The following is a 57,421-nucleotide window of genomic DNA, read 5'->3' as shown; positions in this document are numbered from 1 at the left end:
GAGACCAATGCCTGGGGTTACGCCTTCACCGCCCCGCAGGACTCGCGCGGGTTGGCGAACCTGTACGGCGGGCGGAAGGGACTCGGCGACAAGCTCGACACGTACTTCGCCACCCCCGAGACCGGCTCCGCGGAGTTCGCGGGCTCGTACGGCGGTGTCATCCACGAGATGACCGAGGCGCGCGACGTGCGCATGGGCATGTACGGCCACTCCAACCAGGTCGCCCACCACGTGGCGTACATGTACGACGCGGCCGGGCAACCGTGGAAGACCCAGGAGAAGGTCCGCGAGGTCCTCTCCCGCCTCTACACCGGCAGTGAGATCGGCCAGGGCTACCACGGCGACGAGGACAACGGCGAGCAGTCGGCCTGGTACCTCTTCTCCTCGCTCGGCTTCTACCCCCTGGTCATGGGCAGCGGTGAATACGCCATCGGGTCACCGCAGTTCACGAAGATGACCCTGCACCTGGACAACGGCCGCGACCTGGTCGTCAAGGCGCCGAAGAACAGCGCGAAGAACGTGTACGTGCAGGGGCTCAAGGTCAACGGCAAGGCGTGGAAGTCGACGGCGCTGCCGCACGAGATCGTGGCGCGCGGCGGGGTCCTGGAGTTCGACATGGGCCCGAAGCCGTCGGCGTGGGGCTCCGGCAAGAACGCGCAGCCGGCGTCGGTCACGAAGGACGACAAGGTGCCGTCGCCGCGGAAGGACTCCCTGAAGACAGGGGGTGCACTCTTCGACAACACGTCGTCGACGCAGGCCACTTCGGACACCCCGGTGACCCTGCCGGTGCAGAGCAAGACCAAGGCGGTGCAGTACACGCTGACGTCGTCGTCCGACAAGGCGAAGGCGCCGCGCGGCTGGACGCTGCAGGGCTCCAAGGACGGTACGAAGTGGCGGACGTTGGACCGGCGTTCGGGCGAGACGTTCGCCTGGGACCACCAGACCCGCGCCTTCACGGTGGCCCGGCCCGGTGCGTACGCGCACTACCGGCTCGTGCCGACCGGCTCGGCGACGCTGGCGGAGGTGGAACTCCTGAGCTGAGCCGGGCGGGGTCGCCTGACCGGGCCGTGCGGTGCCGTGACATTCCCGGCGCCGCACGGCCCCTTCACGTACGGGGTGCGGGGCGCCCGCCCGTCACTCCTCCGTGCTGAACTCGCACCACACCACCTTGCCGGGGTCCCGCTCGCCGACGCCCCACGTGTCGGCCAGTGCCGCCACGATCAGGAGCCCGCGCCCCGACTCGGCGTCGCCGTCCTCGCGCAGGTCGAGGACGGGCCGGCCGCCTCCGCTGTCGTGCACCTCGACGCGGACGGTGCCGCCCGCGTGGCGCAGGTGCAGCCGGAATCCGCGGCCGGGCGGGACGCCGTGCAGCAGGGCATTGGTCGCCAGCTCGTCGACACAGAGGGTGATGTCGTCGCCGCGCTCGCCGTCGATCCCCCAGTCGGCGAGGGCGGCGGCCGTGAAGGCGCGGGCCACGGGGACGGACCGCCGCTCGCGCCGGTAGAAGCGTTCACGCGGGGCGTGGGGGGTGAGGGGGGTGTCGGGGGTGTGGGGGGTGTCGGGGGTGTGGGGGGTGTCGGGGGTGTGGGGTGGAGTTTCGTCGTTCACGTGACGAGAGTCACGCTCCGTGGCCATGATGAGGCAGTACGTGAACCCGTACGTCTGAGCTGTACGGGTTCACGGTGTGAAGGCACGGCTTCTGGTGGGGAGTTGGACCGTATGAACAGCCCTAGGCGACGGTCTCGCAGGAACGCGTCGGCGATGAAGATGGTGGGAGCGCTGCTCGCCGTCCACCGGGAGGCGGCGGGGTTCACCCAGCGGTCGCTGGCGGAGCGGTTCGTCGTGAGTGAGGAGCAGATCGCCTCCATCGAGCAGGGGCGGCGGCCGTTGAAGATGGACCTGGCGGTGCAGTTGGACGACCTGCTGTGCACCCATGGCACGTTGGAGACTGCGGTCGCCAATATGCCGGAGGTGGATCTGGTTCCTCGGTGGGCTGAGGAGTACCTGGATTGTGAGCGGGAGGCTATTGCGATCTCCCTCTACGCCAACCAGGTCTTGCCCGGACAGCTGCAGACCGAGGCCTACGCACGGGCGGTGTTCCGCAGTCGCGTACCGGTCTTCGACGAGGACGAAATCGAGCAGTTCGTGGCGGCACGAGTGCAACGTCAGGAGATCTTGCATCGCAAGGTCCCCCCGACCACCAGCTTCGTCATCTGGGAGGCCGTGCTGCGTGATCACCTCGGCGGTCAACAGGTCTTCCACGAGCAGCTCCGCCGCTTGCGAGAGTATGCCGAGCTACCCGGACTCGCTCTGCAGATCCTGCCTTTCGGGCGCACGACTCATGCGGCGCTCGACGGCCCCTTCGTACTCCTGGAGACGCCTGATCATCAACGCCTCGCGTACACGGAAACCCAGCGCGGAAGTCAGCTGATCGCTGACCCGGACGAGGTGGCGATCCTGACGCAGAAATGTGCGATGCTGCGAACACAGGCCCTCAACGCCGAGCTCACGAGGGCCGAGTTGGACCGTCTGCTAGGAGATCAATGAGCGGCACCGCGCTTACGTGGTTCAAGTCGACCTATAGCGGCAGCGAGGGCGGCGAATGCCTCGAAGTCGCGTACGCCTGGCGCAAGACCAGCTACAGCAGCGGCGAAGGCGGCCAATGCCTGGAGGTCTCCGCCCACCCCGCCGCCATCCACATCCGCGACTCCAAGAACCCGGCGGGCCCCCACTTCACGGTCTCCCCGACCACCTGGACCGCGTTCCTGTCCCTGCCCCGGGACGAGGCCCGCGCCTGACGCACCCGAAGGGGGGCACCCGGCAAGCGCCGGGCGCCCCACCCCGACCGGCTCAGGCCGTGTGCAGCGTGAGCCCGTACCGTTGCAGGATCTCGTTCACCGGCTGGAACCACGTCTCGCCGCCGCCGGAACAGTCGCCCCAGCCGCCGGACGTCACGCCCTGGGCCTGGTCGCCGCTGATGAACGAGCCGCCCGAGTCGCCGGGTTCGGCGCAGACACTGGTCTTGGTCAGCTGGTACACCGTTCTGCCGTCCGAGTAGTTGACGGTCTCGTTCTTGGCGAGGAGCTGGCCGCAGTGCCAGTGCGAGGTGGACCCGGAGCGGCAGATGGACGCCCCGACGGGCGCTTCGGCCGAGCCGCGGACCAGCTGGTCGGAGACCGTGCCCCAGCCGAGGACGACCGGAACGGTCCACCAGCCGTTGCCGACGGACACCCAGGCGTAGTCGTCGCCGGGGAACGACGAGCCCTGGAACGAGCCGACGGCGGAGTTGTCCCAGCCGCGCACCGCCTGGCCCGCGCCGCCGCAGTGTCCGGCCGTGACGAAGCCGCCGTACACGGAGAAGCCGATGGAGCAGCGGACGTTGCCGGTGTAGTACGGGTCGCCGCCCACCGTTCCGGCGGCGAAGGTGCTGGGCCGGGCGGCGACCGTCCCGACCTGCACGGGCCCGGCGGCGCGGGCGCGGCGCAGGAAGGTGCTGACATCGTTGTCGGAACGGTGGCCCGCGACCACGTCCACGACGACGCGGTTCTTGCGGGCGTCGACACGCCAACTGGCCACGTCCGCCGGGGCCTTGATCCTGTCGATCCGCTTCTTCGCCGCGTCCAGCGCGCGGGCGCTGTGCTCGACGAGACGGACGTCGGCGCCGGTCGCGCGGACATTGGCGGCGGCGGTCCGCTTGGTCACGGCGACGGTCAGCCGGCCGGGACCGGCGTCGAACCAGGACCCGGCGTAGGCCGCGCCCGCGACTTTGCGCGCCGCGCGCTCGGTCTTGGTGGCCCGGCGCTCGTCGGCGAGCCGGTCACGCGCGGCGGCGGGGGTCAGTCCGAGGTCACGCTGCATGGCCTGCAACTGGGCGCTGGTGGCGGGGGCTTGGGCCGTGGCGCCGGGTACGGGGGCGGGGCTCGCGGCGGCGGGGGTGAAGCCGGTGCCGACACAGGCGGCGGCGACCAGCAGGGCGGAGAGTCCGAGACTCGTACGGGTCTTGCGTCTCACAGGGGGTCCTCTCGTCGTACCAGCGGGGGTGGTGGAACGGAGTCGTGTGCGTGAGAGCGCTCTCAGGTGCCGCGGGGAAGCGTAGGGATCCTCGCGGGACAAGTCCAGACCTGCCGCGCGACCTCCGGCCGGACGGTTCGACTTCTGTCGCCGCGCCGCACCCCGCCAGTCAACTCCGCTGTGCCGGACGGGCTTTAGGGGCGGACACGCAGGGAACCCGAGGCGTCACACCCCGGACGCACCCGCTGCGTACGGGCCGGACGGAGACGTGAAGTGGACACGGAGAGGATCTGACGTCGTGGGCAACGTGGGCCCCGTAGAACTGGTCATCATGCTCGTGCTCCTCCTCATCGTCGCCATTCCGCTCGCGGTGGTCTTCCGCGGCGTGCGACGCCGCGGCAGGTAGCCCACCCGGCGGGGGGGGCTCGACGTATGGGGAGCGCCGTGGCTATGATCCACGGCGACATCGCGTGCCGGTCACCGGCTGGGTGAGGCATGGAGGTGTCAGGAGATGCCTTCTGGAGGCATTCCTTGTCCGTCGAGTTGAACCACACCATCATTCACGCCCGGGACAACCGGGAGTCCGCCGAGTTTCTCTCGGGCATTCTGGGGCTCGAAATCACCTCTGAGTGGGGGCCGTTCGTCGCGGTCCAGTTGGGCAACGGCGTCACCCTGGACTTCGCCGCCATCCCCGCCGAGAAGATCACCCCGCAGCACTACGCGTTCCTGATCTCGGAGCCCGAGTTCGACGCGGCCTTCGCGCGGATCCGGGAACGTGGGCTCACGTACTACGCCGACCCGCACGGCAAGCAGCCCGGCGAGATCAACCGCAACGACGGCGGCCGTGGGCTGTACTTCATGGATCCGGCCGGGCACGGCATGGAGATCATCACGGTGCCGTACGGGGGCTTCCCCGGCTCCCCCGAGTAGCGCGCGCCCCGACCGCCCGCGCGGTTCAAGAAGGGCAGCTCTTCGCCCCCTCCCCCCGGTACGTCCGGTACAGCGGCAACTCCCCCTTGCCGTCGTCCTGGTGGCGTACCGGGGGGAACTCGATCACCGGGACCGGCTTGCACACGGCCCACTGGTCGTTGACGCCAGGGCCCGTGAAGCCGAACGTGCCGCTCGACCCGGCCAGGCATCCCAGGCACTCGCTGCCGTTGACCGTCGACGTCGTCAGCGTGCTGTAGATGTCCTTCGTGGTCGGCAGCTTCGCCGGGTCCGGGGTCGTCTTGCCGCCCTCGTTGACCTCGCTGTACGTGCGGTCCACCGCGTCCGTGAGGAGGGCGAAACCGTCGTGGTACAGGGACGCGTAACCGTCGTCCAGGGGCTTCGCGCCGAGCGGGTGGGCGCTCGCGAGCTTCTTGAAGCGCGCCAGGAACTCCGCCGACCCCTGGGGCGGCGCGTTCCTGCCCTTCGCCCACTGGGGGTCGTACGCCGCCGCGTCGACGATCGTCGCGTTGGCGGTGCGCAGGCTGCGCTCCGCGTCGGCGGTGGTGAGCGTCGGCTCCAGGCCGATGGCCACCTTCATGATCCGCAGCTTGCGGCCCCGGTCGCAACCCGCCTCGTCCGCGAGGCGGTTGACGAAGGCCGGCAGGTCCTGGTCGCGGCCCGCGTAGAAGACCGTGTCGACCCGGTCGCGGCAGATCTTCGCCACCGCGTCGGCGAACCGCTGCGGGATGCCCTGGTCGTTTCCGGACGAGCCGATGTAGTGGGAGGTGTGGTCGCGGAGGTCGTACTTCTCGCCGAAGTGCCGCTCGAAGACCTCGCGGAGATTCTTCGAGTACACGTCGCCCTCACGGCTGTCCCAGAGCAGCAGGCCCTTGCCCTGCTGCGGATAGCGGTCGAGGTAGCGGGTCAGGGCGCGGGCGAACTCCTCGTTGTTGGGCGAGGTCTTGAAGAGGTAGCGGGAGTTCATGGAGGCGGCGGTGAGGACGGGGCCGACCGTGGGGATGCCCCGCGCGGACAGCTCGGCGACCATGGCGCGGGTCTCCTCCGTACTGCTGGGGAGCCCGGTCACCCCGACCAGCGGCGCCTCGGTGTCCTTCGTCAGGCCTTCGAGGCGGTCGACGACGGTCTTCCACTGCCCGAGGTCGCGGCCGTCGGGCGCGAACAGCAGCTGGTAGTGCGGCCCGCTCGCGCTGTTCGCCTCCTGCTGCGCCGCCAGCGAACCCGCGAGCGCCCGCCGGATCATGTCCGCGGTCATCACGCTCGACTCGTCGGACGTGAACGGCATCATCAGCGCGATGCGTACGTACGGGATGCGGTGCCCGTTGCCCTTGGGGTTCTTCCAGTCCCGCTCGACCCGGGCGTTCTCGTCCGCCACGGCCGCCATCAGGGACGTGATGCCGTCGTCCGCGTCGAAGGCGTGGTCGGCGACGCCGACGCACTCGCCGTTGATCTTTGACAGACCGTCACCGCACGGCCCGGGGCGGGAGGTGAACCAGACCAGGGAGCCCGCCACCAGCGCGGCCGCCACCACCGCGGCCACCAGCCATTCGAGCGGACCCCACTCCTTGGGCGGGTGGTTGAACATCAGGACCCCTCACTGGCGGGGACGGGCAGGACCTGGCGCTTGCGGGCGGCGGCGGGCCAGTCGCGGGCGGCCCTGCCGAGGGCGGCGTACCAGGCGGGATGGCGCCGGGACAGGAAGCCCAGCTCGTCGCCGACCGCCTGGCAGAGGGTCTCGGCGTCCGGATCGATGGCCGGGTCGGCGTACGGCTCGGACAGGTACCACAGGGCGTGCAGGAGCCGGTTGACGCAGCGGCCCGCCTCGTCGAGGTGGGTGTAGCGGGAGGCGTGCTCACCGAGGGCCGTCTCCACCCGCTGGTCGCTCCACCCCTCGCCGTCGCCCCCGTAGAACGCGCCCGCCGGGGTGCTGCCCACCGGCGGGGTCGGCGCGGTCGCGCAGTGGCGCAGGCAGACCAGCCAGTGCTCGATGCTCTGCTCGGCCTCCTCGGCGCCGAACTCGTCGGCCAGCATGTCCACCACCTGCGCCGCGTTGCCGGTGGCCAGGCTGTGCCGCAGCGCGTCCGCCTCCTCGGTGTCGGCGCGCTGGACGTGGTGCAGATGCAGGAAGCGGTGGATCTGGTACCAGCTGTGCGGGTCGTCGGCGGGCGGCGAGGTGCGCCGCGCCTCGTGCACGAGCAGCGTCTGCAGCAGCCGGTTCGCCACCAGCGGCGCGTCCACGGGCACGGCTCGCTGCCACTGGCGCTCCACCAGGTACTGGGCCGCCGCGTTCGCGGGCAGCTGCTCGGGCCCGTCGAGACGCAGGTCCTCGGCGAGCGCCTCGGCGGCCGCGCCGTCCCGCGCCAGGCACAGCACGACGAGCCGGTCGCGCTGGCGCCGGTCGGGCAGCAGGTCCTCCAGGAGTACTTGGGTGACGGGCCGGCCCGCGGCGGTGGGCAGGTCGAGGAGGTCCTTGGGGGTGACCGCGCGGTTCTGGCCCGCGGCGTGCACCACGGCGTCGCACAGCACGGTGCTGGCCGACGGGTGTCCCCCGGTCAGCGCGTGCAGCGCGGTCGCCAGGTGGGGGTGGAGCAGCCGGGCGGAGGCCCGGTCGAGCAGGGAGAGGATGTCGTCGCGGCCCAGCGGGGTGAGCGGCACGACGAGCAGCCCGGCGGACGGGTCGTGCCCGGCGCGCTCCCACAGCGGGGCCGCGTCCTTGCGGTGCGCGCCGCCGACGGCGGGCAGCAGGTCGGCGAGTTCGCGGCGGACCGCGTGCGGGGCCTCGTCCGGCGGCAGGTCGCCGAGGCGGGTGGCGACGACGGTGATCCGGTCCCGGCCGGGCCGCCGCGCGGTGGCGCGGTGCTCCAGGAGCAGTTCGAGGAAGCGCCGTCCGGCGGGGGTGTGCGCGTCGTCGAGGAGGATCAGCGGCCAGGGCTCACGGTTCCAGCGGCGCACCCGGCCGTAGGCGGCGCTCACTTCGGCGAGGAAGGCGGCCATGAGGGTGTTCTCCACGGCGTGCTGGTAGTCGCCGCCCCGGTGGAATCGGCGGCCGAGCTCCAGCAGGGCGTCGGGCTCGGTGGTGGCGCCGGCGGGGGCGGTGTGCCGCTGCCCGTACCAGTTCCGGGCCGGATCGAGGGAGCGCAGGGACTGCAGTTCGCGCAGGATCGCCGCGGTGACCGGCTGCGAGCCGTCGTCGTCCTGCATCTCGATCCCGGCGGCGGCCGCGCCCGCGGCCTCCTCGATGGAGGCCTCGACCCGCTCCGACCACTGCCGCGCCACGTCGCGCTCGGTCCCCCGCAACAGGCCGCAGCCGATGAGGAGCCGGGCGTGCCGGGCGCAGACGGCGTCCCGCCCGTCGGCGTCGTCCAGGTACCAGCCGGAGACCGCGAACAGGCCGGGCAGCAGGACGGGGAAGTGGCCGAGCCCGGGTGCGAACGCGCACACCAGGCGCTCCAGGATCTGCACCAGGTCGGCGGCCGGCGCGGCGGGCACCCCGCCGGGCGGTGCGTCGGGGTCGGGCGCCCCGGCCGCCGCGACACGGATGTGGGCGAGCGGCAGCCTCGTGTCGTAGGCGCGCGCGAGGGCGTCGAGGACGGCGCTGCGGCCGAGGCCGTGCTGGCCGGTGAGCAGGACGACCGGCGGGTCGTCGCCGAACTCCCGTTTCCTGCGCGCCCGTTCCTCGTAGGCCAGGCCGGTGAGGGACGGGATGAGCGAGCCCACCAGGGGGTCGCGTCCGTACAGCAGTGGCGCTTGCGGCCTGCCCATCCGACGACGTCCCGCTTCCCTGGCGATCCTCGGCCGCGTCCGGCCGCTGGCTGTGTGCGTCAACTCCTCTACGGACGGCAGAACTTACCTGCGCATCTCGCCTCCCGCCAGCGGAACAAGGGGGTCAGGGGTGCGGATATATCTCCAGGTCCACCCCGTGCGGAAGATCGGACGCCCCCTGGACCTCTCCGGGATACGCGAGCCTGACCCGCCGCAGCCCGGTGAGCCCCTTCAGCGAGCGGAGGTGGATGTCGGTGCCCTGGGTGAGGTGGATCTCCTCGAGTCCCGGCAGCCGTCCGGCGATCCGCCGCAGCGTCACGGGGGCGCCCGGCTTGGCGTACACGTACAAGTGCTTGACCTGCGGGATTCCGGTGCTGGGGCCGAAGAAGAGCAGCATGCTCAGCTGTTCGGGCGAGAGGGTCAGCGTGTGCAGCGCGGGCAGCTTCGGCTCGCCGCCCTCGCGCGCGGCGAGCAGGGCCGCCCAGTGGTCCGGCATCAGGCGCTCACCGGCGTCGTGCAGGCGCAGCTCCTCCAGGGCCGCGCAGCGGGTGATCTCCGCCATCTCGACGGTCCCGGGCGGCAGGGCGAGGACGCGCAGCCGCTCGGGGGCCGGCAGGTCGGCGAGGCCCCGCCAGGGCACCTGCGCGCCCAGGTGCAGCTCGGTCAGGCGCGGGCAGTCGGCGAGCTGGGCGAACGGTTCGAACTGCGGCAGGTCTTCCGTGACGAGGGTGCGCAGGGCGGGCAGGCGGGTGAGCGGCGCGGGGTCCTTGAGGTTGCGGCAGCCCTGCAGGGTGAGGCTCTCCAGACGGTCGAAGTCCGCGAGCAGGCCGAGGTCGTCCAGCCGGAGGGCGCCGCGCAGCCGCAGTTCGCGCAGCCGGCGCGGGTCGAGGGCGGCGCGCAGGGCCACCGGGTCGAAGTCGCCGTGGATGCCGACCCGTTCGCAGCCGGGCAGCGCGGCGAGGGCGTCGAGCTCGGCGCGTGAGCGCACCGTGACGGGTTCGGTGGGGTCGGCGGCGAGCAGCGGCCCGATGATCTCGTCGGCGTAGACCCGGGTGTCGAACCGGTCCCAGTGGCCGAGGAGTTGGGCCCGTACGACGGACTGGCGGGTGTCGAGGAACTCGCGCAGCCGGGGTATCGCCGCGTCCCCGCCGATCTGGCAGATCGCGTGCACGGTCGCCAGCTCCTCGTCGCCCTCCAGCTCGCCCGCGTGGGGCAGCATCTGGAGCAGCAGCGGGCCGGTGCGGGCGAGCACCCGGGCCTGGCGCAGGCTGCGCGGCGGCAGCATGCGGGCGGCCTCGGTCTCGATGGTCCTGCGCACGGCGGGGTCCAGGCGGGTGGCCTGTTCCAGGGAGGCGAGGGCGAGCAGGCGCAGGCGGGCCTGGACGGTCGGGTCCTTCTCGCGGTTGCCGCGGTCGCTGAGTCGCATGAGCAGGTCGGCGCGTCCGTTGTGGTCGCTCTGTGCCACGGCCATCTGCACCACATCTTCCCACTGGTCGACATGTGCGTTCTTCACCAGGATGCCGAAGTCCCGTTCCTCGAGCACGGCCTTGGCCCCGAGATAATCCTGGAACGTGCGGTGGACGAAGTCCACGGCGCCCACGGCGGGTTCGCGGAGCAGACCGGAGCGTTCCAGGAGGTACTGCAGGGCGTCCTCGGGCTCCCCCAGCTGCTGGAGGCTCGGGACCTGGGGCTGGAGCCTGCGCACCACGTCGACGGCGTCGGCGCGCTCGATCTGGGTGCGTTCGTTGCGGATCAGCCAGTACGCGAGGCGCTTGAGGGGTTCGGTGGCGGCCTCCTCGTCCAGCTCGGCGTGGCCGCCGCGGCCGAACAACTCCCTTTCCATGTCCCGTCGTTCGAGCAGCATCGACAGGGCCGCCTTGTAGAGGGCGGCGCGGCCCCGGGGCAGGAAGCCGCGGCGTTCGCGGTGCAGGGCGCAGATCAGGCTGCACATCAGCGGGTTGGTGGCGAGCCTGCTCAGCTCCGGGCTGGCGCGCAGCGCCTGGGTCAGCTCCTCGCCGAGCCCCTCGCGCGCGCCGGCCGCGGTGTGCCAGCGCTGGATGAAGACGCGCAGGTCGTCGGGGCGCAGTGCGTTCAGGGTGAACTCGTGGAAGCCTTCGCGGGCCAGCCAGCCGGGGTCGAGCGCGGAGGGGCGGGTGGTGGCGAGCCACAGGTTGCCGGGGAAGGCGGAGAGGAGTCCGCGCAGCCAGACGCGGGTGCGGGTGCGGTCGCCCTTGGGGATCTCGTCGAGCCCGTCGATGAGGAGGAGTCCGCGCCCGTTCTGCAGTACGCGCGCGGCCCAGCCGTCGGGTTCGGTGCCCACCAGCGGGCAGCCCATCCAGCGCAGGAAGTCCTGGGGCAGCGGGAGTTCGGTGCCTTCCCGGGCGAGGGTGCGCAGCGGCAGGACGAAGGGGACGCGGCCGAGGAGCTGGGGCAGATGGGCCGGGACCGTCTCCTGCCGGGCGGCGGTGATCGCCAGCCACTGCACGAGGGTCGTCTTGCCGGTGCCGGCGAGCCCGTGCAGCAGCACCCGGCCGCGGCCGGCCAGGGCGGTCTCGACGCTCTCCTCCAGCTCCGGGTCCCGGACCGCCTCCACGGCGTCGGACTCCTCGACGGCCGCGGCGGGGGCGGCGACGGCCCGCGGACTCAGGTAGGCGCTCTCCAGGGACCACTCCTGGCCGCCGGGGTCGCGCAGGTCGACGCCGTAGATGGTGAGGCTGCCGTGCCGCTCGACGACGTAGTGCGCGTAGCTCTCCTCGAAGCGGGCGTCGGCCGTCGTCCGGTCGTCGCCGGAGACGCGCCGCAGGATGACCTCCAACTGCTCGCTCTGTTCCCGCATTTCGCGCAGCCCCTCCAGTTGGGCGCGGGCGGCGAAGCCGGGGCGCTGGGTGAAGAACCGGACGAGGTGCACGCAGGCCGTCCGCAGGAGCCGGTCGTGGAAGAGCGCGGCGTCGCGGGTGAGGAGCCTGCGGGTGTCGGGCCCGGCCTCCTGGGACAGCCGGGCGGCGAGCCGTTCGGGCCCGAGCACGAAGACCTGCACGTCGTCCATGTCGAGCTCGCCGAGCGCGAAGAGGGTACGGGTCAGCGCCTGGCCGACGGCGTCGTGCTCGTCGTCCTCGATGGGCCGCTCGCCGGGGCCCGCGGCCCGCACGGCGCGGCGCACCAGTTCGCTCGCGAGCCGGTGCATGTCGTCCTTGCTGAGCGCGGGATGGTCCCCGGCGAAGGACAGCAACCCCGTGATGCGCACGGGCCGTTCACCGAATTCGGCGCCGGGCGCCTTGGGCGGCGGGAGGACCAGCCGCTTGAGCAGCGGCACGACCACCGAGGACGCGACCTTGAGCCCCACCGCTCCCACGTCCACGCGCAGCCTCCCGCTCTCCCGCACCCGTACCCGGCACCCAAAGCGTAGGGCCCGCACCCCCCGGTACAGGGAGCGCGGGCCCAACTGGCCTTGGCGGGCCGCCTACTGGCGGCTCACGGGTCTACTTCCGGATCAGCGAGCGCAGCACGTACTGCATGATGCCGCCGTTGCGGTAGTAGTCCGCCTCGCCGGGGGTGTCGATGCGGACGACCGCGTCGAACTCCACACCGGTGTCGGTGGTGACCTTGACCGTGCGCGGCGTGATGCCGTCGTTCAGCTCGGTCACGCCGGAGAAGGAGAAGGTCTCCTCGCCGGTGAGGCCGAGCGAGGACGCGGTCTGGCCCTCCGGGTACTGGAGCGGCAGGACGCCCATGCCGATGAGGTTCGAGCGGTGGATGCGCTCGTAGGACTCGGCGATGACGGCCTTCACGCCGAGGAGCGCGGTGCCCTTGGCGGCCCAGTCGCGGGACGAGCCGGAGCCGTACTCCTTGCCGGCCAGGACGACCAGCGGGATGCCCTGGTCGATGTAGTTGCGCGAGGCGTCGTAGATGAACGAGACCGGCGCGTCCTCCTGCGTGAAGTCACGCGTGAAGCCGCCCTCGGTGCCCGGCGCGATCTGGTTGCGCAGGCGGATGTTGGCGAACGTGCCACGGATCATGACCTCGTGGTTGCCGCGGCGCGAACCGTAGCTGTTGAAGTCGCGGCGCTGCACGCCGTGCTCCGTGAGGTACTTGCCGGCCGGGGTGTCGGCCTTGATCGCACCGGCCGGGGAGATGTGGTCGGTGGTGACCGAGTCGCCCAGCTTGGCGAGGACCCGGGCGCCGGTGATGTCCTCGACCGGGGCGGGCTCGTGCGCCATGCCCTCGAAGTACGGGGGCTTGCGGACGTACGTCGACTCGGGGTCCCACTCGAAGGTGTTGCCGGTCGGGATCGAGAGCGCCTGCCACTGGGCGTCGCCCGCGAAGACGTCCTCGTAGGACTTGTTGAACATGTCCTCGCCGATGGAGTTGGCGACGACGTCGTTCACCTCGGCCTCGGAGGGCCAGATGTCCTTGAGGTGGACCGGGTTGCCGTCCTGGTCGACGCCGAGGGCCTCGGTGGTGATGTCGATCTTCATCGAGCCGGCCAGGGCGTACGCGACGACCAGCGGCGGGGACGCCAGGTAGTTCATCTTGACGTCGGGGTTGATGCGGCCCTCGAAGTTGCGGTTGCCGGAGAGGACCGAGGTGACCGCGAGGTCGTGGTCGTTGACGGCCTTCGAGACCTCCTCGGGCAGCGGGCCCGAGTTGCCGATGCAGGTGGTGCAGCCGTAGCCGACGAGGTTGAAGCCGACCTTGTCGAGGTACGGGGTCAGACCCGCCTTGTCGAAGTAGTCGGTGACGACCTTGGAGCCCGGGGCGAGGGTGGTCTTGACCCACGGCTTGCGGGTCAGGCCCTTCTCGACGGCCTTCTTCGCGACGAGCGCGGCGGCGACCATCACGTACGGGTTCGAGGTGTTGGTGCAGGAGGTGATCGCGGCGACGGTGACGGCGCCGTGGTCCAGCTCGTACGTCGAACCGTCGGGGGCGGTCACCTGGACCGGGTTCGACGGGACGCCGTTGGTGGTGGCCGGGGCGTCGGAGGCCGGGAAGGACTCCTTGCCCGCCTCGTCGACGCTGTCCACGTAGTTGCGCACGTCGATCTTGAACTGCTCGGCGGCGTTGGCGAGGACGATGCGGTCCTGCGGGCGCTTGGGGCCGGCGATGGAGGGCACGACCGTGGAGAGGTCGAGCTCCAGCTTCTCGGAGAAGTCCGGCTCGGCGGCCGGGTCCAGCCAGAGGCCCTGCTCCTTGGCGTACGCCTCGACGAGCGCGACCTGCTGCGCGTCGCGGCCCGTCAGCTTCAGGTACTTCAGCGTCTCGTCGTCGATCGGGAAGATCGCGGCGGTGGAGCCGAACTCCGGCGACATGTTGCCGATGGTGGCGCGGTTGGCGAGGCTCGTGGCCGCCACACCCTCGCCGTAGAACTCGACGAACTTGCCGACGACGCCGTGCTTGCGCAGCATCTCGGTGATGGTGAGCACCAGGTCGGTGGCGGTGGTGCCGGCGGGCAGCTCACCGGTCAGCTTGAAGCCGACCACGCGCGGGATGAGCATGGAGACCGGCTGGCCGAGCATCGCGGCCTCGGCCTCGATGCCGCCGACGCCCCAGCCGAGGACGCCCAGGCCGTTGACCATCGTGGTGTGCGAGTCGGTGCCGACCAGGGTGTCGGGGTAGGCCTGGCCGTTACGAACCATGACCGTACGGGCCAGCTTCTCGATGTTGACCTGGTGGACGATGCCGGTGCCCGGGGGGACGACCTTGAAGTCGTCGAAGGCGGTCTGGCCCCAGCGCAGGAACTGGTAGCGCTCCTTGTTGCGGCCGTACTCCAGCTCCACGTTCTGACCGAACGCGTCGGCGGTGCCGAACTTGTCGGCGATGACGGAGTGGTCGATGACCAGCTCGGCCGGGGAGAGCGGGTTGACCTTGTCCGCGTCGCCACCGAGCTCCTTGACGGCCTCACGCATGGTGGCGAGGTCGACGACACAGGGCACACCGGTGAAGTCCTGCATGATCACGCGGGCCGGCGTGAACTGGATCTCCTGCGAGGGCTGGGCCTGGGAGTCCCAGTCACCGATCGCACGGATGTGGTCGGCGGTGATGTTCGCGCCGTCCTCGGTACGGAGCAGGTTCTCCAACAGCACCTTCAGGCTGTAAGGAAGGCGGGCGGAGCCCTCGACCTTGTCCAGCTTGAAGATCTCGTACGACTCGTCGCCCACGCGCAGCGTGCTGCGGGCGTCGAAGCTGTTCGCCGACACGACAGTCTCCTTCATATTTGTGCGCGTTCGCTCACATCCTGCCGCCACGACTCCTCGTCGATCCGCTAAGGTAAGGCTTAGTTAGGTAACCCTTACCGAGTGGCGGCTCCTGGTGCGCCTCGGCAGATATCTCGATGTCGAGATAACTCTAGTACATGACCCGCACGTACGACGAGGCGCGCCCGCATGCCCTCGGTCACGTGCGCTCCGCCGCCACCGCCACCGTCACGTACCGCATCGTGAAGCCGCCGCCCATCGCGTCCACGGCCGCCCCGACCGCGGCCATGACGTGCGACTGCGCCGTGGGCGCCAGGCGGGTGAGCGCGCCCTGGGTCGGGAGCTGGTCCAGCCAGGTGTCCCGGGTGTACGCGCACTCCCAGTCGAAGCGCCACTCCTCCGGCTCCGCGAAGCCGCCCGCCCGCCGGATTCCGTCGGCCGCCTTGCCGAGGATGAGCCGGTAGGCGTCCTCGGTCACGGTCGCCGTCGCCCGGGCGGCGATCGGTGAGTCGGGCGCCGCCTCCCGGTAGGCCGCGGCGAACGCCTCCGCCACGGGGGCAGGCGGTTCGTGCACGTTCCAGAACACGGCGAGCCGGCCGCCGGGGCGCAGTACCCGCGCCGCCTTGGCCGCCCCCGCGACCGGGTCCACCCAGTGCCAGGCCTGGCCCGCGACCACCGCGTCGAAGCGCCGGCCCGCAGGCTCCCACTCCTCGACCGTCGCCACCTCCGTCTCGACGCCCAGCCGCCGCGCCAGCTCGGCCATCCGCCCGTCGGGCTCGACGCCGAGCACCTCGCAGCCCGCGGCCCGCAGCTGGCGGGCGGCGATGCCGGTGCCGCAGCCGACGTCGAGCACGGCGGGCGGCGGGCCGTCGCCGACGATCCGACGGATCAGGGCGTCCGGATAGCGGGGCCGGGTCCTGTCGTACCGTTCGGCGTCCACGCCGAAGGACTCGGCGATGCCGCGCTGTCGATGGGGTTCGCTCTCCGGGATAGTGGGCATGCGCCCACTCTGAGTGGGCACGTGCCCACTCGTCAACGGGTGGGGCACGATCAACGCGTACGGTCGGCGGACAGGCGGACCGTCGAAGGGCTGGAGGAGAAGCAATGGCGCCGACCGGGGTGGCCCTCCGCGATGTGCGCGAGCAGCTGTTCGGCGCCGCCGAACGCGTCCTGCTCAGCGCCGGGCCGAACGCGCTGACCAGCCGCGCGGTGACCACCGAGGCGGGCTGCGCCAAAGGCGTCCTGCACCGGCACTTCGCCGACTTCGACGCCTTCCTCGCGGAGTTGGTGCTCGACCGCATCGGCAGGCTCGACGCGTACGGCGCCGCCCTGTGTGCCGCCGCCGGGACCGGCACCGTCACCGGCCGGCTCACCGCCGCGCTCACGGACCTTCTCGGGCCCGTCGCCCTCGGCATCCTCGGCCTGGTCACCTCGCGGGACGCGCTGCGGGCGCGGCTGCGCCGCACCACGCCGGCCGGTGTGCCGCTCCTGACGGAGGCCGCCGCCGTCCTCACCGTCTACCTGACGGCCGAGCGCGACCTCGGCAGGCTCGTCCCGGACGCCGACGCCGACACCCTCGCGCTCACCCTGATCGGCGGCGGGCACCTGCTCTTCGCCGGGCGCGAGGGCGAGCCGCCGGACCCCGAGGCGGTCCGCAAGGTCGTGGTCTCGGTGGTCGGCGGGGCCGTTCGCGAGGGGTGAGCCCCGGGACACGTCCGTCCGCTCAGGGTGCCGCCGGCTCCGCGGCCGAGGACGCGCGGACCACGAGTCCGGCGGGTACGACGACCGGGCCGGCGCCTGGCGTGCCGGTGCCCTCGACGAGGTCGACGAGGGCGGCCACGGCGGTGCGGGCCGCCCGCTCCGGGTCGAGCGTCACCGTGGTCACCGGGGGGTTCGTCGTCGCGTAGGCCGGGTCCTCGCTCGCGCACGCCACCCGCAGGTCGTCCGGGACGCGCAGGCCGTGCCGGGCCGCCGCGGCCAGGAGCTGGCGGCCGCCGGGGTCGTACGCCGCGTAGACCGCGTCGGCGCGGCTCGGGCCCGACAGGAGCGCGTCGAAGGTGTGCCCCCGGTCGTCTGCGGGGTCGAAGGGCACGATCAGCGGGGCGGCGGCGCGCTCGGCGCACCACTGCGTATAGGCCGCCGTCACCGCGCGGGCGTAGTGCTCGTCGCCGTTGCCCGCCTGGAGGGCCGGGCGGCGGGCGCCGCCGGCGGCGAGGTGGTCGAGGACCGTGCGGGTGGTCGCCTCGTGGTCGTTGTCGACCCAGAGGTCGCCGGGGCGCGGGTCGCCGGGGAGGCCGTCGAAGACGAGCGGGATGCCGCGGGCGCGCAGGGCGCGGACCATGGGGTCGCCGCGCGGGCTGTCCATGATCAGCATGCCGTCGACGGCCAGGCCGTGCCAGGAGTCGTCGGCGGCGCGGTCGGCGGGGAGCGTGGTGAGGGCGTAGCCGCGGGCGTGGGCCGCCGAGGTGGCCGCGGTGACGGCACGGGAGAAGTAGGCGACCTCGGTGTAGTTCCAGGCGGCGGGGAACGTGGTGACAGCGACGCCCAGGATGCGGCTGCGCGGAGGTCGCGGTGTGCCGTAGCCGAGCCGGGTCGCGGTGTCGCGGACCCGGCGGCGGGTGGCGTCGGCGATCCGGCCGGTGCCGTTGAGGGCGTGCGAGACGGTCGCCGTCGAAACCTCCGCGGCGCGGGCTATGTCGGCGAGAGTCGGCCCTGGCACGCGGCTCATCGTACGGAATCCGTGGCCCGCGGCGGGTTCTGGTTAACGGCTTACTCGCCGAGGGTTTCCTCCACTCGCTTCCCCTACGCGTTGGAGTGTGGCCATGTCCCAGTCGTCCGTCCCCCCGCTCTCCCGGCGCGGTCTCCTCGCCGCGGGAGCCGCAGGAGCCGCGGGGGCCGCCGGGCTCGTCGGCGCGGCGGGATCCGCAACCGCCGCGCCGGTGCCCGCCTCCGCGCGCCGGAGGTCCGCCGCCCTCGTCGTGCACAACGCCCGTGTCTTCACCGGCACTTCGGGCCACGGCAGGCCCGACGCGGTGGCCGTGGGCCGGGACGGGCGGATCCTCGCCGTCGGCACCGACGCCGTCGTCAAGCGCTTCGCCGGACGCGACACCGAGGTCGTCGACGCCCGGGGCGGCACCCTCATGAGCGGCGTCCACGACGGGCACGCCCACCCGATGGACGCCGCGAACCGCTCGCTGCGGCCCTCCCTCGCGGGCGCCGAGCAGACCGTGGAGGAGCTGCGGAAGACACTGACCGGGTTCCTGGAGGACTCCGCGGAGCAGGAGCCGGACGGCTGGCTGGTGGTGGAGGACTGGAACCCGGTCGGGCTGCTCCCCCGCGGCACGGCCCCGCACCACGTGCTGCTCGACGCCCTGCCGACCCGGCGCCCCATCGCCCTGCGCGGCGGCGACGGCCACAACCTCTGGGCCAACCGGCGCGCCCTCGACATCGCGAAGATCACCGCGGCCACCCCCGACCCTGTCGGCGGCACGATCGTCAAGGGCGCGGACGGCGAGCCCACCGGGGTGCTCAAGGACGACGCCCAGCCGCTCGTCTCCCGGCACATCCCCGAGCCGGACGCGACCCGCCTCGCGGACGCCGCCGCGAAGATCTTCGCCGAGGCCGCCGCGTCCGGGATCACCACGTTCATGGAGGCCGTGGTGGGCCGCGACGAGCTGAAGGTCTATCAGCGGCTCGCCGAGTCCGGCCGGCTGCCCCAGCGCATCGTGCCCGCCCTGCGCATCGGGACCGAGCTGACGAAGGACCCGGCCGCGGCGCTCGCGTACGCGAAGGAGCTGCGGGCGGACTTCAAGGGCGTACGCGGACTGCGCTTCGGCACGGTCAAGGTCTTCCTCGACGGCGTCATCGAGTACCCGGCCCAGACCGCCGCGCTCCTTCGGCCCTATCTGGACGAGGAGGGCAGGCCGACCGGCCACCGCGGCGAGCTGTACGTGTCGTCCGCCGACTACGGCCGGCTCAGCGCCGCCTTCAACGCCGAGGGGTGGCAGATGCACGCCCACGCCATCGGCGACCGCGCCGTGCGCACCTCCCTCGACGGATACGCGTACGCCCTGCGCGAGACCGGCCGCCGCGATCTGCGCAACACCACCGCCCACCTCCAACTGGTCGACCCCGCCGACCTCCCCCGCTTCGCCGCCCTCGGCGTCGTCGCCTGCATGCAGCTCCAGTGGGCCACCCGCAACGCCTGGACGATGGACGCGCTGCGGCCCTACATCGGCGCGGCGCGCCACCGATGGCTGTATCCGGCGCGCAGTCTGCGCGAGCGGCGCGCGGCGCTCTCCGGTGGCTCGGACTGGCCGGTCGACCCTCTCCAGGTGTGGAACCAGATCCGCACCGCGACCGACCGCGAGGGCATGGAGGGCGAGGGCGACCTCTACCGTGCCCAGGAAGGCATCAGCCGGACGTCCTCCCTGCTCATGCACACCTTGGGCACCGCGCGGCAACTGCGCTCCGAGCACCTCACCGGCACCGTGGAGAGGGGAAAAGCGGCCGATCTCGTGCTCCTCGACCGCGATGTGACGCGGTGTCCGGTGGCCGATATCAGCTCTGTCGACGTGCGCCTGACACTGGTGGGAGGCACAGTGGTGCACGACGCGCAGTCGTCGGCAGGACGCGCGGCCGCCGCCCGGGTGACGCGGGCGGCGGCGGGGCCCCGGCCCACGTCGTACGCGTCGGTGCACGGCGGCCGGCACGCCTCGTGCGGGTGCGGCTGACCGCTCCGGGCGCCACGCTCGCGGGTGGGTGCGGCCGAACTGCCGGGCGCGGGACGGTCCGGGGGAACACCCACCGGACGGCCGATCCCCATATGGCCTACCCCGACGCGCTCTTCATCTCATATCTGAGATAGCCTGCGACGCATGGCAGACGACTACCTCGTACGCATCGGCAAGCTCATCCGTGACGCCCGGCAGCACCGGGGCTGGACACAGACGCAGCTCGCCGAGGCGCTCTCCACCAGTCAGAGCGCCGTGAACCGCATCGAGCGCGGCAACCAGAACATCAGCCTTGAGATGATCGCCCGGATCGGCGAGGCGCTCGACAGCGAGATCGTGTCGCTCGGCTACGCCGGGCCGATGCACCTGCGGGTGGTCGGCGGCCGCCGGCTCTCCGGCTCCATCGACGTCAAGACGAGCAAGAACGCGTGCGTGGCGCTGCTCTGCGCGTCCCTCCTCAACAAGGGCCGCACGGTGCTGCGCCGCGTCGCCCGCATCGAGGAGGTCTACCGCCTCCTGGAGGTGCTCAACTCCATCGGGGTGCGCACCCGTTGGATCAACGACGGCGTCGACCTGGAGATCGTGCCGCCCGCCAAGCTGGAGATGGACGCGATCGACGCGGAGGCCGCGCGCCGCACCCGCTCCATCATCATGTTCCTCGGGCCGCTGCTGCACCGCCTCGACCACTTCAAACTGCCCTACGCGGGCGGCTGCGACCTGGGCACCCGCACGATCGAGCCACACATGATCGCGCTGCGCCGGTTCGGCCTGGAGATCGCGGCGACCGAGGGGCTGTATCACGCCGAGGTGGCGCGCGACGTCAGCCCCGACCGCCCCATCGTCCTCACCGAGCGCGGGGACACCGTCACCGAGAACGCGCTGCTCGCCGCGGCACGCAGCGCGGGCACCACCGTCATCCGCAACGCCTCGTCGAACTACATGGTCCAGGACCTGTGCTTCTTCCTGGAGGCGCTCGGCGTCGAGGTCGAGGGCATCGGCACGACCACGCTGACCGTGCACGGCGTCCCCACCATCGACGTGGACGTGGACTACTCCCCCTCCGAGGACCCGGTCGAGGCGATGAGCCTGCTGGCCGCCGCGGTCGTCACGGAGTCCGAGCTGACGGTCCGCCGGGTGCCGATCGAGTTCCTGGAGATCGAGCTCGCGGTCCTGGAGGAGATGGGCCTGGACCACGACCGCACCGCGGAGTACCCCGCGGACAACGGCCGTACGCGCCTGATCGACCTCACGGTGCGGCCCTCCAAGCTGGAGGCGCCGATCGACAAGATCCACCCGATGCCGTTCCCCGGCCTGAACATCGACAACGTCCCCTTCTTCGCGGCCATCGCGGCGGCGGCGCAGGGCAAGACGCTGATCCACGACTGGGTCTACGACAACCGGGCGATCTACCTCACCGACCTCAACCGCCTCGGCGGCCGCCTCCAGCTCCTCGACCCGCACCGGGTCCTGGTGGAGGGCCCCACCCGCTGGCGCGCCGCCGAGATGATGTGCCCGCCGGCGCTGCGCCCCGCCGTGGTCGTCCTGCTCGCGATGATGGCGGCCGAGGGCACGTCCGTGCTGCGCAACGTGTACGTGATCAACCGCGGCTACGAGGACCTGGCGGAGCGTCTGAACTCGGTGGGGGCGCAGATCGAGACGTTCCGGGACATCTGATCCGCGCTCACCCGTCCTGCAGCTGGCGTTCCCACTTGGCGGCACCGGGGGGCCAGCCGTAGGTGGGGCGGCCCGTGCTGCCGCTGGTGCGGAACGGCTTGCTCTGGTCGTCGACGCGGGTCACGCCGTGCCGTTCGCCGCTGGACCACTCCAGTTCCAGGTACCAACGGACGTCGTGCGCCGCGGCGTTGGCGCTGATGTAGAAGACCTCGGGGTCGTTCTCGCTGATCTTGTACGGGAAGTCGCGCTGGCCGTGCTCGGGGACGGCGCGCGGCGCCGGGTCGTCGAGGTCGACGGCGAAGGACCTGGTGGACACGTCGCCGCCGCAGCCGGTGTGCATCTGGTAGTTGTTCCAGGCGAGCGGGGCGCCGCTGCTCTGCACGCGGACGTTCATGCGCTCCAGGACGACCGGCTTCCCGCCCACGCCCTGCACGGTGACCTCGATGAACTGGTCGCGGGACGAGACGGCGCCGAGGTCGCCGACCCAGCCGGGCGCGTCCTGGTCGGCGGCGGGTGGCTGCGGCATGTCGCCGGGGGCGCGGTTGACCAGGAAGTCCTTGGCGCAGGGGTCTTCGTAGGCGTACGGCTTGGTGCGCGTCGTCACCGGTTCCGGCCCGCCGCGCACTCCGCCGGGCGCGGCGGCCGTCCCGGGGTTCCGCGAGGCGCCGGGCGACGGGGCCTGCTCGTCGGCGGGCGGGGCGGTGGTGGCGCCCTTCTTCTTCCCCGCGTCGCCCTTCCCGTCCCCCTTGCCGTGCCCCGTGCCGGGCGACCGGACGACGGTCGCGTCCGAGGAGACGGCGGACCGTCCGGTGTCGCGCCGCTGTCCTTCACCCGCGCCGCCGTGCAGGACGAGCGCGGCGGAAGCGATACCGACGACCCCGGCCACGGCGGCCGCGAGGGCGAGGGTCCGCCGTCTGCGGGAGAGGAACGGGGCCGGCCCGGCGGTCACGCGGCCCGGGCCCGAGGGCGTTCCGGTCCCGGCCGCCGACCCGGACTCCGAGCCGGGCTGCGGGCCGTGTTCGGGCAGGCGGGTGGAGTTCGGGGTGGGGGTTGGGACGGGGGTCGGTGTCGGGCCCGGGGTGGCTGAACTCGATGGCTCTGCACCGTGGTTGGCGGGTGTGCGGGCTGGCGCGGCGCTGGACGTGCCGGACGCGGCGCGTCCCGGCTTCCGTCCGCGGTCGGCGTCCGCCAGGATCCACCGCCGGTGCACCTCCACCAGCTCCTCCGGCGTCGCCCTGCACAGGCGGGCGAGCCGTTGCACGGGGGCGAACTCGGTGGGCACCGCGTCCCCGTTGCAGTACCGGTGCAACGTGGACGTACTCATGTGCAGCCGCTTGGCCAGCACCCCGTAACTGAGCCCGGACCGCTCCTTGAGCTCCCCGAGCAGCTCCGCGAGCGACGCCATGCCCACCCGCTCCCTTCCCGTCGGACGTTCCTCGAAGGCGGCGGCACTCACGTGTGGGCGCTGAGCACATCGGCGGACCCCAGCACGACGGACACGCGGTCGGCGTCGGCACCGGGGGCGTCGGGTGTGACGCCGTCGCCGATGGAGCGGGTGATGACGGCGCCGGCCTTGCCGTCCGGTCCCGTGTCGTCGTCACCGCCGGTCTGGCAGGCGGTCAGCGCGAGCACCGCGGCGGCCGCGACGGCGAGCAGCGAGGCGGAACGGACGGGACCGCGCGAACGGCGAGTGGTCATGACGGGAATCCCCCCACGGGTGATCGGGATGCGGTTCCGGCGCCTGCTCCCCGCAGACGGCGGGCCGGATCTGCTGTTGGCTGCACCCCGTCAGATGGCGCCCGTGCGGGAATTGTTCACCGGTTTCTGTCCGCACTTGGTAACAAGGGACGTGCCCGGAGAGGCGGAAGGGAACGTGCGCGTCCGGGCAGGCGAACGCGGCGCCGACCCTCCTCGGATCGCCGCCGCGTCGCTGAACATCGTGGGGTCGGAGCACCCCGACTACTGCCCCGATGCCGCCAGTTCCTTGAGGTCCACCGTCTCGCCCTTGCCCGGCGTCGCGGGCTTCACGGGCTTGTTGTAGTCGGTGAACGTGGCCTCGTTCGGCTTGTCGCCGCCCTTCACGGAGCTGCGCAGGATGTACGGCTTGCCCTCGGTGGCGACGTACAGGGTGTGCGTCTCGCCGCCGGAGGCCTTCTTCGTCAGCATGATGGCCTCCTTCCCGTCGACGGACGTCGTGTCACCCTTCTTCATGCCCTTGCGGCTGGACTTGTCCTCGTCCATCGACGCCACCAGGCCCTGCTTGTCGCACATGCCGGAGGTCTGCGCGTCGTCCGCGGGCATCTTGACCCACTTGTCGACCACCTTCGCCCGCACCTTCTCCGAACCGGGCTGGTTCTTCAGCGCGTTCTTCCAGTACTGCTCGTCGCCGCGCACGTACAGCGTCCCGTTGGTGTGACGCAGCTCGGCCTTGCTCCCCGCGGTGTCGACGGTCCCCTGACAGTTCTTCTCCTGGTCGACCGCGAGGTCCAGGCTCACCGACTTGCCGTCGGGCTGCTTCATGTCGCCCTTGAGGCGCATCGAGTCGGCGCCCTTGGTGGCCGCCACCGCCTTGGCCGCGATCTGGTCGGCGCTGTCCTTGGCGAACGGCTTGGAGTCGCCTCCGTCGTCGCTGTCGCCGCAGCCCGTCAGCAGAGCCGCGGCAAGTCCGACCATGCCGATAACGCCCGTAACCTTGCTCGCACGCACGTGGTCACCCCTCCTGCGGAACGTCTTCCCGTCCCGTTCCCCACGACCCCATTGGCCGCGGTCGTGATCCAGTACCCCGTGATCTGCCGCCCTCACCCGGTGGCGGTCATTCCGCCTTGCGCGCTCGCACGCACGGCCGACTCGCACGGCCGGCTCGCACGCACGACCGGCACAGCGGCCGCGTCTCCTCCGTCACCGCACCGCCCCTCACTCCAGTACGGCCACGCCGTCCAGCTCCACCAGCGCCTGCTCGTCCCAGAGCCGGACCGCGCCGATCACCGCCATCGCGGGGTAGTCACGGCCCGCCAACCTCTTCCATACGCGCCCCAGTTCGGCCGCGTGGGCGCGGTAGTCGGCGACGTCCGTGGCGTAGACGGTGACGCGGGCCAGGTCTGCGGGGGTGCCGCCGGCGTGGCGCAGGGCCGTGAGGAGGTTGGTGAGGGCGCGTTCGAACTGCTCGGGCAGGGTCGCCCCGGTGACCTCGCCCTCGCTGTCCAGTGCGGTCTGCCCGGCGAGGAAGACGAGGCGGGAGCCGGTCGCGGTGACGGCGTGCGAGAAGCCGGTGGGCGGGGAGAGTTCGGCGGGGTTGACGCGGTGCAGGCTGCTCATGCGGACGGCTCCTCGCGGGGTGTCGGGGCAGGGGTAGAGGTAGGGGCGGCTGTCGGATCGGATGGCGGGGTGGGGTGGGCCCGGGACGCGTACAACTCCTTGGCGATGACAGTGCGTTGGACCTCGCTCGCGCCCTCGTAGATGCGCGGCGCGCGCACCTCGCGGTAGAGGTGTTCCAGGAGGTGGCCGCGGCGCAGGGCGCGGGCGCCGTGGAGTTGGACGGCCGCGTCGACGACGTACTGCGCGGTCTCGGTGGCGAGGAGTTTGGCCATGGCGGCGCGCCGGGCGATGCCGTCGCCCCGGGGGCCCTCGCGGTCGTACGCCGCGGCCGCCGCGTACACCATCAGGCGGGCCGCCTCGGTGCGCGTGGCCATCTCGGCGACCTGATGGGCGACGGCCTGGAGGTCCTTCAACTTCGCCCCGAAAGCGTCCCGTTCGGCCGTGTGGGCCAGCGTGGCGTCGAGGGCGGACTGCGCCATGCCGACCGCGAACGCGCCGACGCTCGGCCGGAACCGGTTGAGCGTGGTCATCGCGACCCGGAAGCCGCGGTCCACCTCGCCGAGCACGTCGTCCCCGCCGACCCGCACCCCGTCGAAGCCGAGGGCGCCGATCGGGTGCGGGGAGAGCATGTCGAGCGGGGTGCCGGTGAGGCCGGCGCGGTCCGCGGGGACCAGGAACGCGGTGACGCCGCGGGAGCCCGCGCCCGGGGCCGTACGGGCGAAGACCGTGTAGAAGTCGGCCTCGGGGGCGTTGGAGATCCAGCACTTCTCGCCGGTGAGGCGCCAGCCGTCGGATCCGTCGGGCTCCGCCGCGAGGTCGAGCGCCGCCGCGTCCGACCCGGCGCCCGGCTCGGAGAGCGCGAAGGCGGCGACGGCCCGCCCGGCGCGCACGAGCGGCAGCCAGCGCTCCCGCTGCGCCCGCGTGCCGTGCGCGTGCACGGGGTGGGCGCCCAGGCCTTGCAGGGCGAGGGCGGTCTCCGCCTCCGTACAGGCGTACGCGAGGGACTCGCGCATCAGACAGAGGTCGAGGGCGCCGGAGCCGGCCCCACCCGCTCTCCCGCGCTCCTCGAACAGGGCGTCCAGCAGGCCCAGTTCGCCCAGCGCGGCCACCAGCGGCCGGTTCACGCGGCCGGGCTCGCCCTTCTCCGCCAGTGGGCGCAGCCGCTCGGCGGCCAGCCCGCGCACCTCCGCACACCGGGTGGTTTGTGCCGGATCGAGCGAGAATGCCGTCATCCCGGGCCCCTCCTTTATCGCGCACCGTTGACTGTCGTCACCATCACGATACGCTCGTCCCGCGAGCCCACCACAGCGCCCGACCGGCAGGCAAGGGGGCAGAGCCGCCATGGACTCCACCGGCAACCCAGCGATGAGTGCGTCCGGCCACGTCGACACGTTCACCCGGGACCACCTCCCGCCGCGCGAACAGTGGCCCGTGCTGGTGCACGACCGCCCCGAGCTGCGCTACCCCGACCGCCTCAACTGCGGAGCCGAGCTCCTGGACCGCTCCCTGAGACGGTTCGGCGCCGAACGCCCCGCCTTCCACGCCGCCTCCGGCGAGACGTGGACGTACGAAGAGCTGCGGCGGCACGTCGACCGCGTCGCGCACGTGCTGAGCGACGAGCTCGGCGTGCGCCCCGGCGAGCGCGTCCTGCTGCGCGGGGCCACCACGCCGTGGCTCGCGGCCTGCTGGCTCGCCGTGATGAAGGCGGGCGCGGTCGCCGTCACCGTACTGGCCCAGCAGCGGGCGCAGGAGCTGGCCACCCTGTGCGAGATCGCCGAGGTGCGGCACGCGCTGTGCGACATCCGGGTGGTGGACGACCTGATCAAGGCCGGGGTGCCGGGGCTGAGCATCACCACGTACGGCGGCGGGGGCCCCGACGACCTGCTGGTGCGCGCCGCTCGCGGCCCCGACCGGTACGAGGCGGTGGACACGGCCGCCGACGACGTCGCGCTGATCGCGTTCACCTCCGGCACGACCGGCCGCCCCAAGGGCTGCATGCACTTCCACCGCGACGTGCTCGCCATCGCCGACACCTTCGCCCGGCACATCCTCAAGCCGGTGCCCGACGACGTGTTCGCGGGCAGCCCCCCGCTCGGCTTCACCTTCGGCCTCGGCGGCCTCGTCGTCTTCCCACTGCGCTTCGGCGCCTCCTCGGTCCTGCTCGAACAGGCCGGCCCCAAGCTCCTGTTGCCCGCCATCGCGCGCCACCGGATCTCGGTGCTCTTCACCGCGCCGACCGCGTACCGCACGATGCTCGACCAGCTCGACGGCCACGACGTCTCCTCGCTGCGCCGCTGCGTGTCGGCCGGCGAGAACCTGCCCGCGGCCACCTGGCGGGCCTGGCACGAGCGCACCGGCCACCGCGTCATCAACGGCATCGGCGCCACCGAGCTCCTGCACATCTTCGTCTCCGCGGCCGACGACGCGATCCGGCCCGGCACCACCGGGCGGGCCGTGCCGGGGTGGCAGGCGCGCGTGGTCGACGCGTCCGGCGCCCCGGTGCCGGACGGCGAGCCCGGGCTGCTCGCCGTGCGCGGCCCGGTGGGCTGCCGCTACCTCGCCGACGACCGCCAGCGGCAGTACGTACGGCACGGCTGGAACGTCACCGGCGACACCTACGTCCGGGACGCCGACGGCTACTTCCGCTATGTCTCGCGCGCGGACGACATGATCATCTCGGCCGGGTACAACATAGCGGGCGCCGAGGTGGAGGAGGCCCTGCTCCGCCACCCCGACGTCGCCGAGACGGCGGTCGTGGGCCGCCCCGACGCGCTGCGCGGCCAGGTGGCGGTGGCGTTCGTGGTGCCGCGCGCGGGGGCGGGGCGGGACGCGGAGCAGGCCGCGCGGCTGCGCGCGTTCGTCAAGGCGGAGCTCGTGCCGTACAAGTGCCCCCGCGAGATCGTCTTCCTGGACGCGCTGCCGAGGACGGCGACGGGGAAGCTGCAGCGGTTCCGGCTGCGCGCCGGGCAGCCGGACCGGCCGGAGCCGTAGAGTGATCACGTGTCCGAGCAGCACACTCCACGGTCCCTGATCGTCACCTTCTACGGCGCCTACGGGCGGGCCGCGCCCGGCCCGGTCCCGGTGGCCGAGCTGGTGCGCCTCCTCGCGCCGGTCGGGGTGGACGCCCCGTCGGTCCGCTCGTCGGTGTCCCGGCTGAAGCGGCGCGGACTCCTCGTGCCCGCGCGGACCGCGGCGGGCGCGGCGGGGTACGCGCTCTCGCCGGACGCCCGCCAGCTCCTGGAGGACGGCGACCGCCGCATCTACGGCACCGAGGCCGCGCGGGAGCGGGGCGGCTGGGTCCTCGCCGTCTTCTCCGTGCCCGAGTCGGAGCGCAACAAGCGGCACGTGCTGCGCTCACGCCTCGCGGGCCTCGGCTTCGGCACGGCGGCCCCGGGCGTCTGGATCGCCCCCGCCCACCTCTACGAGGAGACCCGGCACACCCTGGAGCGGCTGCACCTCTCCTCGTACGTCGACCTGTTCCGCGGCGAGCACCTGGGGTTCGCCGCGACGGCCGAGGCGGTGGCACGCTGGTGGGACCTGTCGTCCCTGGCCAAGCAGCACGAGGCGTTCCTGGACCGCCACGAACCGGTGCTGCGCTCCTGGGAGTCCCGTGCGGGCGAGCCCGCGCGCCCGGAGGAGGCCTACCGCGACTACCTCCTCGCGCTGGACTCCTGGCGCCAACTCCCCTACGCCGACCCGGGCCTGCCCGCGGAGCTGCTGCCCGCCGACTGGCCCGGCGCCCACTCCGCCGCGGTGTTCGCGGCGCTGGACGAGCGGCTGCGGGCGGCCGGCGCCCGGTTCGCGCACCCGGAGGCCTGACCGCCGCCGGGCGTCGGCCCCGGATGCCGGCCCGGCTCAACCGCCCAGCGTGAGCCGGGGTTTGGGCGCGTCCGTGCGTCCGGTCTGGGGGCGCCGGCTGCCCGCGCGGTACTGCCGCGGCCAGGTGACGCCCGGCCCCGTGTAGCCCTGTTCGGCGGCGGCGTGCAGGGTCCAGTGCGGGTCGTACAGGTGCGGGCGGGCCAGCGCGCACAGGTCCGCGCGTCCGGCGAGCAGCAGGGAGTTGACGTCGTCCCAGGAGGAGACGGCGCCGACCGTGATGACGGGGATGCCGGTCAGGTTGCGGATGCGGTCGGCGTACGGCGTCTGGTACGAGCGGCCGTACGCGGGGCGTTCGTCGGAGACCACCTGGCCCGTCGAGACGTCGATGGCGTCGGCGCCGTGGGCCGCGAAGGCGCGGGCGATCTCGACGGCGTCCTCGGCGGTGGTGCCGCCCTCGGCCCAGTCGGTGGCGGAGATGCGGACCGTCATGGGCTTGCCTGCCGGCCACACCTCCCGTACCGCGTCGAAGACTTCGAGGGGGTAGCGCAGCCGTCCCGGCAGGTCGCCGCCGTAGGCGTCCGTGCGCCGGTTGGTGAGCGGGGAGAGGAAGCCGGAGAGCAAGTAGCCGTGGGCGCAGTGCAGTTCGAGCAGGTCGAAGCCGGCCTGCTCGGCGCGTCGGGTGGCCGCGACGAACTGGTCGCGGATCGCGGTCAGTCCGGCGCGGGAGAGCTCGCGCGGGGTCTGGCCGCCCGGCTTGTACGGGAGCGGGGACGCGGCGTCCAGCGGCCAGTTGCCGTCGGGCAGCGGATCGTCGATGCCCTCCCACATCAGCTTGGTGGAGCCCTTGCGGCCCGAGTGGCCCAGTTGCAGGCCGAGAGCCGTGCCGGGCGCCTGGGCGTGCGCGAAGTCCGTGACGCGGCGCCAGGCCTCGGCCTGCGCGTCGGTGTAGAGCCCGGCGCAGCCCGGGGTGATGCGGCCGCGTTCACTGACGCAGACCATCTCGGTCATCACCAGTCCCGCCCCACCGAGCGCCCGTGCGCCGAGGTGGACCAGGTGGAAGTCGCCGGGGACGCCGTCGACGGCCGAGTACATGTCCATCGGGGAGACGACGACGCGGTTGCGCAGCGTCAGCTCGCGCAGGCGCAGGGGCGTGAACATCGGGGGCGTGCCGTCCGGGCAGCCGAACTCGCGCTCGACGGCGCGGGTGAAGCCCGCGTCGCGCAGCCGGAGGTTGTCGTGGGTGACGCGGCGGCTGCGGGTGAGCAGGTTGAACGCGAACTGCAGCGGCGGCTGACCGAGGTGGTCCGGCAGCCGCTCGAACCACTCCAGGCTGGCGCGGGCGGCGCGCTGGGTGGAGGCGACGACGGGGCGGCGCTCCTCCTCGTACGCGCGCAGCGCGGCCGGGACGTCCGGCTGCTCCTGAAGGCAGGCGGCGAGGGCCAGGGCGTCCTCGACGGCGAGCTTGGTGCCGGAGCCGATGGAGAAGTGCGCGGTGTGCGCCGCGTCACCGAGCAGGACCGTGTTGCCGTGCGACCAGCGGGAGTTGACGACGGTGCGGAAGTTGATCCAGGAGGACTTGTTGGAGCGCAGCGGGCGGCCGCCGAGCGCGTCCGCGAAGATCTTGGCACAGCGTTCGGTGGAACCCTGCTCGTCGAGGTCGGCGAAGCCCGCGGCCTCCCAGACCTCCTCGCGCATCTCGACGATGACGGTGGAGGCGCCGGTGCCGGCCGCCGAGAAGGGGTAGCCGTGCAGCTGCATCACGCCGTGCTCGGTCTCGGCGATCTCGAAGCGGAAGGCGTCGAAGGCGAAGTCGGCGGCGAGCCAGATGTAGCGGCAGCGGTGGGTGGTCAGGCTCGGCCCGAAGACGTCGGCGTGCGCCTCGCGGGTGAGGCTGTGCACGCCGTCCGCGGCGACGACCAGGTCGTACGAGGCGGCGAGCTCGGCGGCGGGCGGCGCCTCGGTGCGAAAGCGCAGCTCGACGCCGAGGCCGCGGCAGCGCCCGTGCAGGATCTCCAGGAGCCTGCGCCGGCCGAGGGCGGCGAAGCCGTGGCCGCCGGAGGTGTGGCGCCGGTCGCCGTGCACGATGTCGATGTCGTCCCAGCGCACGAACTCGGCCTGGAGTGCGGCGTAGACGGCCGGGTCGGCGTGTTCGATGCCGCCGAGGGTCTCGTCGGAGAGGACGACGCCGAAGCCGAAGGTGTCGTCGGGGGCGTTGCGCTCCCAGACGGTGACCTCGCGGGCCGGGTCGAGGCGCTTGAGCAGGGCGGCGGCGTAGAGGCCGCCGGGGCCGCCGCCGATGACGGCGATCCGGTGGGCCGGGGCGGGGCCCCCGGCGGGCGGCGCGGCGGTCATCGTCGTCACCGTCCCTGCCATTTCGGCGGGCGCTTCTCCGTGAACGCGGCGTGGAACTCGGCGTAGTCCGCGCCGTTCATGAGCAGTGCCTGGGTCGAGGCGTCGAGCTCGACGGAGGCGGCGAGCGGCATGTCCAGTTCGGCGGTGAGCAGCGCCTTGGTCTGGGCGTACGCGAGGGCGGGTCCGTCGGCGAGGCGGCGGGCGAGGCTCCGCGCGGCCTCGCCGGCCTTGCCCTCCTCGGTCAGCTCGCTGATGAGGCCGATCCGTTCGGCCTCGGGGGCGCGCACCGGCTCGCCCAGCATGAGCAGCCGGGTGGCGTGGCCGAGCCCGACGACGCGCGGCAGGAGGTAGGCGGCGCCCATGTCGCCGCCGGAGAGGCCCACCCGGGTGAAGAGGAAGGAGAACCGGGCGGAGGGGTCGGCGACGCGGAAGTCGGCGGCGAGCGCGAGCACCGCCCCGGCACCGGCGGCCACCCCGTGCACGGCGGCGATCACCGGGAAGGGGCACTCGCGGACGGCCCGCACGACCTGTCCGGTCATCCGGTTGAAGTCGAGGAGCTGGGCGGTGTCCATGGCGAGCGTGGCGCCGATGATCTCGTCGACGTCGCCGCCGGAGCAGAAGCCGCGCCCCTCGCCGCCCAGCACGAGCGCGCGCACGGACTTGTCGCGGGAGAGCTCGGCGAGCAGGTCGCGCAGGTCGGCGTAGGCGCCGAAGGTGAGCGCGTTGAGCTTGTCCGGGCGGGCCAGGGTGACCGTGGCGACCCCCGCGTCGACGGTGAGGCGCAGATGCCGCCAGTCGGGGGTGCGGGTCGCGGAGCCGGTGAAGGGACTCATGACGTGCGGCCTCCTCGGCCTGGGCGCTGGAGTTCGCTGGCGTGGACTGCCCCACGAAGTTATCACTGTTCCGTGACTGTCGTCAGGAGTACGCGATACACCTGCGGCACGGAAGTCCCGACATGGGTGTCGTGTCTCCCGCGCCGCCACAGAGGCGGACGTCCCGGACATGCCCGACCGTCGCCCCTGTCGACACGGCGCTTAAGATTCGTACGGTTGAAAGCAGGACCGCCGCCTGCTGCTGTGAACGGACCCGCCTTGTACGAACCTTCCTCCCCCGCCTCGTGGCGCATCGCGCTGCCGCACACCACGGCAGCCGTGCCCGTCGCGCGCGCGCTGGTCCGTACGGCCCTCACCGACATCGAGTTCTCCGCCGACTCCGACACCGCCGAGCTGCTCACCGCGGAACTGGTGGCCAACGCCGTCGAGCACACCGGCGGGCAGGAGCCCATAGAGCTGGTGATCGAGCTCCTGCCGACCGGCTGCCAGGTCGAGGTGCACGACTCCAACCCGCTGCCGCCCGGCGACCTCACCGACCCGTGCCCCGCCGAGCCGGACCCCTGGCAGGAGCACGGCCGCGGCCTGCTCCTGATCCGCACCCTCAGCTCCTCGTGCGGCCATCGCCCCACCGCCTCCGGCAAGGCCGTCTGGTTCACGCTTCCCGCGATGCCCCCGCACCGGCACTGACGGGGTCCTCGCCCCGCCCGAGCCGGGAGTGGCCGCGGCCGTAGAGCGCGTAGACCACGGCGCCCACCACGAGGAACACGGCGAACTGCAGCCACGTCGTCCACCCCGTGCCCCAGATCAGATACAGGCAGAAGCCCACGCCGAGGAGCGGGCTGACGGGGAAGAGGGGCACCCGGAAGGTGCGGCGCAGCTCCGGGCAGGAGCGGCGCAGCGCGATGACCGCGACGTTCACCACCGTCATGATCGCCAGCGTGCCGATGGTGGTGAGATTGACGACCACGTCGAGCGAGGAGAAGGCGGCGGGCACGGCGACGACCGCCGCGACGATCCAGGTGCCCGCGGCCGGGGTCGCGGTGCGCGGCGAGATCCTCTCGAAGACGCGCGGCATCAGGCCGTCCCGGGACATCGACATCAGGATGCGGGTCTGGCCGTACATCACGGCGAGCACCACGGAGGCGATGGCGACGACCGCGCCGAAGGCGATGATGCCGCCGCCGACGGTGGAGTCGGTCACCTGGTCGACGATGAGCGAGAGCGCGGCGGGCTTGTCGGCGACCGCGTCCGGGCCGAGCGCGCCGATCGCCGCGAGGGCCACGGCGACGTAGAGCAGCGTGACGACGCCGATGCAGATCAGGATCGCGAGCGGGATGTTGCGCCGCGGGTCGCGCACCTCTTCGCCCGCCGTGGTGACCGCGTCGAAGCCGATGAAGGAGAAGAAGGCCAGCGAGGCTCCGGCGGTGATGCCCGAGACGCCCGCGCCCGCGAACGGCGTGAGGTGGCCGTCCTCGAAGGCGGTGAACGCGATGGCCAGGAAGAACAGCAGGATGGCGATCTTCAGCACGGCCATGGCCGCCGTGGCGCCCGCGCTCTCCCGGATGCCGCGCACCAGGAGCACGGCGGCGAGCAGGATGACGAGGACGGCGGGCAGGTTCACCGCGCCGCCCTCCCCCGGCCCCGCGGAGAGCGCGGCGGGCAGCTCCCAGCCGGTGAGGCTGTGCAGCAGCTGGTTCAGGTACTGGCTCCAGCCGACCGCGACGGCGGAGACCGAGACGCCGTACTCCAGGAGCAGACACCAGCCGACGAGAAAGGCGGTCCGCTCGCCCAGGGAGGCGTACGCGAAGGAGTACGAGCTGCCGGAGACCGGGATCGCGCCGCCCAGCTCGGCGAACGAGAACGCGGTGAAGACGCAGGTCACGGCCGCGAGGACATAGGAGACCGCGACGGCCGGCCCGGCCTTCGCGACCGAGTCGGAGAGCCCGACGAAGATGCCGGTGCCGACGATCGCTCCGACGCCGAAGCAGACCAGCTGGAAGAGCCCCATGCTGCGCCGGAGGCCGTGGCCCTCCAGGTCGGCGCCCGACTCGGCGACGAGCCGGTCGGGGGACTTGATGCGAAGCCCGGAGGTGCGCGAAGGGCTCATGAGGTGGTTCTCGTTTCTGGTGGTGCTGGTGCGGCTGGGGGTGGGCCGCGTACCGGTGGGGCCGGATGTGGTGTTCCGGTCCCACCAGTCTGTGCCGGTGGAGCGGGTACGGCAGGTCAGGCGAGCGTGGCGACCAGGACCGCCTTGATGGTGTGCAGCCGGTTCTCCGCCTCGTCGAAGACGACGGAGTGCGCCGACTCGAAGACCTCGTCGGTGACCTCCAGGGAGTCCAGGCCGTATCTCGCGTGGATGTCCCGGGAGACCTGGGTGTCCAGGTCGTGGAAGGCGGGGAGGCAGTGCAGGAACTTCACGTCGGCGTTGCCGGTGGCGCGCAGCACGTCCATGGTCACCGCGTACGGCGCGAGGGCCGCTATCCGCTCGGCCCAGACCTCCTCCGGCTCCCCCATCGACACCCAGACGTCGGTGCCGACGAAGTCGGCGCCCCGGACGCCCTCGGCGATGTCCTCGGTGAGGGTGAGGCGGGCGCCGCTCGACTCGGCCAGCGCACGGGCGCGGGCGACGACCTCGTCGGCGGGCCAGTAGGCACGGGGCGCGACGATACGGACGTCCATGCCGAGCAGCGCCCCGGTGACCAGGTAGGAGTTGCCCATGTTGAAGCGGGCGTCCCCGAGGTAGGCGAAGGCGGTCTCGGGGAGCGGCTTGGTGGTGTGCTCGGTCATCGTGAGCACGTCGGCCAGCATCTGGGTGGGGTGCCAGTCATTGGTCAGGCCGTTGTAGACGGGCACGCCCGCGTGGGCCGCGAGTGTCTCGACCGTCTCCTGGGCGTCCCCGCGGAACTCGATGGCGTCGAACATCCGCCCGAGCACCCGGGCGGTGTCCTTGGGGGACTCCTTCTTGCCGATGTGCGAGCCGGACGGGTCGATGTACGTCGTGGAGGCGCCCTGGTCGGCGGCGGCCACCTCGAACGCGCAGCGGGTCCGCGTCGAGCTCTTCTCGAAGATCAGCGCGATGTTCCTGCCGCGCAGCCGCCGCGTCTCGGCCCCGGCCTTCTTGGCCGCCTTCAGCTCGGCGGCCAGCTCGACCAGGCCGCGGAACTCGTCGGCGGTGAAGTCCAGCTCCTTGAGGAAGTGGCGGCCGGTGAGGTCTGTGGCCATGAGGCGCTCCAGGGATGCGGAGGGGTGGGCGGGCAGGGGTCACCCCACGGGGTGACCTTGAAACTATATACGACCCTCCACATTTATATACAGACCCCCGGGCGCGGGCCGGTCCGCGTCCGCCTACCCGCCTACCCGCCTACCCGCCTACCCGCCTACCCGCCTACCCGCCTACCCGCCGGCCACCGCGTCCCGCTGCACCGGGCAGCTCATGCACCGCGGACCGCCCCGGCCCCGCCCCAGCTCGCTCCCCAGGATCTCGATCACCTCGATGCCCTGCTTGCGCAGGAAGGTGTTGGTGGTGGAGTTGCGCTCGTACGCGACGACGACGCCGGGCTCGACCGCCAGGACGTTGCACCCGTCGTCCCACTGCTCGCGCTCGGCGGCGTGCACGTCCTGGGTGGCCGTGAGCACCCGGATCGCGTCGAGGCCGAGCGCGGCGGCGATGGCCCGGTGCATGTTCTCCGGCGGATGGTCGGTGACCTTCAACTCCCGGTCACCGACGCCCGGTTCGATGGTGTACGAGCGGAGCATGCCGAGGCCCGCGTACTGCGTGAAGGTGTCGCCGTCGACCATCGTCATGACCGTGTCCAGATGCATGAAGGCACGGCGCTTGGGCATGTCGAGGGCCACGATCGTCTGCGCCGAGCCCGCCGCGAACAGCTTGTGCGCGAGCATCTCCACGGCCTGCGGAGTGGTGCGCTCGCTCATCCCGATGAGCACCGCGCCCTTGCCGATCACCAGGACGTCGCCGCCCTCGATGGTCGAGGGGTAGTCCGCCTGGCCCTGGGACCAGACGTTGAAGTCCTCGTCCCGGAAGAGCGGGTGGTGGCGGTAGATCGCCTCGAAGTGCACGGTCTCGCGCTGCCTGGCCGGCCAGCGCATCGCGTTGATGGAGACCCCGTCGTAGATCCAGGCGGAGGTGTCCCGGGTGAAGAGGTGGTTGGGCAGCGGGCCGAGCAGGAAGTCGTCCAGGTCCATGCAGTGGAAGCGCACGGACGTCGGCTCGGGGTGCGCCGCCAGGAACTCCCGCTTGGTCATGCCGCCCACCAGCGCCTCGGCGAGCTCCACCGACGGCATGGTCTCGAACGCGGCCCGCAGGTGGTCGGTGGCGAGCGGCCCGTACTCCTTCTCGTCGAAGACGCGGTCCAGGACGAGGAGGCGGGCCGCGGGCACGTCCAGAGTTTCGGTCAGCAGGTCCCCGAAGAGGTGGACCGCCACCCCGCGGTCGCGCAGCACGTCCGCGAACCCGTCGTGCTCCTGACGGGCCCTGCGCACCCACAGGACGTCGTCGAAGAGCAGGGCGTTCTTGTTGCTCGGAGTCAGCCGCTTGAGCTCCAGATCGGGGCGGTGCAGTATGACGCGGCGCAGCCGCCCGGCCTCGGAGTCGACATGGAATCCCATGGAGTCCATCTTTCCCCGGCCGGACGGCCGACGCCCGTCATTGCGGGCAATGGCCCGACGGGTCGGAGCCGCGGGTCCACCGGCTCCGACTCCGACTCCAGGGTGGCGAGGACGGCGAGGACCGCCTCGTGCACGCGCCGCAGCGGCTCGCCGTCCGCGAGCCGGTCCAGCGCCTCCAGGCCGAGCGCGGACTCGCGGACGGCGAGCGAGCCCTTGTGGCCGAGGGAGCGCTCGCGCAGCCGCGCCAGGTTCTCCGGTCGCGTGTACTCCGGGCCGTAGACGATCCGCAGGCACTCGCGGCCCCGGCACTTGATGCCCGGCTTGATGCCCGGCTGGACGAACCGCCCCTGCCCGTTTCCGACCAGCGCCCCGACCGGCTTGACGACCATGCCCTCACCGCCGCGTCCGGTCATCTCCGGTCACCCGTCGGTGCCGGCCCGCACGGACGACTCGTCGCCGGTGCCCACGTACAGGCGGCGGGTGGTCTGCAGCAGGTCGCGGGCCTGGCCGCCGTCGTGCTCCACCATGCGGTCGATCAGGGCCAGTTGCCGCTCGTGCGGCAGGCCGGCGAGGCTGCGGCCCTGGACGGCCAGGATCTGGAACGGCGCGAGCCGCACGCCCTCCAGGCCGTCGGTGGGCCGGCAGCGGCGGCGGTAGGCCTCGGTGAACGCGGCGGCGTCCGCGGCCCGGCCGCGCTGCCCGCGCAGCGGGTCACCGGCGGCGTACTGGGTGCGGAGCAGCCCGGAGGCCTTCAGCGACCATGGCATCAGCTCCGCGTCGAGCAGCAGCCAGTCCGTGGCCGGCTCCTCCCACAGCCCCGCCTCGGTGACCACGGCGGCCGACTCGATCTCCTCGACGCCCGGCAGGCCGTGCACCTTCCGGAACCCCTCGCGCTCCAAGTGGCGCAGTGAGCGGCGCAGTTCGCGCCGGTGGCGCTGGATGACGCGGCGCGGGACCCAGCCCGGTCCGCGCGCGCCGCGTTGTGCTCGGCGCACACCTCCTCGGGCACGTCGAGCACGATGGCGATGGGCAGCACGTCGTGCGCCCTGGCCGGCCCGATCAGCCGCTTGCGGCGCGCTGCCGACCGTCGCCGCGTTCGCCGCCCAGCGCCACGTCCCGTCCACCGTGCCGCACAGCACGCCGTGCGAGGAGATCCAGCCCGCCGCCGACATCACCGACCGGCCGGTGACCGCGCAGGCTGTCCTTTGAGAGGTGATCTTGACCGATTGACAAGCGATCTCGACCAGCCAATGTGACCGCCGCTCCGGCCAAGACGTCCCCGGCGAGGTCGGTGTGTTAGGTCCTGCTCGGCACTACACGCACGTTGTCGAGGTGCAGGCGCCGCGCGCCGTCGACCGGGCATAGCAGTCCGACCGACAGGCGGCTGACCTGGCCGTCCGCGGCAAGGGCGTATGCGGCCGCCGCCTGGAACACGTCGTGCCCGTTTGGACACGTGTTGTCGGCCGACGTACGCAAGGTTTTGCCCAGCCCGGGGAGTGAAGGAGCGGATATCGCGAGCTCCCAGGTGGATCCGCCTGCGCAGACAACTCCGTCCGCGATGCCGAGGGGCAGGCAACAGCCCACACAGAAGCACTCGTCCGCGGCCACTTCGAACTGGTCCCAGTCGCACCACCGGCAGACGAGCGGCGTGATCACGATCCGCCCGTGCTGCTCCGGGACAGCAGCCTGGCGCAGCAGTGACAGCAAGTCGCCGCCCCCCGTCAGCGCCTCGCCCGCCACTCCGGCATCCCACGCGTCTCTTCCTGTCACGGTCGGGATCCTTGCACGGCCCGGGATGGGGCAATCCTGCGGGCCCCGCCTCCACCATGACCGGTCAAGATCAAGTGACAGAAACCCGGCGACCGTCAAGATCCCTTGGCAAACGGTCGAGCTCTCATGTCAAGGGAGACCGGCGCTCGCCCCGCGCGATCACGGACCGGACGACTAGACTCGAACATGTGAACGAACCGCGTCCGCCGACCCGTCTCGACCTGCTGCGCTTCCTGGAGCGCGTGCAGCTCGGCGACCTGGAGCGCACGCGCGGCTGGATCGCCGCCGAGGAGCGGCGCGAGGCCGAACGGCTGCGCGGCGCACAGGCCAGGCCGCCCGTCCCCGACTGGGTGATCGAGCAGGGCCTCGGCGGCCGTGCCCCGGTGTACGTGCACGTCGGCGGCTGTCACATGGCCGGCAAACGCTGGCGCGGCGTCGCCCGCGAGCAGGCGCGCCGCGCCCTGGCCGAGAACGTCGACCCGTGCCCGCACTGCCGCCCCGACACCGAGCTGGGCGTACTGGACTGACGGCACGGGAGCGCACCGCGCGGCCGTCCGGGCGCGACGCCACCGATTACCCGCCGCTACTCGCGCGTCAGCATCCCCGCCCGCAGCCGCGCCAGCGTACGGGCGAGCAGCCGGGAGACGTGCATCTGCGAGATGCCGAGGACGAGGCCGATGTCGGCCTGCGTCATCTCCTGACCGAAGCGGAGCTCGATGATGCGGCGCTCCCGTTCGTCCAGCTCCGCGAGGAGCGGTGCCAGGGAGTGGAGCTGTTCGACGACCTCGATGGCGGGGTCCACATCGCCCATCACCTCGGCCAGCGAACGCCCGCTCCGGTGCGCCTCGCCGTCGCCGCCCGCCTCGTGCGGGGCGTCCAGGGAGCCCGCCGCGTAGCCGTTGGCGGCCACGATCCCCTCCAGGACCTGCTCCTCGCTCACCTTCAGATCGGCCGCGAGCTCCTTGACCGTGGGCTCGCGGCCGAGCACGGAGGAGAGCCGCTCCTGGGCCCTGGCCAGTTCGGTGCGGAGTTCCTGGAGTCGGCGCGGGACGTGCACGGCCCAGCTGGTGTCGCGGAAGTACCGCTTGATCTCACCGAGGATGCAGGGGACGGCGAACGAGACGAACTCGAAGCCGCGATTCATGTCGAACCGGTCGATCGCCTTGATCAGCCCCACGGTCCCCACCTGGACGATGTCCTCCAGCTGGCCGTTGCCGCGGTTGCGGAAGCGGCCCGCCACGTAGTGCACCAGGGAGAGGTTCATCTCGATGAGGGTGTCGCGCGTGTACATGTGCTCCGGCGACCCCTCCTCCAGCGTCCGGAGCTGCTCGAAGAACAGCTTCGACAGCTCCCGGGCGTCCTTCGGCGCGACCTGGTCCGCCGCGATCCGCGGCAGCGTGCCGGCTCCGTCCGGCGGTGTGCCGGACCCCTTCCGCGACGCCCCCACCGCCTCGCCGGGCGGAAACGCCACGACCTCGCCGCGCAGGAACTCGACGGCCTCGGCACGCCGGGGCGCGACCATCTCGTTCCGCGGGAGGCCGACGGTCTCGGCGCGCGTCCCCTCGTTCGGCTCAGCGGCCTCGTCCACGCCGACTGCCCGAAGAAACATCGTCCAACCCCTCTTAGTGTGTGCGTCTCTCTGCGTCTCGCCGCGCCTTCGCGTCGACGCGTGCTGTCCGTCCGAGTCGCGCCGCGCGTCCGGCTCGCGCCGTGCGCCGGGTACTCGTACGCGCCGTGCTCCTCGGTGCCCGGCCCGCCCTTTCAGGTGGCGACGACCGTGAAGGGGATGCCTTCGCGGTCGCCCAGCACGGCCTCCCGGCGGGAGGGCGGTCCGCTCGGCGGCGCGATCACCCGGCCGCCCCGGTCGAGGGCCGCGGCGGCGGCCGCGTCGACGTCGGCCACCCGGAAGGCCGGGTGCCAGCGGTGGCGACCCGCGGAGCCCGGCGCCGGCCCGCCCCGCAGGGCGGCGACCCGGTGCCGGCCGTCGAGGACCGCTATCCGGTCGTCGACGTACTCCACGTCGCAGCCGGCCTCCGGGTCGCCGGCCCAGCCCAGGACGCCCCCGTAGAAGAGGGCCGCCGCGAAGATGTCCCCGGTGTGCAGTTCGAGCCGGGCCGTCGGGCCCTGTCCCACGCTCCAGCGCAGATCGGGGGCCTTCTGGCGGACGCCGAACACCGCGTCCTCCGGGCCCGCCACCACGGCGACCCGGCCGGCTCCGGTGGTCAGCGGCCCGACCGCCACGGTGGCGCCGCGTTCGCGGAGCCGGGCGACGGCGGTGTCCACGTCGCGCACGAGGAAGTACGGCATCCAGCTCGCGTAACCGCCCAGGTCACCGGTGGTCTCGCTGAGGGTCCCCACCGGCGCCCCGCCCTTCAGCGCCAGCGAGCGGGCCCGGCCCGCCGAGCCGAGCAGCGGCACGTGGCACCAGCCGAGGACCCGGCCGTAGAACTCCTCGGCGGCCCGGATGTCACGGGTGACCAGGCTCAGCCAGCAGGGCGCGCCCGGCGTCCGGCCCGCGCCGCCCGGTGGCGGGGCGTCCGCGCTGCCGGGGGCCGCGGGCCCGCGTTCGCCGGGCGGGACCAGGCGCAGCGCCCTGGTCTTCCAGAACCTCCTGCGCAGGGCCCGCGGGCGCCGCACCGCCTGCTGCCCCGCCGTCGGCGCGTGGGGCGCCGCCTCCTCCCGCCGTGCCGTCCGCTCCCGTTCGTTGCCCACACTCATGTCCCGTGGCACAGCCTTCTCCCTCATCCGGTTCCGGGCGTCAGCCGTGTGGTTCCGCAGAAGGAACCCCCCATACCGGGACCTTCCGCACTCACCTGAGGGACAAAGGTCCTCAGGTGGGCCGGGGCCGTCGTCCGGAGCGGGAGCGGAGGGTGACCCGGCCGTTCTCGCGGACGGCGAGCACCCGGATGCCGTCGGGCTTCCGCTCGATCCAGCCCGCGGGGAAGTCACGCCGGTCGCTGAGTCTCGCCGGCATGGGTGCGGCGGCGAGCTCGACGCCGGGCGCCGCGTCGCGCAGCCGCCCGGCCGCCTCGGCCGTCAGCGTGTCGAGGCGGCTCGTCACCCCTTCCCACCGGCGCCGGGCTCCCATCCGGGGGCGTCCGGGGCCTCGGCGACCTGGCGCAGGGTGCGGCCGCTGCGGGCGGAGCGGGCCCGCCGCGGGTCGGGGGTGCCGCCGCTCTTGGCGCCCGCGGACCCGGCCCGCACGAGCAGCCAGGTCGGCTTGGCGGAGCCGCCGTCCTGCTCCTCGCGGCCGTGGAACCGGGTGAGCGCGTACGGGCCGCGCAGTTTCTCGCCGTGCAGGTCGAAGGTGGCGTGGCCGTGCTCCAGGGCCTCGCCGAACGGTACGGGCCGCTGCTGCTTGTCGTGGCTGGTCGGGGTGTAGGTGCCGCGGTCCCAGACGATGACGGTGCCGCCGCCGTACTCGCCCTCGGGGATCACCCCTTCGAAGTCCCGGTAGTCCATGGGGTGGTCCTCGGTGGGGATGGCGAGCCGCTTGTCGTGCGGGTCGGTGGACGGGCCCTTGGGGACCGACCAGGACTTGAGCACGCCGTCGACCTCCAGCCGGAAGTCGAAGTGCAGGGTGCTCGCGTCATGGATCTGCACCACGAAGACGGGTTCGTCGTCCCGCCCGGCGCGCTCGCCGCCGGGCTCGTCGCCGCGGTCGCCGCTCGGCTCCCGCGTGCGGTCGAAGTGCCGCTTCCCCCGGTAGGTCCGCAGTCGGTCCTTCTCGCTCACGGAGGCTCCTTTCCATCGGGTCACCGATCCGCCCGCGCTGGTACCCCTGGCCCGCCTCCGCCACGCATCACCAGGTCACGGGCGTGCGCAGGCGGGCATGCGCCCTGGAAGCGACGGTACGGGAGAGCGGCGGAGTCGGCACGGCGCCCGTGCGGGGGCCCATCGGCCGCCGGGCGACGGGCTCCTGTCCGCCGGGGAGGAGTGAGCGGCGCCCTTCCGGGGTACCTTCGAAAGCGACCGCGAGACGACCGGGACGTGCCGGTAAACGTCCGCGTTGATTCGTCGGCAATCGTTTGTTGATCGGTTCTGGTCACCCTGCCCCTGTCGCTATTCGGGGGAAGACAGGGAACTTCAGTGTCCGATACACGCATATCGGTGGCCGTGCACGCCGCCGACCCCCTCAGCCGGGCCGGAGTGATCAGTCATCTCCGGCACGAACCGACCGTCGAACTGGTGGACAGGGCCGGAGACGGCCCGCCGGCCCCCGAACCGGCCCGCTCCCCCGCGTCCGCACCGGACCGGGTCGCCGTCATGCTCGTGGACCGGCTCGACGACACGGCGGGCGCCGAGCTGCGGCGCCTGACCCGCTCCACCGAACAGCGCGTCGTCCTCATCGCGAGCGAACTGCGCGAGCCCGAACTCCTCTCGGTCGTCGAGTACGGCGTGCGCGCCATCCTCTGGCGGCACCAGGCGACCCCGCAGAAGCTGCTGCGCGCCGTGCACAGCGCGGCGCGCGGCGAGGGCGAGCTGCCGCCCGACCTCATCAACCGGCTCATGACCCAGCTGGGCCGCCTGCGGCTCTCCGCGCTCGACGGCCCGCCCTCCGGCGCCGGGACCCTCGTGCCCACCCTGGGCATGGCACCCCGCGAGGTGGACGTGGTGCGGCTGATCGCGGAGGGTCTGGACACCAAGCAGATCTCGGAGAAGCTCGCCTACTCCGAACGCACCGTCAAGAACGTCCTGCACGCGCTGATGACGCGCCTGCAGCTGCAGAACCGCGCGCATGCCGTCGCGTACGCGCTGCGGGAGGGATACATCTGATGCGACCGAACCAGCCTCCTCACCGCGCCCCCCGGCGCGGACTTCCCGTCCGAGGAGTCCGGCCGTGATCCACGAAGTCGACGAGGCGCTGCGCGGACTGCTGCGCGGCGCGCTCCCCGAAGGCACCGGCGAGGTCGTCTTCGAGGCCCCGACCCGCGACTGGGCCGCGCGCCGCAACGCCCCGACGCTCAACTCCTACCTGTACGACATCCGGGAGGACGTGGCCCGGCGCGAGCGCGGCGCCTACGCCGAGCGCGGTCCTGACGGCACGGTGCTGCGCAGGCGGCAGCCGCCGCGCTGGTTCCGGCTCTCCTACCTGCTCACCGCGTGGACCAACCGCCCCGAGGACGAGCACCGGCTCCTCTCGGCGGCCCTCGGCACCCTGCTCGCGCACGAGCTGCTGCCGCCGGAGAACCTGCCCGACGCGCTCGCCGCGCTGCGCGCCACCCTGCCGCTGACCGTCGCGGTGCCGCCGCCCGAGTCCCGCTCCATCGCGGACATCTGGTCGGCGCTCGGCGGTGAGCTCAAACCGTCCCTGGACGTGGTCATCACCGTGCCCTTCCCGGTCTCGCCGACGTACGACGTGGCGCCGCCGGTCACCGAGGGCGCGGTCGTGGGCGTCCGCGGCATCGACGGCGTGCCCGGCGACGCGAAGCCCCGGATGCTGCGCACCCAGCGGGGCGACGGGGCGGGGCCGCGGTGAGCGCCGCCGAGGCGATGCTGGCGCGCCTGGACGCACTGCGCGGCCGGGTGGCCGAGCTCGTGGAGCGGCGCGGGGCCGCCGACCCCACGGCCGCGGATCCGCTGCGCGGCCTGTACGTGACGCGCGAGACGGCCCAGCGGCTCGCCACCGCTCCCGCGCCGGAGCCGCCGCGGCCCGCGGACGCGGACGGTGACGACGCGCACGATCCGCTGGCGGAACTGGCGCGGCGCTTCGGACTCGGCGCGCTCGACCGGGAGATCCTCCTGGCCGCCCTCGCGCCCGACGTCGACCGCCGCTTCGAGCCGCTGTACGGCTACCTCAACGACGACGTCGGGCGGCGCAGGGCCACCGTCGCGCTGGCCCTCGACCTCGCGGGCACCGGGCCGCACGACCCGCTCGCCCGCACCCGCTTCCACCCGCGGGCGCCGCTGCGCGCCGGTGGCCTGATCGTCGTCGAGGACGAGGACCGGCCGCTGCCGGGGCGCGCCCTGCGCGTACCGGAACGGGTGGTCGCGCAGCTGCTCGGCGACGACGCCCTCGACCCCGAACTGGTCGGACACGACGTCGAGTTGCTGGCCTGCGGGGAGGCGGAGGCGCCCGCGCACCCGTCGGCCGCCCGGATCGCGGAGCTCGCCGCCGAACGGCCGCTCCTGGTCCATCTGCGCGAGCGCAGGGAGGGCACCGCCGCCGGTCCGGTGACCGAGGCGCTGCGGGCGGCCGGGCTGCCCGTGCTCCGGTACTGCCCGCCGGCCCGCACCGGGGACGGCGGGTCCGGGACGGCCGCCGCCACCGCGCTCGTCCGCGAGGCGCGGCTGCGGCGGGCGGCCCTGGTCGTCGGACCGCTCCCCGCCGACGCGGGGCCGCTGGTGCGGTCCCTGGCCACCGGCGACGTACCGGTGGTCTTCTTCGGCGGTGAGCCGTACGACCCGGGGTGGGCGCCGGACGCCGGGCTGCTCGCGCTGGACGCGCCGCAGGACGGCGTCGACGCGGCCGGTGCCTGGCACGGCGAACTCGCCCGGCACACCCCCGCCTACGCGCCGGACTTCGACCTCGGCGAGGCCGTCGCGCCGTACCGGCTCAGCGGCGCGCAGATCCGGCGCGCGGCGCGCGGCGCCGCGGAGCACGCCGCGTTCGACGGGACCGCGCCGACCGCGGCCCATCTGCAGCACAACGCCCGGCTGCAGTCCGCGCCGCTGCTCGACAAGCACGCCCGGCGGATCCGGCCCGAGGTCGGCTTCGGCGATCTGGTCCTGCCGGACGAACCACTCGGCCTGCTCCACGAGTTGGCGCTGCGCGCGCGGCACCGCGACAAGGTGCTCGGCGAGTGGCGGCTGCGCACCGGCGGCGGGCGCGGGCGCGGGGTGATCGCGCTGTTCGCCGGCGACTCCGGCACCGGCAAGACGCTGTCGGCGGAGGTGGTGGCCGGTGAACTCGGCCTGGACCTCTACGTGGTGGACCTGTCGGCGGTCGTCGACAAGTACGTCGGCGAGACGGAGAAGAACCTGGAGCGGATCTTCGTGGAGGCGGACCGCACGGACGCGGTGCTGCTCTTCGACGAGGCCGACGCCGTCTTCGGCAAGCGCTCCGAGGTCAAGAGCTCGCACGACCGGTACGCCAACCTGGAGAGCGCGTATCTGCTGCAGCGCCTGGAGGCGTTCGACGGGATCGCGGTGCTGACCACGAACCTGCGGGCCAACATCGACGACGCGTTCACGCGCCGGCTCGACCTGGTGGTCGACTTCCCGTTCCCGGACATCGAGCAGCGCCTGGCGCTGTGGCGGACCAGCCTCGCCGACACGCCCTGCGCGCCGGACATCGAGGACGAACTCGCGCGCTGCGCCAAGGAGTTCGAGCTGGCCGGCGGCGCCATCCGGTCGGCCGCCGTGACGGCCGCGTATCTGGCGGCGGGGCACGGGGGCCCGGTCTCGGGTGACGACGTGCGGGCCGGGGCGCGGCGGGAGTACCGCAAGATGGGACGGCTCGAACCCGGTGCGGCACTGCCCTGGCAGTGACCCACCGGGGCCGAACGGCCGGATGGCAGGGGCCGGAACGGCCGGATGCGGGCGGTGCCTTCTCGGCACCGCCCGCATCCGCCGTTCCGGCCCCGCGCCCTTACTCGGGCCAGTCGGAGATCGTCCAGCCCATGCTCTTGCGGTCGTCGCACTTCCAGGTGACGGCGCTCGTGTCGTTCTGCATGTCGACGAGGCACTCGCCGTTGCCGACGCCGACGATCCGCGTCAGGCCGTCGTCGCGCCGCTCCAGCTTCCACTTCTGGTTGTCCGGCAGCCGCCCGGTCCTGATGTTCTCCGGCGGCGCGTGGAAGATCTGGGCGATGTTGGTGTTGATCTTCTGGTCCAGGACGGTGCCCGGGGCGTTGGCGGGCTCCAGGGCGTACGTGTCGGACTCCGGGTAGTGGTGCAGGATCCACTCCTGGTTCTTGCCGAACTCGTCCGTCTGGCTGGGGTTCTGTCCGACGTAGGTGCCGTCGGCCTTCTCGCCCTTCTTGACCTCCAGGTACCAGCCGCTGCCCTCGTCGCTGCGGATGGTGTGCGTCTTGGGGCCCTTGGGCTTGTCGTCCTTCTCCCCGCCGCCGCCCGGCTTGGCCGGGGGCGCGTCGTCCTTGGCGTTGTCCGCGGGCGGGGGCTTCTCCTCCTTCTTCTTCTCCTCGCTCGGCGACGGGCTCGGCGCCTTCTTCATGCCGTCGTCGTGCGGGAGCACCTCCTGCCGCCCCGGCTTCTCCCTGGCCGCCGTGGCCATGGTCGGCTTGTGCTGGAACCACACCACGGCGAAGGCCACGGCCGCCGCGACGAGGACCGAGAGCACCGCCATCACCCAGCGCGGGATCACCGAGGGCTGGACGTAGGTACCGCGCAGCTCGACCGGCTCGGGCACCCCGGCCCGCAGCACGGAGACGGTGAACGGGTGCTTGCGGGTGCCGCCGACCCAGCTCACCGCGCCGGGCTTGATGCGCAGGTCCGCGAAGCCGGCGCGGCCCGGGGCCACCTGGACGGAGCCCGGCTCCGCCTCGACCTCCAGCTCCTCGCCGTTCTCCCGCCCGGACAGGGACGCCGTCAGCTGCTGGTTGCCGAGGTTGTCGACGGCCACCGACGCCTTGGCGCTCAGCCGGCCGCGCACGATCAACGGCAGGAGCTCCGAGCGGAGTTCGGCGAACGGGCCCACGGTGACCTGGCCCTCGGCCACGCCGGCCGTCTGCGGGTTCTCCCGGGGCATGACCCGGACGCCGAACGGCGTGGGACCGGCCACCGCGTCCGAGGTCCGGGGCGGCGCGAACGACACCTCGGCGGTGCCCTCGGCCCCCGGGTACAGGCGCAGCACGTCGGGCTGCACGCGGGACCAGCCCGCGGCGGCGCCGACGACCTGGAGGCGGTACTCCTCCACCGTGTCGCCGGTGTTGCGCACGCGCAGCCGTACGCTCGCGGTGGAGCCGGGGTCCACGGAGGTCGCGGACGGTTCCAGTGAGGTCCACATGCCGCTCACCGCCCCGCCACGCCGGGGTTGTTGACGCTGCCGCCGACGAGCGCCCGCAAGGTGGCGCTGTCGGCGGTGCCGGTCGCCGGAAGGCCGACGGACACCTGGTACTCCTTGATGTGGGTGGCGGTATTGCTGCTGTAACGGGCGGTCGTGGGGGGTGTGCGATCGTTCTCGAAGTAGGCGACGCCGTGTTCGGCGTACTCCCGGTCGCGGTCCAGGTCCTTGTCGCTGATGCCGGCCTGTGAGGCCCACCAGAACGCGGCCTGCAACTGCACGACCTCCCAGCCCTCGGCGCCGGAACGGACGTCGTCGGGGCGGATGCCCTGGGCCCACAGGGAGGTCAGGGTGGCCCGGCCGAGCGTGCCTTCCGGGTCGGTCTCGAAGATCTGCGCGGTGTTGCGCCCTGAGTCGCGTCCGCTGCGGACGACGGCCTTCTGGTAACAGATGAGTTTGGCCTCGGTGTTGGCGTCGATCACACCGGGCGAGAAGTGCCCGGTGAGGGTGCAGGGGTTGCTGGAGCCGAGGGCGGCGAGGCGGCGCTGGGCGTACTCGACCACCACGTCCGCCCGGTAGCCGCGCCGCCACGGCGGGCCGGAACGGCGTTCCGCGCCGCGGGCCGGCCCGGCCTTCGTGTCCGCGCCGTCACCGCCGCCGCCCCCTGCGGACGCGTCGTCCGAGGAGCCGGCCGCGTCCGCGCCGGCGGGGCCCGCGCCGATGCCGCTGCCGCCCGCTCCCCCGTCGCCGTGGCCGCCGCCCTTGCCGCCCTTGTTCTTGGCGTCCTTCGGTGCGTCCGCCGGCTCGTCCTTCTCACCGCCCTGCGGTACGGCGGCGGGCGCGGCCCCGGCCTGGTTCTCGCGCGTCGACCCGGTGAAGTCGGGCGCGTAGGAGAACCAGGCCACGAGGAACGCGGCGCAGAGCGCCGCGACGACGCCGCCGAGCGCGAGCAGCGGCCGGGACAGGACCGGCCGCTGCTCGAAGCTGCCGGGCAGCTCGTGGGCCTGTTCGTCACCGGAGCGGCGGACCGCGACGGTGAGCGGGTGCGGCTGCGCGGTCCCCGTCCACAGCACCCGCTGCGGGCGCACGGTGAGGCGCGCGAACGCGGCCCGGCCGGGGGCCGCCCGGATGGCCGCCGGAGTGGCCTCGCAGATCAGCCGTCCTGCGTCGTCGCGGACGGAGAGGGTCGCGGTCAGCGGGGTGTTGCCGAGGTTGTCGACGGCGACCGAGGCACGGCCGCGCAGGCGTCCGACGATGGTGGGCGGCAGCAGTTCGGCCCGTATCTCCGAGAACGGCGCGACGGTGACCTGGCCTTCGACGACGTCGCGGGCCTCGGGGTTCTCCCGGGGCTCGACGCGGATGCCGTACGGGGTGGGTCCGGCCGGCGCGTCCGGTGAGCGGGGCGGCGCGAACGAGATCTCGGCCGTGCCCTCGCTGCCCGGGTAGAGCCGCAGCACGTCCGGTTCGACGCGGGCCCATCCCGACGTGGCGCCGACCACCGCGAGCCGGTACTCCTCGACGGTGTCTCCCGTGTTGCGTACGCGGAACCGTACGGTCGCGCGGCCACCGGCATCAACGGTCACCGCGGCCGGGTCAAGGGAGTTCCACCACGTCATACGGGCACGGTAGAGCGCGCCCCCAGGCGTCGCCTTGTACGAAAGGGCGACGTCAGGGGCAGCCCGTCCTGCCCTCCCGTACGGCCCCCGCGGTCACCCCACGCAACGGCGGTGTGTGCGGGGCGGGTTCAAGGGCGCACGAAGGGGACATCCCGCCCGTGCGTACACCGTAGGCCGGGCCTCGCGCCGCGGTTCACCGGTGGGCCGACAGGGCGGGGCTCGGGGCGTCGGGGCAGGGTGGCCCGCCGGACAGGAATGCGGCGATCTCGGTGGCCTCCAGGGCACCGCGCCGGTCCATGCCGCGGTGGGCGATCCGCAGCGCGGCCCTGGCCCGGTCGAGGTCGCCGAGGGCGAGCAGCGCGCGGCCGCGGGCGGCCATCGCCAGCGCGTGGCAGAACGCGTCGCCCAGTTCGGCCTCCACCGCGAGCGCCGTGTCCGCGCACTCCATGGCCTCGACGGGTCTGTCCTGCTCCAGTTCGCAGGAGGCGAGGCGGGCCCAGCACAGCGCCTCCCAGCGCGGGTTGCGCGCGCTGCCGTGCAGCCGCTGTGCCTCGCGCAGCCGGTCCGCCGCCGCACCGGCGCGGCCGTCCCGCAGCAGGGTGCAGCCCGCTTGGTAGAGGACGTGCGCGAGCGTGGACGTGGAGTCCGATCCGCGCGCCTGGCGCTCGGCCGCGACGACGGCGGTGTCCGCCTCCGCCCGCCGGCCGAGGCCGATGTACGCCCGGGCCATGTGGGACAGGATGCGGATCCGGTCGCCGTGGCCGCCGAGCGCGCCGAACCGCGCGTACGAGAGCCGCAGTTGCTCCAGCGCCTCCTCGTGGCGGCCCATGCTGATCAGGACGATGCCCAGCTCGTGGCTGCCCTCCGCGCCGACCAGCGGGTCGCCCGCGGACGCGGCGAGGCGCAGACTCTCGCGCAGCGCGCGCTCGGCGCGGCCGTAGGTCTCGGTGCCGTAGTGCGGGGCGCCGAGCAGGCGGAGCGCGCGGGCCGCGGACCGGTCGTCGCCGTGGGCGCGCGCGGTGCGCAGCGCCAGTTCGGCGAGGGGTTCGAGGTCGCGGTGGCGGGCGGTGCCCGCCACCAGGTGGGACCAGGCGGTGAGCAGGTCGACGGTGGGGCGCAGGCCGGGCGGTCCGTCCGGCGCCGGGGCGTGCGCGGTCCCGGCGCCCGGGGTCCCGGCCTCGGCGTCCACCGCGTCCGGCACGTGCAGCAGCGCGTTCTCCGCGGCGGCGCACAGCCGGGAGTGCGCCACGACCAGCCAGTCGTGCGCGGCGGCCTCGTCCGGCAGCGGCTTGCCCGCGGAGGCCGGCACGTGCAGCAGCTGCGGCAGCACGCTGTGCGGCTTGGTGCGGCGGATCGCGGTGATGACGGTGGCCAGCACGTAGTCGAGGAAGCGGAGCCGGGCGGCGGCGCGCTCCCGGGCGCTCTCGCGGCGCTCGCACTGACGGCGCGCGAAGAGCCGCACGAGGTCGTGGAAGCGGTAGCGGTCCTCGCCGTGCAGCTCCATGAGCCCCGCGTCGACGAGGCGTTCCACCGCGATCTCCGCCTCCTCGTCGCTCACGTCGAGGAGCGCGCCCGCCGCGCCCCGGCAGAAGGACGGCATGTAGCAGAGCGAGACCAGGCGGAAGGCGCGGGCGAGGCCCGGTTCCAGCGCCTCGTAGCCGAGCCGGAAGCTCGCCTCGACATTCAGGTCGTCCACCCGCAGCTCGTCCAGCCTGCGGTGCTCGTCGCGCAGCCGCGCGGCGAGGTCGGCGACGGAGCGGCCCGGCCGGGCGGCCAGGCGGGCGGCGGCGATCCGGACGGCCAGCGGCAATCCGCCGCAGGTGGCGACCAGTTCGCGGGCGGCGGCCGGTTCGGCGGACACGCGCTCGGCGCCGGCCATGGCGGAGAGCAGGCCGAGGCCCTGTGCCTCGTCCATCGTCTCGACGTCGAGCAGGCGCGCGCCGGGCAGCGTGATGGTCCGCGAGCGGCTGGTCACCAGGACCGCGCAGCCCGGCGTGCCGGGCAGCAGCGGCCGCACCTGCGCGGTGTCGCGGGCGTTGTCGAGGAGCACGAGCACCCGGCGCCCGGCGAGCAGCGAGCGGTACAGCGCGGTCTGCTGGTCGAGGCCGTCCGGCACGGCGCTCTCGGGCACGCCGAGGGCGCGCAGGAACCCGGTGAGCGCCCTGCCGCTGTCCACGCCGGGCGCCGGGTCCGCGCCGCGCAGGTCCACATACAGCTGCCCGTCGGGGAACTCACCCCGTAAGGCGTGCGCGACGTGCACCGCGAGCGCGGTCTTGCCGACGCCACCGAGGCCGGTGAGGGTGGCGACGGCCATCGCGCTGCCGGACGCGGCGGCGCTCAGCGTCTCGGTCAGCAGCCGCGCCTCGGCCTCGCGCCCGGTGAAGTCCGGTACGTCGGGCAGGAGTTGGGCGGGGGTGAGCGGCGCGGGGGCCGGGGCGCGCAGGGCGTGCAGGCGGGGGAGGTCGAGGTGGCGGTCGGGCTCGGCGCGCACGGGGGCCGGGGCGGTGGTGACGGTACGGTCCGGGGCGGTGACGGCCGTGGGGTGCGGGGCCGGACGGCTCGTGGCCGTACGGTCCGCTGCCGCGCGGGCCGCGGAACCGACGCCGGGGGCACCGCCCGTCGGGGTGGCGCCGCTCGGGGTCTCGCCCCGCCGCGCCACCGCCAGGTGCCCGTACGCACGGGGCCCGGCGCCCCGCAGGCCGGTGGCCGACTCCTGAGGGGCGAGGGCGCTTCCGGCCCGGCGCGGCCCGGACATGTGTCCGCGCTGCTCGCCGACGCGGGGCGGCGACAGGGCGTGCGGCGCCGCGCGCAGACCGGGCCGCGGGGCGCCGGCCGCCGGGAGCGGCGCCCCCTTCAGCAGCCCCTCGTACAGGGAGGTGAGTTCCCTGCCCGGGTCGACGCCGAGCTCGGCGGCGAGCCTGCGGCGCGTGGCCTCGTACACGGCGAGCGCGTCGGCGCGCCGGCCGCCCCGGTGCAGGGCGAGCATCAGCAGGGCCTGGGCGCGCTCGCGCAGCGGGTGCTCGGCCGCGAAGACGCTCAGCGGCGCGGTCGTCTCGCCGTGCCGGCCCAGTTCCAGCGCGCAGCCGAAGTACTCCTCCTGGGCGGCGACGGACAGTTCGGTGAGCCGGTCCCGCTGGCGCCGGGCGTACGGGCCGGGCAGGCCGGCCAGCGGGGCGCCGTCCGACAGGGCGAGGGCCGCGGTCAACTCGGCGTGGGCTTCCGCGTGTTCGTCGGCCGCGTGCAGCGCGCGCGCCGCGGCCACCCGGTCCTCCAGCTCACAGGCGTCGAGCGAGGCGCGCGGCACCCGCAGGGCGTAGCCGTCGCCCGCCGACACCAGGAGCCGGGCGGGCCTGCGGGCGCGCCGGTCCGGTTCGAGGAGGGCGCGCAGCCGGGAGACGTAGGTGCGCAGCGTGCCGACCGCGCGCAGCGGCGGCTGCTCGCCCCACAGCGCGTCGACCAGTTCGGCCGCCGACACCGGGTGTCCGTCGCGCAGCAGCAGCGCCGCGAGGGTGGCGCGCTGCTGCGGCGGGCCGAGCGTGAGGGGCTGACCGTCCCGCCAGGCGCGCACCGGCCCGAGGACCTGGAACCAGAGCGTCCCGCCCAGGTCGTCCGGGTCGCTTCCGCTGTCGCCGTCACGGCCAGGACCGCCACCCGCGTGATCCGCGTCGCCCCGCATTGTCAGCCCGCGCTCCTTGCCCCGTGACGCACTTCGACGTGCCCTTTCGTACTGGCCACGGATGGCCATCCGCACCAAACGTTACGTCAGCCACAGACGTCGTCCCGCATCGTGTGGTTCCCGTACGGCCATGTTGACCAGGTGTTGACGCCACGGACACGCGGTGCGAGGCATATGCGCCATCGAGCGGCCACATCCAGCCGCCGACGGGCACGCGCCCCGCGCCGCGCCTCCGCTCCGTGCCCGAATCCGGTGACCGGAAGGGCAACGGGCGGCGGTCCGCCGCGCCGCATCCAGGTTCCGGCGCGCGGATTCTGGCCGGAAGGTGTCGGCGGGCGTCTGAACGGGCAGTGGCATCTGCCCTCGTTGACGTCCGTCCGTCTCTACGCTCCGGTGCGCGCGTGGGACATCGTCGACACGGTACGAACCCGTGCCGGCTGTGCGCCGGTCCCGCTCGCCCTCGAACCTTGGAGCACAGCAGCATGCCCAACTACCTGTCCCCCGGCGTCTACATCGAGGAAGTCGCCAGCGGTTCGCGCCCCATCGAAGGGGTCGGCACCTCCGTGGCGGCCTTCGTCGGTCTCGCGCCGCGGGGACCGCTCAACGAGCCGACGCTGGTGACCAACTGGTCGCAGTACGTGGCCGCGTTCGGCGAGTTCACGGACGGGTACTACCTGGCGCACTCCGTGTACGGCTTCTTCAACAACGGCGGTTCCGCGGCGTACGTGGTGCGCGTCGGCGGCACGGACGGCGACGAGCCGCAAGCGCAGGCCGCTCCCGCGCAGGACCGGTCCCCCAAGGAGCTCACCGCCGGGACGCCCGCGGCGCTCGGCACCTTCACGGTGTCGGCGATCACCTCGGGCAGCACCGACGGCGGCGCGCTCACCGTCGAGGTGCAGGACGGCGAGGGCGAGGGCGCGGCGGACCGCTTCAAGCTGATCGTCAAGGACGGCGAGAAGGTCGTCGAGAGCTTCGACGTCAGCGCGAAGAAGACCGCGCGCAACTACGTCGTCACCCAGGTCAAGCAGCGCTCCAAGACCATCGTCCTGGAGGAGGCCACGGCGGCCGCGCAGCTCGCCAAGCCCGAGGCGCAGACCGTGACCCTCGCGCCGCCCGCCCCCGCGGCCCCCGCCGTGCCCGCCTCGAACGGCGCCGTGTCCCGCGTGGAGACCGCCCAGTTCATCGGCGACTCCGCGGACCGCACCGGCTTCGGCGGCCTGGAGGCCCTCGACGAGGTCAACATGGTCGCGGTGCCCGACCTGATGGCCGCCTACCAGCAGGGCCTGATCGACGAGGAGCAGGTCAAGGCGGTCCAGCTCGGCCTCATCTCGCACTGCGAGCTGATGGGCGACCGGATGGCCATCATCGACCCGCCGCCGTCGCTGAACGCCCGCCAGGTCCGGCAGTGGCGTCAGGAGCTGGCCGGCTACGACTCGCGCTACGCCGCCCTGTACTACCCGTGGATCAAGTCCTTCGACCCGGCCTCCGGGCAGTCGGTGGTCGTGCCGCCGTCCGGTCACATGGCGGGCATCTGGGCACGCAACGACGCCGAGCGCGGTGTGCACAAGGCGCCGGCCAACGAGATCGTGCGCGGCGCCGTGGACCTGGAGCTGCAGATCACCCGCGGTGAGCAGGACCTGCTCAACCCGGTCGGCGTGAACTGCATCCGCGCCTTCCCCGGGCGCGGCATCCGGGTGTGGGGCGCGCGCACCATGGCGTCCGACCCGGCCTGGCGCTACCTGAACGTGCGCCGCTACTTCAACTACCTCGAGGAGTCGATCCTGATCGGCACCCAGTGGGTGGTCTTCGAGCCGAACGACCACGCGCTGTGGGCCCGCATCCGGCGCAACGTCTCCGCGTTCCTGGTCAACGAGTGGCGCTCGGGAGCCCTGTTCGGCTCGCGCCCCGAGGACGCCTTCTACGTGAAGTGTGACGAGGAGACCAACCCCGCCGAGTCGGTCGACCTCGGCCGGGTCGTCTGCGAGATCGGCATCGCGCCGGTCAAGCCCGCCGAGTTCGTGGTCTTCCGGCTCGCGCAGTTCTCCGGCGGGGGCGGCGAGCTGGAGGAGTAAGCACGCCCGTACGAACCGCCCTTCAGCCACCCGCAAGAACCGTTTCAGGAGTGAACTCCCTTGTCCCTTCAGCCCGGTGACGCCCTCACTACCCACAATTTCGGCCTGCAGATCGACGGCGTCATGGTCGAGTACCTGCAGGAGGTCAGCGGCCTCTCGATGGAGCAGGACGTCATCGAGTACCAGCAGGTCTCGGCGGACGGCAAGCCCGTCGTGAAGAAGATGCCCGGCGTGAAGAAGGCCGGCGAGTGCACCGTCACCCGCGGCATGACGCAGAGCCCGGTCTTCAGCGAGTGGATCAACAAGTCCATCGCGGGCGACATGGGTTCGGCGCGCAAGAACGCCACGATCATGATGATGGACTACCAGAACAGCCCGGTGAAGCGGTACAACCTGCGCAACGCCTGGTGCAGCAAGGTGGAGACCAGCGGGGTCAAGGCCGGCGACGCCGCCGCCCTGACCGAGCAGGTCACCATCGTCTTCGAAGAGCTGGTCATCGAATAATGCGGCGCGAAGGCCCGGCGGGGGTGGCGGCACCCGGCATGACGGCCGCCCCCGGAGCGACGGTGGCGCCCGGAGCGGCGGCGGTGGCTCAGGCACACGAACCGCTGCGCACGGAGTTCGAGTTCGAGCTTCCGCGTGGCTTCGTCGACGAGTCCGGCACCGTGCACCGCAACGGCGCGATGCGGCTGGCGACGGCGCGTGACGAGCTCGTCCCGCTGCGGGACGTGCGGGTGCGCGAGAACCCGGCGTACCTGTCCGTCGTGCTGCTCGGCCGGGTCATCACCCGGCTGGGCACGCTCGGCTCCGTCCACGACGGCACGGTGGAGAACATGTTCGCCTCCGACCTGGCCTTCCTGCAGGACTTCTACCGGCAGATCAACGCGGAGGGCCACACCCGCGCGGCGGTGGCCTGCCCGCACTGCTCGGAGTCCTTCGAGGTGGAGCTCGCCGGGAGCCGCCTGGGGGAATCGTGACGTACGCGGCCGACCGCATCGAGGAGGAAGTCGCGTACCTCGCCTACCACTTCCACTGGGGCATGAACGACATCCTCGACCTCGAACACGCGGACCGGCGCGCGTACGTGGCCCGGACCGCCACGTTGGTGGAACAGGCGGAGGCGAGGCAGTGACAGGTCGGTGAGGCGGGCAGTCGGTCGGTGAGTCGAGGTAAGTGATGGGCTTGTTCAGGTGGCGGCGGGGGTCGCGGGGCGATGGCCTCGCGGTGCCGGGTACGGAGGTTTCCGGCGTGCCGGAGCCGGGGTCGGACCCGGCGGATCCGGGCACGGCGGGCCCCGGCACGGCGGGCCCGGACGCTCCGGCTGCGGGCCCGGCGCCCGTCGGTGCCGGTGGCGGTACCCGTGGCGGTGGCGGCGGGTGGATCGGCATGCCGCCGGTCCAGCGTGTGCTCGCGGCGCCCCGGACGGTCGCCGAGTACGGCTTCGGCGCGATGCTCGCGACGCACCAGAACCCGTCCTTCGGGGGCGAGTTGGGGCACGCGGTGCGGTCCTCGGCGCCCGGCGGCCTGCTGCGTGACGTCCTCACTCCGGTGGCAGGCAGCCCGGGCAGCCTCGACCTGCCGTCGCTGCGGTTGCCCGTACGGGGGCGGACGGACGGGGCGGGACCGGAGGAGCCGGGGGCGGAGACCGCGCCCGCGTTTCTTCCGTCACGCCCGTCGCGCTCGTCACGCCCGTCGTCGCCGTCTTCCCCGTCGTCCCCGGCGGGTCCGTCGGCGTCGGCTCCGTCGACTTCGGCTTCCCGCTCGTCGGCGGCGGGGCCTTCCGGTACGTCGCGTTCGGCGTCCGGGGGGCACCCCTCGCCGACGGGCACATCGTCCGCCGGTGCGTCGACAGCCGGTCCTTCGCCGGCCACCGCCGCGCCGAGCGGTGCCTCGTCGCCCGGCTCCACCTCGACCGGTTCCACCTCGTCCGGTTCGACCTCGACTGGTGGGTCGCCGTCGGGTCCCGCGGTTCAGCGTGCGGCGGCCTCACCGCCGTCCGGAGGTTCGCCTTCCGGTCCCCGCGGGGCGTCGGCCGATGCGCCGCCGACCGGCACCCCCTCATCGAGTGCGAGCTCCGCCGCACGACGTGCTGGGAGCTCGTCGACTCCGCCGACCGGTGCGTCGCCGTCGGGCTCGCCGGCCCCGCGTGCCGGTGACGCTCGGTCCGACGCCGCCCCGTCGGCCGGCACCGCACCGCTGAGTTCCTCGGCCGACCGCGCCGCCGCCACACCGCCGTCCGGTGACTCCGCCGCAACGGCTCGGCCCTCCACGGCTCGGCCCTCCGGTGACTCCTCGCCCGGTGACTCAGCCACTGGGTCCGCCCCGTCGGGCCCCACGGTGCGGCGCGCCCCCGGCTCGCCCTCCGACCCCACGGCTCGGAAGTCCGGCGACTCACGGTCCGGCGCCTCGGCCGCCGGCGCCGCGCCGTCCGGCCCCGCGGTCCAGCGCGCCGCAGCTCCGTCCGGTGACTCGACGGCCGGCGCTGCCCCGTCGGGTTCGACGGCCCGGCGCTCCGCAGGCTCGCGACCCGACGCCTCGACCGCCGGCGCCGCCCCTTCGGGTCCCGCGGTTCAGCGCGCCGCCACACCGCCCGGTGGCTCGTCGTCCGGTAACTCGCCGTCCGGCGTCTCACGGTCCAGCGCCTCGACGACCGGTGCCGCGCCGTCGGACCCGGCGGTTCAGCGCACCAGCACCTCCCCGGCCGGCAGCACACCCACCGGCCCCACGACCGGTCGGTCCCGAGACACGCGATCCGACACCCCGTCGACCGGCACCGCCCCCTTGAGTTCCGCAGCCGAACGCGCCGCCGCCACACCCCCCGGCAGCGCACCCGCCACGAGCCGGCCCTCCAACGACTCCGCACCCGAGGGTGCGACCCCCGCAGCACCCCCGACTCGGCGCACCAGCACCTCCCCGACCGGCACCACACCCACCGGCCCCACGACCCGACAGCCCCGAGACGCGCGATCCGACACCCCGTCGACCGGCACCGCCCCCTTGAGTTCCGCAGCCGAACGCGCCGCCGCCACACCCCCCGGCAGCGCACCCGCCACGAGCC

General features: G+C 73.2%; 45 protein-coding genes and 1 pseudogene (1 of these 46 running past the window's edge). 18 read left to right on the top strand and 28 right to left on the bottom strand.

Annotation, left to right across the window (positions count from 1 at the left end; genetic code table 11):
• Positions 1–1,041 carry the final stretch of a GH92 family glycosyl hydrolase gene (locus ACZ6B8_RS07890; RefSeq protein ID WP_471077250.1) on the top strand. It extends 2,859 nt beyond the left edge of the window, so only the last 1,041 of its 3,900 coding nucleotides appear in the window; its start codon lies beyond the left edge, outside the window; it ends in the stop codon at positions 1,039–1,041.
• Positions 1,042–1,134: 93 nt separating this feature from the next.
• Here ACZ6B8_RS07890 and ACZ6B8_RS07885 read toward each other — a convergent pair whose 3' ends face one another.
• Positions 1,135–1,608 carry an ATP-binding protein gene (locus ACZ6B8_RS07885; protein WP_471606631.1) on the bottom strand — a complete coding sequence of 158 codons (474 nt, stop codon included), beginning with the start codon at positions 1,606–1,608 and terminating at the stop codon, positions 1,135–1,137.
• Positions 1,609–1,719: 111 nt separating this feature from the next.
• On the opposite strand from ACZ6B8_RS07885, the gene ACZ6B8_RS07880 reads away from it, so the two are divergent.
• On the top strand, positions 1,720–2,547 hold the full coding sequence (locus ACZ6B8_RS07880) for a helix-turn-helix domain-containing protein (protein ID WP_471606630.1): 828 nt from the start codon (positions 1,720–1,722) through the stop codon (positions 2,545–2,547).
• Positions 2,544–2,798, top strand: a complete 255-nt coding sequence (locus ACZ6B8_RS07875; protein WP_471606629.1) for a DUF397 domain-containing protein — start codon at positions 2,544–2,546, stop codon at positions 2,796–2,798. The genes ACZ6B8_RS07880 and ACZ6B8_RS07875 overlap by 4 nt, the downstream gene beginning before the upstream one ends.
• A gap of 52 nt (positions 2,799–2,850) precedes the next feature.
• Here the strand turns inward: ACZ6B8_RS07875 and ACZ6B8_RS07870 are convergent, their stop codons facing one another.
• Entirely contained in the window at positions 2,851–4,011 is a 1,161-nt protein-coding gene (locus tag ACZ6B8_RS07870) for a S1 family peptidase (protein WP_471606628.1), read from the bottom strand.
• Positions 4,012–4,542: 531 nt separating this feature from the next.
• On the opposite strand from ACZ6B8_RS07870, the gene ACZ6B8_RS07865 reads away from it, so the two are divergent.
• Positions 4,543–4,941 (top strand): VOC family protein, encoded by a 399-nt coding sequence (locus ACZ6B8_RS07865; protein ID WP_471606627.1) that lies wholly within the window; start codon positions 4,543–4,545, stop codon positions 4,939–4,941.
• A 25-nt stretch (positions 4,942–4,966) separates the two neighbouring features.
• On the opposite strand, the gene ACZ6B8_RS07860 is transcribed toward ACZ6B8_RS07865, so the two are convergent.
• The 5 genes from ACZ6B8_RS07860 to ACZ6B8_RS07840 form a co-directional block, all read right to left on the bottom strand.
• The gene (locus ACZ6B8_RS07860) at positions 4,967–6,544 is read right to left on the bottom strand and encodes an ABC transporter substrate-binding protein (protein ID WP_471606626.1); all 1,578 of its coding nucleotides are present in this window, start codon (positions 6,542–6,544) and stop codon (positions 4,967–4,969) included.
• Complete coding sequence (locus ACZ6B8_RS07855; RefSeq protein WP_471077229.1) at positions 6,544–8,721, bottom strand: ATP-binding protein; 2,178 nt, start codon at positions 8,719–8,721, stop codon at positions 6,544–6,546. Before ACZ6B8_RS07855 ends, ACZ6B8_RS07860 begins: the two co-directional genes overlap by 1 nt.
• A 124-nt stretch (positions 8,722–8,845) precedes the next feature.
• Positions 8,846–12,079 (bottom strand): NACHT domain-containing protein, encoded by a 3,234-nt coding sequence (locus ACZ6B8_RS07850; RefSeq protein WP_471606625.1) that lies wholly within the window; start codon positions 12,077–12,079, stop codon positions 8,846–8,848.
• 121 nt (positions 12,080–12,200) lie between these two features.
• Positions 12,201–14,915 (bottom strand): aconitate hydratase AcnA, encoded by a 2,715-nt coding sequence (acnA, locus tag ACZ6B8_RS07845; RefSeq protein ID WP_471077223.1) that lies wholly within the window; start codon positions 14,913–14,915, stop codon positions 12,201–12,203.
• A gap of 196 nt (positions 14,916–15,111) precedes the next feature.
• Positions 15,112–15,912, bottom strand: a complete 801-nt coding sequence (locus ACZ6B8_RS07840) for a class I SAM-dependent methyltransferase (RefSeq protein WP_471606624.1) — start codon at positions 15,910–15,912, stop codon at positions 15,112–15,114.
• A 104-nt stretch (positions 15,913–16,016) separates the two neighbouring features.
• Between ACZ6B8_RS07840 and ACZ6B8_RS07835 the strand changes: the two genes are divergently transcribed.
• Entirely contained in the window at positions 16,017–16,613 is a 597-nt protein-coding gene (locus ACZ6B8_RS07835) for a TetR/AcrR family transcriptional regulator (protein ID WP_471606623.1), read from the top strand.
• Positions 16,614–16,635: 22 nt separating this feature from the next.
• Here ACZ6B8_RS07835 and ACZ6B8_RS07830 read toward each other — a convergent pair whose 3' ends face one another.
• The gene (locus tag ACZ6B8_RS07830) at positions 16,636–17,640 is read right to left on the bottom strand and encodes a LacI family DNA-binding transcriptional regulator (protein WP_471606622.1); all 1,005 of its coding nucleotides are present in this window, start codon (positions 17,638–17,640) and stop codon (positions 16,636–16,638) included.
• A 94-nt stretch (positions 17,641–17,734) separates the two neighbouring features.
• On the opposite strand from ACZ6B8_RS07830, the gene ACZ6B8_RS07825 reads away from it, so the two are divergent.
• Positions 17,735–19,645 carry an amidohydrolase gene (locus tag ACZ6B8_RS07825; RefSeq protein WP_471606621.1) on the top strand — a complete coding sequence of 637 codons (1,911 nt, stop codon included), beginning with the start codon at positions 17,735–17,737 and terminating at the stop codon, positions 19,643–19,645.
• Positions 19,646–19,789: 144 nt separating this feature from the next.
• Positions 19,790–21,319 (top strand): helix-turn-helix domain-containing protein, encoded by a 1,530-nt coding sequence (locus ACZ6B8_RS07820; protein WP_471077208.1) that lies wholly within the window; start codon positions 19,790–19,792, stop codon positions 21,317–21,319.
• Positions 21,320–21,326: 7 nt separating this feature from the next.
• Here ACZ6B8_RS07820 and ACZ6B8_RS07815 read toward each other — a convergent pair whose 3' ends face one another.
• From ACZ6B8_RS07815 to ACZ6B8_RS07795, 5 genes are all read right to left on the bottom strand, one after another.
• Positions 21,327–22,724: a helix-turn-helix domain-containing protein gene (locus tag ACZ6B8_RS07815; protein ID WP_471606620.1), complete on the bottom strand. Its 1,398-nt coding sequence runs from the start codon at positions 22,722–22,724 to the stop codon at positions 21,327–21,329.
• A gap of 47 nt (positions 22,725–22,771) precedes the next feature.
• Positions 22,772–23,017 carry a hypothetical protein gene (locus ACZ6B8_RS07810; RefSeq protein ID WP_471077202.1) on the bottom strand — a complete coding sequence of 82 codons (246 nt, stop codon included), beginning with the start codon at positions 23,015–23,017 and terminating at the stop codon, positions 22,772–22,774.
• Between the two features lie 261 nt (positions 23,018–23,278).
• On the bottom strand, positions 23,279–23,992 hold the full coding sequence (locus ACZ6B8_RS07805) for a hypothetical protein (protein ID WP_471606619.1): 714 nt from the start codon (positions 23,990–23,992) through the stop codon (positions 23,279–23,281).
• A 240-nt stretch (positions 23,993–24,232) separates the two neighbouring features.
• Entirely contained in the window at positions 24,233–24,634 is a 402-nt protein-coding gene (locus ACZ6B8_RS07800) for a RidA family protein (protein ID WP_471077196.1), read from the bottom strand.
• Positions 24,631–25,866 carry an acyl-CoA dehydrogenase family protein gene (locus ACZ6B8_RS07795; protein WP_471606618.1) on the bottom strand — a complete coding sequence of 412 codons (1,236 nt, stop codon included), beginning with the start codon at positions 25,864–25,866 and terminating at the stop codon, positions 24,631–24,633. The genes ACZ6B8_RS07800 and ACZ6B8_RS07795 overlap by 4 nt, the downstream gene beginning before the upstream one ends.
• A gap of 109 nt (positions 25,867–25,975) precedes the next feature.
• Here ACZ6B8_RS07795 and ACZ6B8_RS07790 point away from each other — a divergent pair, with 109 nt between their 5' ends.
• Positions 25,976–27,625: an AMP-binding protein gene (locus tag ACZ6B8_RS07790; RefSeq protein WP_471606617.1), complete on the top strand. Its 1,650-nt coding sequence runs from the start codon at positions 25,976–25,978 to the stop codon at positions 27,623–27,625.
• 9 nt (positions 27,626–27,634) lie between these two features.
• Entirely contained in the window at positions 27,635–28,453 is an 819-nt protein-coding gene (locus tag ACZ6B8_RS07785) for a PaaX family transcriptional regulator (RefSeq protein WP_471606616.1), read from the top strand.
• Positions 28,454–28,489: 36 nt separating this feature from the next.
• Here ACZ6B8_RS07785 and ACZ6B8_RS07780 read toward each other — a convergent pair whose 3' ends face one another.
• Both ACZ6B8_RS07780 and ACZ6B8_RS07775 read right to left on the bottom strand, forming a co-directional pair.
• On the bottom strand, positions 28,490–30,805 hold the full coding sequence (locus tag ACZ6B8_RS07780; protein ID WP_471607169.1) for a bifunctional salicylyl-CoA 5-hydroxylase/oxidoreductase: 2,316 nt from the start codon (positions 30,803–30,805) through the stop codon (positions 28,490–28,492).
• A 5-nt stretch (positions 30,806–30,810) separates the two neighbouring features.
• Entirely contained in the window at positions 30,811–31,638 is an 828-nt protein-coding gene (locus ACZ6B8_RS07775; RefSeq protein WP_471077184.1) for an enoyl-CoA hydratase family protein, read from the bottom strand.
• A 243-nt stretch (positions 31,639–31,881) separates the two neighbouring features.
• Between ACZ6B8_RS07775 and ACZ6B8_RS07770 the strand changes: the two genes are divergently transcribed.
• A complete protein-coding gene (locus tag ACZ6B8_RS07770) occupies positions 31,882–32,325 on the top strand; it encodes an ATP-binding protein (RefSeq protein ID WP_471077181.1) in 444 nt (147 codons plus the stop codon).
• Here ACZ6B8_RS07770 and ACZ6B8_RS07765 read toward each other — a convergent pair.
• The 5 genes and pseudogenes from ACZ6B8_RS07765 to ACZ6B8_RS07745 form a co-directional block, all read right to left on the bottom strand.
• The gene (locus ACZ6B8_RS07765) at positions 32,291–33,745 is read right to left on the bottom strand and encodes an amino acid permease (RefSeq protein ID WP_471606615.1); all 1,455 of its coding nucleotides are present in this window, start codon (positions 33,743–33,745) and stop codon (positions 32,291–32,293) included. The two genes, ACZ6B8_RS07770 and ACZ6B8_RS07765, sit on opposite strands and share 35 nt — an antisense overlap.
• A 116-nt stretch (positions 33,746–33,861) precedes the next feature.
• Positions 33,862–34,860: an ornithine carbamoyltransferase gene (argF, locus tag ACZ6B8_RS07760; protein ID WP_471606614.1), complete on the bottom strand. Its 999-nt coding sequence runs from the start codon at positions 34,858–34,860 to the stop codon at positions 33,862–33,864.
• A gap of 171 nt (positions 34,861–35,031) precedes the next feature.
• Positions 35,032–36,264 (bottom strand): arginine deiminase, encoded by a 1,233-nt coding sequence (locus ACZ6B8_RS07755; protein WP_471077172.1) that lies wholly within the window; start codon positions 36,262–36,264, stop codon positions 35,032–35,034.
• A gap of 65 nt (positions 36,265–36,329) precedes the next feature.
• A pseudogene (locus ACZ6B8_RS07750) lies at positions 36,330–37,094 on the bottom strand (polynucleotide kinase-phosphatase); the annotation flags it as partial.
• 466 nt (positions 37,095–37,560) lie between these two features.
• Positions 37,561–38,034, bottom strand: coding sequence for a hypothetical protein (locus ACZ6B8_RS07745; RefSeq protein ID WP_471606613.1), 474 nt, complete (start codon positions 38,032–38,034; stop codon positions 37,561–37,563).
• Between the two features lie 188 nt (positions 38,035–38,222).
• Here ACZ6B8_RS07745 and ACZ6B8_RS07740 point away from each other — a divergent pair, with 188 nt between their 5' ends.
• Positions 38,223–38,561, top strand: coding sequence for a DUF6233 domain-containing protein (locus ACZ6B8_RS07740; protein WP_471606612.1), 339 nt, complete (start codon positions 38,223–38,225; stop codon positions 38,559–38,561).
• 56 nt (positions 38,562–38,617) lie between these two features.
• Here ACZ6B8_RS07740 and ACZ6B8_RS07735 read toward each other — a convergent pair whose 3' ends face one another.
• The 4 genes from ACZ6B8_RS07735 to ACZ6B8_RS07720 all read right to left on the bottom strand — a co-directional run bounded on the left by ACZ6B8_RS07735 (position 38,618) and on the right by ACZ6B8_RS07720 (position 41,769).
• Positions 38,618–39,643, bottom strand: coding sequence for a SigB/SigF/SigG family RNA polymerase sigma factor (locus ACZ6B8_RS07735; RefSeq protein WP_471077163.1), 1,026 nt, complete (start codon positions 39,641–39,643; stop codon positions 38,618–38,620).
• A 152-nt stretch (positions 39,644–39,795) separates the two neighbouring features.
• Positions 39,796–40,752 (bottom strand): VOC family protein, encoded by a 957-nt coding sequence (locus ACZ6B8_RS07730; RefSeq protein WP_471606611.1) that lies wholly within the window; start codon positions 40,750–40,752, stop codon positions 39,796–39,798.
• Between the two features lie 112 nt (positions 40,753–40,864).
• The gene (locus ACZ6B8_RS07725; RefSeq protein WP_471606610.1) at positions 40,865–41,095 is read right to left on the bottom strand and encodes a hypothetical protein; all 231 of its coding nucleotides are present in this window, start codon (positions 41,093–41,095) and stop codon (positions 40,865–40,867) included.
• Positions 41,092–41,769, bottom strand: coding sequence for a DNA polymerase ligase N-terminal domain-containing protein (locus tag ACZ6B8_RS07720; RefSeq protein ID WP_471606609.1), 678 nt, complete (start codon positions 41,767–41,769; stop codon positions 41,092–41,094). The genes ACZ6B8_RS07725 and ACZ6B8_RS07720 overlap by 4 nt, the downstream gene beginning before the upstream one ends.
• 354 nt (positions 41,770–42,123) lie before the next feature.
• Between ACZ6B8_RS07720 and ACZ6B8_RS07715 the strand changes: the two genes are divergently transcribed.
• From ACZ6B8_RS07715 to ACZ6B8_RS07705, 3 genes are all read left to right on the top strand, one after another.
• Positions 42,124–42,810, top strand: a complete 687-nt coding sequence (locus ACZ6B8_RS07715; RefSeq protein ID WP_471077151.1) for a response regulator transcription factor — start codon at positions 42,124–42,126, stop codon at positions 42,808–42,810.
• Between the two features lie 64 nt (positions 42,811–42,874).
• Positions 42,875–43,513, top strand: a complete 639-nt coding sequence (locus ACZ6B8_RS07710; protein WP_471077148.1) for a Pvc16 family protein — start codon at positions 42,875–42,877, stop codon at positions 43,511–43,513.
• Positions 43,510–45,525 carry an AAA family ATPase gene (locus ACZ6B8_RS07705; protein ID WP_471606608.1) on the top strand — a complete coding sequence of 672 codons (2,016 nt, stop codon included), beginning with the start codon at positions 43,510–43,512 and terminating at the stop codon, positions 45,523–45,525. Before ACZ6B8_RS07710 ends, ACZ6B8_RS07705 begins: the two co-directional genes overlap by 4 nt.
• 100 nt (positions 45,526–45,625) lie before the next feature.
• On the opposite strand, the gene ACZ6B8_RS07700 is transcribed toward ACZ6B8_RS07705, so the two are convergent.
• From ACZ6B8_RS07700 to ACZ6B8_RS07690, 3 genes are all read right to left on the bottom strand, one after another.
• Positions 45,626–47,002 carry an RICIN domain-containing protein gene (locus tag ACZ6B8_RS07700; RefSeq protein ID WP_471077145.1) on the bottom strand — a complete coding sequence of 459 codons (1,377 nt, stop codon included), beginning with the start codon at positions 47,000–47,002 and terminating at the stop codon, positions 45,626–45,628.
• A 5-nt stretch (positions 47,003–47,007) separates the two neighbouring features.
• Complete coding sequence (locus ACZ6B8_RS07695; RefSeq protein WP_471606607.1) at positions 47,008–48,615, bottom strand: peptidoglycan-binding protein; 1,608 nt, start codon at positions 48,613–48,615, stop codon at positions 47,008–47,010.
• A 193-nt stretch (positions 48,616–48,808) separates the two neighbouring features.
• Complete coding sequence (locus tag ACZ6B8_RS07690) at positions 48,809–52,291, bottom strand: AfsR/SARP family transcriptional regulator (protein ID WP_471606606.1); 3,483 nt, start codon at positions 52,289–52,291, stop codon at positions 48,809–48,811.
• 482 nt (positions 52,292–52,773) lie between these two features.
• On the opposite strand from ACZ6B8_RS07690, the gene ACZ6B8_RS07685 reads away from it, so the two are divergent.
• Genes ACZ6B8_RS07685 through ACZ6B8_RS07670 form a run of 4 tightly spaced genes read left to right on the top strand, consistent with a single transcriptional unit; the run spans position 52,774 to position 55,495 of the window.
• Positions 52,774–54,363, top strand: a complete 1,590-nt coding sequence (locus ACZ6B8_RS07685) for a phage tail sheath subtilisin-like domain-containing protein (RefSeq protein WP_471077136.1) — start codon at positions 52,774–52,776, stop codon at positions 54,361–54,363.
• Between the two features lie 60 nt (positions 54,364–54,423).
• Positions 54,424–54,867 carry a phage tail protein gene (locus ACZ6B8_RS07680; RefSeq protein ID WP_205040150.1) on the top strand — a complete coding sequence of 148 codons (444 nt, stop codon included), beginning with the start codon at positions 54,424–54,426 and terminating at the stop codon, positions 54,865–54,867.
• Positions 54,867–55,340 (top strand): hypothetical protein, encoded by a 474-nt coding sequence (locus tag ACZ6B8_RS07675; RefSeq protein ID WP_471077133.1) that lies wholly within the window; start codon positions 54,867–54,869, stop codon positions 55,338–55,340. Before ACZ6B8_RS07680 ends, ACZ6B8_RS07675 begins: the two co-directional genes overlap by 1 nt.
• On the top strand, positions 55,337–55,495 hold the full coding sequence (locus ACZ6B8_RS07670) for a DUF6760 family protein (RefSeq protein ID WP_355804756.1): 159 nt from the start codon (positions 55,337–55,339) through the stop codon (positions 55,493–55,495). Before ACZ6B8_RS07675 ends, ACZ6B8_RS07670 begins: the two co-directional genes overlap by 4 nt.
• 1,546 nt (positions 55,496–57,041) lie before the next feature.
• Here the strand turns inward: ACZ6B8_RS07670 and ACZ6B8_RS07665 are convergent.
• The coding region (locus tag ACZ6B8_RS07665; RefSeq protein ID WP_471606605.1) for a hypothetical protein at positions 57,042–57,421 on the bottom strand (380 nt) is incomplete at its 5' end.

The organism is Streptomyces sp. NPDC041122 (assembly GCF_055592445.1).
The sequence above is the reverse complement of the archived record's forward strand: the minus strand, read 5'-3'. Positions and strand labels throughout refer to the sequence as shown.

Bases quoted from the DNA above. Each gene is read 5' to 3' on its own strand.
- ACZ6B8_RS07795 (WP_471606618.1), bottom strand. From the start codon at position 25,866: ATGACGGCATTCTCGCTCGATCCGGCACAAACCACCCGGTGTGCGGAG.
- ACZ6B8_RS07685 (WP_471077136.1), top strand. From the start codon at position 52,774: ATGCCCAACTACCTGTCCCCCGGCGTCTACATCGAGGAAGTCGCCAGC.
- ACZ6B8_RS07805 (WP_471606619.1), bottom strand. From the start codon at position 23,992: ATGGTCGGACTTGCCGCGGCTCTGCTGACGGGCTGCGGCGACAGCGAC.
- ACZ6B8_RS07700 (WP_471077145.1), bottom strand. From the start codon at position 47,002: ATGTGGACCTCACTGGAACCGTCCGCGACCTCCGTGGACCCCGGCTCC.
- ACZ6B8_RS07855 (WP_471077229.1), bottom strand. From the start codon at position 8,721: ATGGGCAGGCCGCAAGCGCCACTGCTGTACGGACGCGACCCCCTGGTG.
- argF (WP_471606614.1), bottom strand. From the start codon at position 34,860: ATGGCCACAGACCTCACCGGCCGCCACTTCCTCAAGGAGCTGGACTTC.
- ACZ6B8_RS07790 (WP_471606617.1), top strand. From the start codon at position 25,976: ATGGACTCCACCGGCAACCCAGCGATGAGTGCGTCCGGCCACGTCGAC.
- ACZ6B8_RS07780 (WP_471607169.1), bottom strand. From the start codon at position 30,805: ATGACCGCCGCGCCGCCCGCCGGGGGCCCCGCCCCGGCCCACCGGATC.
- ACZ6B8_RS07825 (WP_471606621.1), top strand. From the start codon at position 17,735: ATGTCCCAGTCGTCCGTCCCCCCGCTCTCCCGGCGCGGTCTCCTCGCC.
- ACZ6B8_RS07755 (WP_471077172.1), bottom strand. From the start codon at position 36,264: ATGGGATTCCATGTCGACTCCGAGGCCGGGCGGCTGCGCCGCGTCATA.
- ACZ6B8_RS07840 (WP_471606624.1), bottom strand. From the start codon at position 15,912: ATGCCCACTATCCCGGAGAGCGAACCCCATCGACAGCGCGGCATCGCC.
- ACZ6B8_RS07800 (WP_471077196.1), bottom strand. From the start codon at position 24,634: ATGAGCAGCCTGCACCGCGTCAACCCCGCCGAACTCTCCCCGCCCACC.
- ACZ6B8_RS07735 (WP_471077163.1), bottom strand. From the start codon at position 39,643: ATGTTTCTTCGGGCAGTCGGCGTGGACGAGGCCGCTGAGCCGAACGAG.
- ACZ6B8_RS07730 (WP_471606611.1), bottom strand. From the start codon at position 40,752: ATGAGTGTGGGCAACGAACGGGAGCGGACGGCACGGCGGGAGGAGGCG.
- ACZ6B8_RS07835 (WP_471606623.1), top strand. From the start codon at position 16,017: ATGGCGCCGACCGGGGTGGCCCTCCGCGATGTGCGCGAGCAGCTGTTC.
- ACZ6B8_RS07775 (WP_471077184.1), bottom strand. From the start codon at position 31,638: ATGAGTCCCTTCACCGGCTCCGCGACCCGCACCCCCGACTGGCGGCAT.
- ACZ6B8_RS07880 (WP_471606630.1), top strand. From the start codon at position 1,720: ATGAACAGCCCTAGGCGACGGTCTCGCAGGAACGCGTCGGCGATGAAG.
- ACZ6B8_RS07875 (WP_471606629.1), top strand. From the start codon at position 2,544: ATGAGCGGCACCGCGCTTACGTGGTTCAAGTCGACCTATAGCGGCAGC.
- ACZ6B8_RS07765 (WP_471606615.1), bottom strand. From the start codon at position 33,745: ATGAGCCCTTCGCGCACCTCCGGGCTTCGCATCAAGTCCCCCGACCGG.
- ACZ6B8_RS07810 (WP_471077202.1), bottom strand. From the start codon at position 23,017: ATGACCACTCGCCGTTCGCGCGGTCCCGTCCGTTCCGCCTCGCTGCTC.
- ACZ6B8_RS07695 (WP_471606607.1), bottom strand. From the start codon at position 48,615: ATGACGTGGTGGAACTCCCTTGACCCGGCCGCGGTGACCGTTGATGCC.
- ACZ6B8_RS07675 (WP_471077133.1), top strand. From the start codon at position 54,867: ATGCGGCGCGAAGGCCCGGCGGGGGTGGCGGCACCCGGCATGACGGCC.
- ACZ6B8_RS07690 (WP_471606606.1), bottom strand. From the start codon at position 52,291: ATGCGGGGCGACGCGGATCACGCGGGTGGCGGTCCTGGCCGTGACGGC.
- ACZ6B8_RS07815 (WP_471606620.1), bottom strand. From the start codon at position 22,724: ATGGCGTCGCTCGCGGAGCTGCTCGGGGAGCTCAAGGAGCGGTCCGGG.
- ACZ6B8_RS07820 (WP_471077208.1), top strand. From the start codon at position 19,790: ATGGCAGACGACTACCTCGTACGCATCGGCAAGCTCATCCGTGACGCC.
- ACZ6B8_RS07860 (WP_471606626.1), bottom strand. From the start codon at position 6,544: ATGTTCAACCACCCGCCCAAGGAGTGGGGTCCGCTCGAATGGCTGGTG.
- ACZ6B8_RS07830 (WP_471606622.1), bottom strand. From the start codon at position 17,640: ATGAGCCGCGTGCCAGGGCCGACTCTCGCCGACATAGCCCGCGCCGCG.